This window comes from Geomobilimonas luticola (genome assembly GCF_018476905.1).
Classification (GTDB): domain Bacteria; phylum Desulfobacterota; class Desulfuromonadia; order Geobacterales; family Geobacteraceae; genus Geomobilimonas; species Geomobilimonas luticola.
In genome coordinates this window covers 55,068-112,738 of record NZ_JAHCVK010000003.1, presented here as the reverse complement: position 1 = coordinate 112,738, position 57,671 = coordinate 55,068, and the positions used below count along the sequence as shown (strand labels likewise).

Below are 57,671 nucleotides of genomic sequence, written 5' to 3'. Positions count from 1 at the left end.
TCGGCGGCACCGCCATCGGCACCGGCCTCAACGCCGAACCCCGCTACATCGAGCTGGTGGTGGCGGAACTGGCCCGGGAGACGGGATTTCCCTTGCGGGGGACGGCAAACCTGGTGGAGACGACCCAGAACATGGACCCTTTCGTGGCCTGCAGCGCGGCCCTCAAGGGGACGGCAATCAACCTGGTCCGGATCGCCAACGACCTGCGCCTGCTCGCCTCCGGCCCCCGCACCGGCCTTAACGAGATCGCCCTGCCGGCGCTGCAGCCCGGCTCCTCCATCATGCCGGGGAAGGTGAACCCGGTGCTGCCGGAGGTGACCGACATGGTGGGGTTCCAGGTCATCGGTGCCGATACGGTCATCACCCTGGCGGCCCAGGCAGGTCAGCTGGAGCTCAACGTCATGATGCCGGTGATCGCCCACAACCTCCTCTTTGCCATGGGGATCCTCCGGAATACGGTGGTCAGGCTGGCGGAAGGGTGTATCGACGGGATCACCGCCAATGTCGAGCGGTGCCGGCGCTACCTGGACGATTCCCTCGGCCTGGTGACGGTGCTGGCCCCCTACATAGGCTACGCGGCGGCGGCCGACGTGGCCAAGGAGTCGGCCCGGACCGGCGAGAGTATCAGGGATATCGTGCTGGCCCGTCGGCTCCTGGAGCCGGAGCGGCTGGCGGCCATCATGGAGCCCTATCCCCTGACGAGCCCGGGGGTGCCGGGGAAAAGCGGTGACCAGTGAATGGTGAATGGTGAATGGTGAATGGTGAATGGTGAATGGTGAATGGTGAATGGTGAATGGTAAGGGCGCAAGCGTGTGTCCGGCAATCAACTGGTTGTCTATAATAGAGAAAAGGAGAGAGGCAATGATCGAAGAGGTGAAGAAGGTGCTTGAGTTGGTCCGGCCCGCCCTGCAGGCGGACGGTGGGGACGTGGAGCTGGTGGAAGTGACCGATGACGGTATTGTCAGGGTGAAACTGGTAGGGGCCTGCGGTCACTGCCCCATGTCCACCATGACCCTGAAGATGGGAATCGAGAGGACTCTCAAGGAGAAGGTGCCGGGGGTCAAGGAAGTGGTGTCGGTGTAACCAGGCTCTGGATGGCCGCCGGCGGGCGGCAAAGGAGGTGGCGCTATGGCTCTCAAGGTGAAGTCGTTCGGAATGGAGATTCGGCCGCTGAAAACCATGCAGGAGCTGCAGCAACTGGACGCGGTGGTCAACGAGTTCATCGCCGGGAACGGCATCAGGAAGCTGATCTCCGTTTCCGACTCCCCCACCACCGACGACAAGGGGGAGACGATCGGACTGGTGCGGGTCATCGCTTACGAAGAGTAGCCGTGAGCGGTGAAACCACTGCGACGGGGAGCGGAGAAGACAGCATCTCCGTCGTGCCCTGTTTGATAGCACATTACGAAGGCGCGGGATACCACCGCGCCTTTATTTTTGCTATACTCTAACCATGATGACAAAGGGGCGGGAACTGCACCCGCAGCCCCGGAGCGGACGGGAAAGATGTCGTTGCTGAGGCGCAAAAGAGCGTACCACCTGGTGCGGACCCCGCGGTTTTTCCGCTGGTTCCGGCGCAACACTGACGCCGTTTTTTCCCATGGCAACCGGCTGGAGTTCTACCAGGACGGCGGCGAGTTTTTCCCCCCGTTCTTCCAGGCCCTGCGCCGGGCCGAGCAGACCATCTTCCTGGAGTTCTACATCATCCATGACGATGCGACCGGCGGGGTCTTTGCCGACATTCTGCTGGCCGCCGCGGCCCGCGGGGTGAAGGTCTTCCTCCTCTATGACTATATCGGCTGTTTCGATACGCCGGGGGCGTATTTCCGGCGACTGGAAAAGGGAGGGGTGCGTTGCAGGCCCTTCAATCCACCCCCGTTCCGGAGGGGGCTGGGGTGGTTCGACCGGCGTGACCACCGCAAGCTGGCCATCGTCGATGGCCGGGTCGCCTTCGTTGCGGGGCTCAACATCGGCGACGAATACGGCGGGAACGGGGAGACTGCCGGTCGCTGGCGGGACGTGGGACTCGGTCTCGAAGGGCCTGCAGTCTGCGAGCTGTTCAGCCTGTTCCGGGATAACTGGCAGTCGGAGCGGGGGAGCGGCGGCGATGAACTTGCCGCCTTCAGCTGCTGGGACGCCGAGGCGGGGGATGCCCAGGTGATGATCGTGAACGGGGGGCCCCACCACAACCGCTCCCTCATCCGCAACGCCTTCCGGATGGCCATTGCCGGGGCAGCCGGCAGCGTGAAGGTGATGAACCCGTATTTCATTCCGGGTCCGCGCATCGTCCGCTCACTGCTGCGGGCCGCAGGCAGGGGGGCGCGGGTGCAGCTCATCCTCCCTGCGGTAAGCGATGTGCCGCTCGTACGGCTGGTGAGCCGGAGCTACTACGCCCAGCTGCTCAAGGGTGGGGTCGAGATCTACGAACGGCAGGGAAAGGTGCTGCATGCCAAGGTGATGCTCATCGACGACTGCTGGTCGGTCATCGGCTCCGCCAATCTGGACCAGCGGAGTTTCCACCGCAACTACGAGGTGAACGTCATCGTTGACAGCCATGATTTCGGTACGAGGGTGGCGGCCATGTTCCAGCACGACCTGGCCTTTTCCCGGCGGGTGGGGCTGGAGGAACACCAGCGGCGGGGGTGGCTGGTGCAGTTCATGGAGAGGCTCTGCTCCCCGGTCAGCTGGTTTCTTTGAACCGGTTGAATGGGCTCAGACAGGATCGGCTGCTTTTTGCTCCATTGAGCCAAGAGCCACGACGAAGCAGTGATCAGTCGCTCTCTCATGACAGTACCCCCCTTACGGTTTCTATTCGTACCTGAGGGCGTCGATGGGGTTGAGGGAAGCTGCTTTCCGGGCGGGGTAGAAGCCGAAGAAGACGCCGACGCCGGCCGAGAAGAGGAAGGCGATGATGATTGCCGTTGACGAGATGAGGGTCGGCCAGTCCATCAGCTTTGATACCACCATCGCCCCGACCACGCCGAGCCCCATGCCGATGATCCCGCCGACGGTGGTGAGGAGCACCGCCTCGGTGAGGAACTGGAGGAGGATGTCCCGCTGCTTGGCGCCAATGGCCATCCGGATCCCGATTTCCCGGGTCCGTTCCGTCACCGACACGAGCATGATGTTCATGATGCCGATGCCGCCGACGAGGAGGGAGATGGAGGCGACTGAACCGAGGAGGATCGACATCACCCTGGACGACTGCTCGGCAACGGCCATGATTTCCGACAGGTTCCTGACGGTGAAGTCCCGTTCCCTGGCGGGACCGATCCGGTGACGCTGGTCAAGGAGCGCGGTCACTTCCTCCTGTGCCTGGTCCAGCACGGCGGCGTCCTTCGCCTGGACCATCATCGCGCCGACGGTGTTGGGGAACTGGCTGCCGAACAGCTTGCGCTGGGCGGTGCGGAGCGGCACGAAGACCACGTCGTCCTGGTCGGTCCCCTGGGGGGACTGCCCCTTCCTGTCAAGGAGCCCGACGACGGTGAAGGGGATTTTTTTTATGCGGATGATCTTGCCGATGGGGTCTGCATCGCCGAAGAGGTTGTCGGCCACGGTCTGGCCGATAATGCAGTTCTTGAGCGCTCCATCCACGTCGGACGGGGAGAGATTTCTCCCGGCAAAGACCGGCCAGTCCCTGACGGTGAGCATATCCGGTGTTGTTCCCAGGACGATGGTGGACCAGTTCTGGTTGCCGTAGACGACCTGGGCGGAGCCCCGTACCGTGGGGGCAACCTCGGCCACGGAGGGGCATTCGGCCTTTATCGCCCTGGCGTCGTCGTAGGTGAGGGTCGGTGCTCCACCGGAACCGCTGCGAAGCCCACCGCTCGTGGTGGAACCGGGGAGGACGAGGAGCAGGTTGCTCCCCATGCTGGAAATCTGGTCGGAGATCATCTTGCTCGCACCGGCGCCGATGGCGACCATGGCGATGACCGCCGCGATACCGATGATGATGCCGAGCATGGTGAGCAGCGCCCGCATCTTGTTGACGCGGAGCGCCCGCATGGCGATCAGAAGGCTTTGCCAGAGGGTCGTCATGGTGTCTCCCCCCGGGGAACTTCTGCCGTATGGGGGTTGGCATTCGGCGTATCGGATATGATGAGGCCGTCACGGAAAATGAGGTGCCGCCCGGTATAGGCCGCAATGTCCGGTTCGTGGGTGACCATGAGGATGGTGATGCCGCGCCGGTTCAACTGCTGGAAGATGGACATGATCTCGATGGAGGTTCTCGAATCCAGGTTGCCGGTCGGTTCGTCGGCCATGATGATGGACGGGTCGTTGACCAGTGCCCGGGCGATGGCCACTCGCTGCTGCTGGCCGCCGGAAAGCTGGTTCGAATAATGGTCCTCCCTCCCGGCGAGCCCCACCTGTGCCAGTGCTGCCAGGGCCTTTTCCCGCCGCTCCGCTGCCGGTATGCGGGCGTAGACCAGGGGGAGTTCCACGTTTTCCCGGGCGGTGGTCCGTGCCAGGAGATTGAACCCCTGGAAGACGAAGCCGAGCTTCCGGTTCCTGATCTCCGCCAGTTCGTTACCGGACAGCTTCCCGACATTGACCTCTTCCAGCAGGTATTCGCCGCCGGTCGGAACATCGAGACAGCCGAGCATGTTCATGCAGGTTGATTTGCCGCTTCCCGACGCCCCCATGATGGCGACAAACTCTCCCCGCCGGACGCTGAAGGATATCCCCTTCAGGGCCTCCACCCGCTGGTCCCCCATGGTATAGACCTTGGTGACGTCCGTGACCTTTACTACGTCATCCATTCAGAACCTCGGCCCCATCGGCCTGCTCCCCATCCCATCCGGTTTCTTCGGGGACGATGCTGCCTGCTCCACGATGACTTCATCGTTTTCCTTGAGGTTCCCTTCCAGCATTTCCACCTGGCCGTCATTGCTGATGCCGGTCTTGACCGGTACCGGCACCGGCTTGTTCTCCTGGCCCAGGATATAGACCTGCTGGCCGGCTTCCTTTTTCATCTTGCGGGGCGCCGCAGCTGTACCGGGCTTCCCTTTTGCGTCCTTGCCCGCTTTGGGCCTGAAGCGGAGGGCGGCGGCGGGGAGCTTTAGAACGTTCTCCTTGCGGGCCGTTTCGATGCTGACGTTGGCGGTCATCCCCGGCTTCAGTTTCAGCTCCTTGTTGTCCACGTCGATCACCACCACATAGGTAACCACGTTCTGGGTGACGATCGGGGCATTTCTCACCTGCCGCACGCTCCCCTTGAACTGGTTTTCCGGGTAGGCGTCAACGGTGAAGGTGACCTGCTGACCGACCTTTATCCGGCTGATGTCCGCCTCGTCCACGCTGGTGTCGATCTCCATCCGGGTCAGGTCCTGGGCGATGGTGAAGAGGGTCGGGGTCTGGAACGAGGCGGCGACGGTCTGACCCACATCCACGTTGCGGGAGACCACGATGCCGTCCACCGGCGAGCGGATGGTGGCATAGCGGAGATTGGTCTCGGCCTGGCCGAAGGCGCCGCGGGTCTGGGCGACGGTCCCTTCGGCCGCCTTGACGGTGGCGGTTGACTGGTCGTGGCGCGTTTCAGCCGTATCGAAGTCGCTCTGGGCGATGATGCCGTCCTTGAGGAGTTGGCGGTTTCTCTCCAGGCTCCGTCGGGCATCGTTCAAGTCAGCCTTTGCCTTCAGCAGGTTGGCCTGGGCGGCAAGAAAGTTCCCCCGGGTCTGCTCCACCTGCGCTGCGAAGAGGGACGGGTCGATCTGGGCAATGACCTGCCCCTTCTTTACGGGGGAGTTGAAGTCGACGAAGAGTTTCTGAATGGTGCCGGAGACCTGGGTCCCCACCTGTACCGTGACCACTGCCGCCAGGTTGCCGGTGGCGGACACGGCGGCCACGATGTCACCCCGCTCGACCGTTGCGGTCTTGTAGGTAACCTCCGGTTTCTTTTTCAGGGTGAAAAATGCGATGCCGGCCGCCACCACGAGGATGACAGCGGCAGGGATGAGGAATTTCTTCATTGACGACCTCGGTTCGAGCTTATGTGAAGTACGGCTGGCGTTATGCGGATGCTGAACAAACGTTCAGCTGAACAATTGTTCAGTTTCTGGGATATTTTGTCAAGCGTTACTATACACCGTCCTCACTCCGGCCGAAACAAAAAAGCCCCCTGCATGTGATGCGCAGGGGGCCGGTTTCTTACGCCCGCCGTCAACTGCCGGCGGGCTAACTAGGGCAACCTTCTTTGCAGCGGGTTACCGGGCGAAGCATATAGATTGTAGTCCACATAACTCAGTAGGTCTCCTTTCGCTGTGGTGTTCCTTCCCTCGCTGATAATTCCCGGAGGATGTCCTTATGATAATCCTCACCCCTCAGCTTGTCAACGGGGCCGCCGATTAAATATGGTTATAGAAATTTCTTTATTAAAGGCAGCAGGGCCCCTTCCTGCACGTCGAGCGCTCCGTCGGGGCAGAGTTCGCGGCAGCAGAAGCAGCGGATGCAGGCGTGGTAGTCGAAGACCAGTCTGCCATCCTTGACGGAGATGGCGCGGGGGGGGCAGGCGTCGGCGCAGATGCCGCAGTGCCGGCATTTTTCGGGGATTGCACAGGGGCGGGAGGTAAGATAGTGCCGGAGCCGGTTCTTGAGGAAGGAGGGGAGGCCGAACTGGACATCGGAAATGTGGGGGAGGCGGAACGCCGTGACCCGTGCCTCCGGAAGGGGAAGGCCGCGGGTGGCGATGGTGGCGCGGTCGGCGCCGTCCAGGCCGAGCTTGCGGGCCGCCCGTTCCACATAGAGGAGTTTGTTGGGGATGCCGGCGATTTCGGCGGCGATCACGTCTACCGCCACCGGATTGGTCCCTGCCAGCAGCAGCCCGACCTGGCGTGGCTCGCCGGACGAGGGACCGTCCCCCTCCATGGCGGTGACCGCATCCACAATGGTCAGCTCGGGTGGTCGCAGCAGGTAGATTTCCAGGAGCATGCGGGCGAACATCTCCCGGTCGGCCCCCGCCTTCAGGTGCCACCCCGCCTTTGCGGTCCCGACCACCGTCCCGAACAGGTTCTTCACGGCGCAGGTCATGGTCATCATCTCATGGGTCTTGAGCTTGGGGAGGTTGATGACCTTGTCGGCTGCCAGGTATGCCTCCGCCAGGGCGAACCGCTTGAACATGCCGGAACCCGGCACTTCCTGCGGGTTGGCGAACTCCACCAGCTGGGCGCCGGTTGCCCGGATAACCGCGAGGATGCCGGATTTTTCCGCCACCCAGTTCAAGCCTCCGATGCCGGGGGAATCCCCCACGAGCGCTATCCCTCCGGCTCTCTGCACCAGTTCTATGACCCCTCTCACCACTTCGGGGTGGGTGGTGACCGCTTTTTCCGGCGGCTTGCCGGTGAGGAGATTCGCCTTGAGGAGAACCCGTTCGCCGGGACGGACGAAGGCCTCCATCCCCCCCAGAGGTTCCAGGAGGTTGGTGAGGGCGTCTTTGACGAGGGGGCGGTCGTAGCTTGCCGCCCGTTCGATGGTGACGATGTGCATGGTGCGACTATAGGGTGTTTCCGGCCGGCTTGTCAAAGTGTTTCAAATTAGACAGTTGAAAGAGTCCCGCGTTCACTCCGCTTCCCTTCAACGGTGGCTCTAAGGCTCACTGCGCCGCAGCCGCAAACTCACCCTGCGGGTTCAGACAGTGCGGCTGCTGTTCGCTTCGTTTCGCCAAGAGCCACAATGCTTCAGGGAAAGTCGTTCTCTGCGGACCCCGTTCAACTGCCGTTTTCGAGTCAAGGGGGTTTCCCATGGCAAACCGGCCGGGTTTCTGGTAATCTGGTGGGGCTATGAACGATCAAATCGCCCAGTTTATCCGGTATCTCGGCACCGAACGCAACGTCTCTCCCCACACCCTGGAGGCCTACCGGCGGGATATCGGGCAGTTCCACGCCTTTGTCCGGGGGGAGCAGGGGGATAGCGCGTCGGTGGCTGCGATCGACCATATCCTGATCCGCCGCTACCTTGCGCTTCTCCACAAGGAGTGCCGCAAGAGTTCCATCGGGCGCAAGCTGGCGGCCCTGCGTGCCTTCTTCACCTATCTGGTGCGGGAAGGGGTGGTGCGGCGCAATCCTGCCGAACTGGTGGCGACGCCGAAGCGTGAGAAAAAGGTGCCGTTCCACCTCTCCATCGACGAGGTGACCGCTCTGGTCGAGGCGCCGCGGGAGGGTGACCTCCTTTCCCTGCGGGACCGGGCGATCCTGGAAACCCTCTACTCCTGCGGCATCCGCGTTTCGGAGTTGACCGGTCTCGATATCGGTGGCATCGACCTGGAGGAAGGGCTTGCCAGGGTCCTGGGGAAGGGGGGGAAGGAGCGGATCGTCCCCTTGGGGAGCAAGGCACGGACCGCCCTGGCGGAGTACCTGGCGGCCCGCAATCGTCCTGCAGTTACGGAACCACTCTTCATCAACGCCCGGGGGGGAAGGCTCACCCGGCGAAGCGTTGCCCGCATCGTTGACAAACACATCCTCCGCATCGCCACCATGAAGAAGGTCTCCCCCCATACCCTGCGCCATACCTTCGCCACCCACCTGCTGGAGGGGGGAGCGGACCTGCGTGCCATCCAGGAACTGCTCGGACACTCGTCCCTCTCCACCACCCAGAAATACACCCATGTGAGCATCGACCGGCTCATGGATGTCTACGACAAGGCCCATCCCAAGGCGCGGAAATAGGGGACGGATTTTTGGGATGACGGGTCAGTAGAAGAGACGAATGACGACCCGCCGGTTTCTGGCGAAACAGTCCTCGGTGAACTTCTCGCAAATCAGCCCGTATGGTCCGAAACTCCGGACCCTGCCGATCTTTTCCCGAGAGAGGCCAAAGCTGGTGAGGATATCGGCAACGGCCTGTGCCCGTTTGAGCCCAAGCTCCCGGTTGAAACCGACGCTGCCGGTCTGGTCCGTCCTCCCTTCGAGTGCCACATGAATATCCGGTTGGCTGTTTGCCAGCCTGGCGATGGTGGCGAGGGTTGCCATCTCGTCGTTTGATGTCAGGGTGGAGGAACCGGGACGGAAATGGACCTCGACGACGCTTACTTCTGCTGCCTCGACGGAAGCTTGTGTCTTGATTGCAGGGGATGGGAGAGGACGCTCCTTAGCGGCTGTCTCGGTCCCCTTTCCTAAAGATGGTTGCTGGCCGGCGCGTTCCGGAACCGGTGCCGCCGGCTTCGCGCTCTTTGGAGATGCGTCGGTCGAAGGGAGAACTCCTTTCTTCCCCTTACCCCCTGCTGCACCAGTGCTCTTTGTTGTACCCGCTTTCCCGGGGTGGGCGGGCTCCTGTTGCTTCGCTGCCGGTGCCGTGGCGGGTGCCTTGGGCGCTCCCGCACCGAAGACCTTTTTCCGTATCTCTTTCTTTTCCGTGGCCACCAGGAAGGTGATGTCCTTCAGTTCCTCTCCCGATCTAACCTCGACGGTGTACCTGTCGACGGAGATCAGCTTCGTCCCTTCCGGGAGCCCCGTAGTGTCGATCCGCACCTCGTACCTCCCGGGGAGGAGGTTTTCCAGTGCGAAGTTGCCGTCGGCATCGCTGAAGGTGTTGGTCCGGCTATCGGCAAGGTAGACAAGGATGTCGGGCAGAGGGGTGTCGGCCCCATCGGCGACGCTGTTGTCATTGGCGTCGATCAGCACCTTGCCTTTCAGACTCCCCGAATAACTGACGGGATAGTCCACATGGGTCGTCTCCCGAAGTTTGACTTCGACACGCCGGCTTGCATCGGCGAGGAGATTGATGCTTGCGTCCAATTCGCGCTCGTTGAGCTTGACGATATGGATGCCGGCTGCGGCGTTGCTGAATCGGTATCTTCCCTCCTTGTCGGTGACGGCCTTCGAATTGTCCTCAAGGAACACCGTGACGTGGGGGAGCCCCGGTTCGCCTGGATCACGTTTCCCGTTGTGGTTCAGGTCCTGGTACACGTAGCCTTCGATGTCTCCTACCTCCGCCAAAGCCACACCCGTCCCCTGACCCGAAACTGGGCCGCCGGCCCCCTCTCCCCAGCCGAAACGCCTGGTCAAACCCAGGGTGAACTGGAGAATGGACGCGTTGGTGGACGTGAAGTTTTCGATCTGAGAGGAATTGTACCGGATGTCGCCATTCAGGTAGAACTGGTGGGGGAGGGTTATCATGACCCCCCCGTTGATACTGTAGTTTTTCTGGGATGCCCCTGAGGTTGTGTTGTCCTTGACGGTGGAGAATTCACCGTCGGCGTAACCGGAGAGATTGGGGAGTGGGATAAAGGTGATCCCCCCCCTTGTTCTTACGGTCGTGGTGGTCGGTCCACTGTCGGCGTTTCGCACCTGCTCTTCCCCCTCGACATAGAAGTTCAGGTTATTCAGGGGGGTTACCCGCAATCCGGCAGTTACTGTCCCGGTTTTGGCGGAGTTCAGGGGGGAGGCCGCGTCATCGAGGATTTCCCCCTGCAGACGGAGATAGGGGGTCACCACTCTGTACGCCTTCATCGTCTCTAGATAGAGGTTATAGCCCCGACTGTCCGTCGGAGTCGGTATCGCCGCACGGGAGTTTTTGTCCATCAGGGAGAACCGGAGGTTGAGGGAGGGGAGTGTCGGGTGGAAAAAATAGCCCCCGATGAGAGCGGATATGGTGTCGATCGCCGGGAGGGCGGTGTTGTTCTCCAGGTTGTTCCGGTTCCAGTCGAACGATGTATAGACGCTGAGGTTCTGGTGGGGCCTGTAATCGAGGGAAGCGAATACCCCTTCCACGTCCCGTTCGGGTTGCAGGTTTTCCGCGACGAAGAGGAAGTCCGGGCCGACCCGGCGGTAGTTCAACTCGAAGGTCCCATGGGGGAGGGTCACCACGGGGCCGGCTTTCATGGCCCAGTCATTCACGCTTTTGCCGTTCAGGGTATAGAAATTCTGCCGGTACTCACCCATGAGTCGTACGGACTCTGCAAGGCGGTAGGAGCCATCCAGGAGGAAGATGCTGTTGTTCACCTTCGCCCCGAAGGGGTTGCCCGCTTGCCACGGCTGGTCCGTTGTCTGGATGAAACCGGCCCCCCCGTAGGTTGCGTCCGACCATTTGTGCTTCCATTTGGCGCCGACGAGGGATTCGTCGGTGACCTGGATCTCGTTGCTCTGGAACCCTCTGACGTTGGAGAGCTTGCCGCCGAACAGGAGAAGTGCGTTCCTGTCGGTGGCGCTGTTGATCACCCCTCCGCGAAAATTGACGTCGGGGTAGGTGGCATTGAGGAAACGGCCATCGTCGGTCGTGAAGACCGGTTCCATGTATGGCTTGACGGCAAAGAGCGAGAAAAACGGCCCGGGGAACCCTTCCAGCAGGTTGGTGAAGCGGATGCTCGTATCGCCGGCAAGGAAGGAGGTGGTCCACGGCCCCAGCCGGCAGCCTTCCAGCCCGATCTGGTAGCGGGAGAGTGACGTGGTGTCGCCGATTACGGATGAGTCGTTGCGGGAGAGGTCGGATGACAGGAAGAGCCTGCCGTAGCCGGGGACCGTCTGGTAGAGGTCGAGGCGCAGGAGCGACTCGTTGAGGGAGCCGCTCGCAGCGGTCCCCCCCTGGTCGGTGTAGCGGTTGACGAGGGAAATGCTTCCACCCCCCGGGGGGAGGCAGGAGCCGACCGAGGTGTTAAGCAGCGTCGTGGCAAGCGTAAGGGGAAGGATGACGCAAAGCCGGAACAGGGATATGCCGGGACCTCTGGGCGTCATCTTCTCCCCATACGTGCCTTATTTCACGACGAAGGGGAGTTCCCCCGCCAGGACCGACTTGTCGCCGATGTCGATGGTGGCCACGGCCGTATAGCTCCCCGCAGGAAGCTTGTCGTCCAGAGTGGCGGGTATGGTCCGCGAGTAATCCGCCAGCACGGGGACGTCGGGGAGTTCGACGGTCTGGACGGTCTTCCCTGCCGGATCGTTGACCTTGATGGACCCCTTGACCCGGAAATGGACCGTGCCGTTGTTCTTGATCTTCGTGAGGATTTTCCTCCCCTTGCCGCCGGCATCGTAGCTCATGTCGATGATGTCCCCGACCGGCACCGGTTTACCCACGACGACGTAGACAATGGAGCCGATGTTCCCCTTGATCGCCACTGCCTTGGTTTTCTGCCCCGGTTCAACCTGCGGGACGGTCTCGAAGATGAAGGCCCCCCAGTAGCCACCTTCCTTGATTCCCGGGGGAATGGCGACGGAATAGCGGACCACCTTCTTTTCCCCCGCCTGGAGAAGGAAATCGACGGGGTTGATCTTCATCCAGCCGACGCAGGACCGGGGCTGGGTCCCCCCTTTCTGGAAGATGGGGGTTCCTTCTTCGGAGAGATACCAGTCCTGCATGCTCACCTTGATCCGGACTTTTTCGTTCCCCTCGTTGCGGACTTCCAAGGCATCGGTGTGGGTCCCCCCCGATTCTCCCGACAGTTCGACCCGGATGGGGGAGACGCTGAACGATATCTCGGCCAGTGCGGGAAGGGGAAAAGCGACGAGCACAAGGAACGCAAGAAAGAGCGGGACGGCGGAGAGACGACGGTGCACAATCATGGGGTTTTATCCTCCAGGTTCATTCATGGTGCCGATATGGTGAAATCGACGGTTTGTGAATAGGTTCCGGTTTCGTAGCTCCAGAGGTTCTGGATGAAGAACGTCAGGTTCCCCTGCAGGGGGGTTTTCCGCGAGTCGTTTCCGTATCCTTGGGCGACCTTGACGGGAGCTGCGCTGGACAAGGTCCCGTTGAAAAAGGATTCACCCGGGTCTGCCGCCACGGTCACCGCGGTCCAGGTGACGTTGGCAATGGGAATGGTCGACGTACCGGACATCAGGTCCCCACGGGCGATAACGCTGCAGGAATAGGGGGCAGTGGCGGTCAGGTTCTTGGTGCTGAGAATGACCTGAACCGGCGCGCCGCTCTGCTGGGAAACGGGGAAGAGGTCGGGGTCCTGGTCGGGAAAGGTGACGGCAGTGGTGCTGAGCGTTATCTGCAGGTTTACAGGAGGTGCTGCCTCGGCATTCCTTTCGGACAGGAGCGGGAGCGCCGCCAGGATGAGCAGCAGAATTGTCAGGAGTGTCGGTTTGCGCATGGTCACGGGGCCGTAAGGGTATAGGTGATGCTGCCGGTATAGCTGCCGATGGCGTAGGTCCAGAGATTGGCAAGACGGAAATTAAGGTTGCCGATGTAAGTCCCCGAAGTGGTCCAGTTGCCGACCTGCTGCGGGGTGGCGCTACTCAATGTCCCGCCGGTAAAGCCGGTTCCCGTCGCTGTCCAGGTGATGCCGGAGGAGGGGATCTGGTCCCCTCCGGACACGAGTGGCCCACCTTGACAGACGAGGGTTGCAAGGAGGGCGGCGGAAGGGTCCTTCCGGATCTTCGCGGTCACCACCACCGGGTTTTCCGTTGCGGCGACGGAGGGGAGTGAAGTCGGGTCTCCATCGGGGAAGTTGATCGTTGCCGGAGTAAGGTTCAGGGTGGCCCGGGCGACAAGGGTGTAATTTATGTTCAGAGGTGCAGTGGTGGCGGCTTTGGCGTCGCCTGTCGTCATGGTCGGCCCGAGGGCAAGGGCGAACAGGAGCAGGATGTGTGCGGATGCGCGCCGGGTCATGGAACCTCGGGGTGAATAGAGTGGAGCGACACGAACATGCTTGCAGATACTATAGAAACGACGGGGTGTCAAGGCATAAAGCCTGTGGGTCGGGGTAGTCATGACTCAGGGGGCGGTGAGGGTGTAGTTGATGGTGGTGGAGTAGGTGCCGGGGAGGTAGAGTGCGCTGTTGGAGAGAAAATAGCGGTATGCAGACTGGTAGCTGCCGGAACCGGTCGGCAGGGTTGCCGCCAGTTGCGGGGTGGTCTTGTTCATGGTGCCGCCCGTAAAGGGCGTGCCGTCGGCGGTCCAGGTGAGGTTGGTTATGGGGATGACATCGGCGCCGCTTCGCAGGTCGTCGCTGGAGAGGACGTACAGGGAGGGTGCTCCCTTCGTCCGAACCTTCGCCAGCACGGAAACCGGGTTTTCGGAGGCGGGGACAGAGGGTTGGATGGCCGGGTCGTCGGCGAGGAAGGTGAGGGAGGTCGTGCTGAGCATCAGGTTGGCCGACGAGGCGATGACGAGGGAGATGTTCAGCCCGGCGGAGGCGCTGGCGGCAAGGCCCGGGGCAACTGTTGCGGACGCAAGTACGCCTGCAAGAACCGTTATGGTAAGAAGCCGGGCAACAACGTTCATGGGCGCGCCTTTCAAAGGTTGGCCGCGGCGCTCGAAAGCGCCGCGGCCGATGCTTGTCCACAAGCAACTTGGATTAAGGAGCTGTCAGGGTATACGTCACAAGTATGTTACTGTAAGTGCCGGTCGAGTAGTTGGAGTTATTTGCGAGGGTCCATGTCATGTCACCAGTGTATGTATTGGACCCTGTCCATGCCCCGTTGACGGTTACGGGAGCTGCTTTCGACAAGATGCCAGCTATAAGGTTCCCTGTGGCAGCCCAAGTCACATCTGAAGCAGGTATGTCATTGCCGGCATATGTTGAATTGACAAAATCGCCACCTGCCTGAACCGTCAAGGTCGGATTTTGAGTTGCGCCGGTTCGCACCTTTGCAGCAACTGTGGTGGCCCCTGTTGCGGTAACTGCAGTCCCATTGTCAACAGTACTTAGATCAAAATTCGGGGCCGTGTTGCCGCTTAAAGTAAGGGCTGCCTTGGCAGCTACGCTAGCCGACAAGGTTACCGTGCCAGTGTCACCTGCCGCCAAAGCGCTGCCGGCGAAGACGAGGGTTGCTGCACATGCTGCTGCCAGTAAGATCTGCATTCTTTTCATAGTATCCTCCGTTGTTGATTGCTGCCGTTATTGATGATGGTTTCCGGTTCCGATTCCAAAAGGCTTTGCCGCGGTGATGGATCACCTCCGTGTCGCTAGATGTCAATCAGGGGGCTGTAAGGGTGTAGGTTATGGTCGCCGAGTAGTTGCCGGTGGCGTAGTTCCAGCTGTTGGCCAGAAAATAGCTGAAGGTGCCGGCATAGACTCCCGGTCCGGTCCAGGAGCCCGCCGCCTGGGGGGTTGTCTTGTTCATGGTCCCCCCGGTGAAGCCGGCGCCGGTGGCGGTCCAGGTGACATTGTCTATGGTGATGGCGTTGCTCCCGCTGGTCAGGTCCCCCCCCGCCAGGACCTGGAGGGTTGCCGTGCTGGCGCTGCCGGTCCGGACGCGGGCGGTGACGTTGACTGCATTTTCCGTCGCCCCGATGGAGGGGACGGTCGTCGGATCGGAGTCGGGGAAGTTTATGGTGGCGGATGCCAAGACCAGCGAGGCCCGGGCGGCGACGGTGGTGTTGACCGTCAGGTTCGAGGTGGTGGCGGCCCCCTGGGAACTGGCGGCGTAGCCGAACAGGCACAGAGCTATAAATAATAGGCTAACCCATCTCTTTGGCATTAAAAAATCTCTCCTTGATAATCGGGAGTGGAGCGTGTGATATGAAAAGCAATGTATGTGCCAAATATGATTGGAATTATTACATAAAGGGGGGTGCCGGTGTGGAAGTTGACCAGTATTGTCAATAAATTGCTGACGACGGTGTTAATCCAGTGATACATGCTAACTCATAGAAATAAGTTGCGGTTTCCGGGCCGTAATTTGGCAGGGTGGGCGCGCAAATTTTGTCACGTTGCTGTTATTTGACGACGTCGCCTCTTACTTTTCAAGATGAAGGCCTCACCCATCATGAGTCCCTTACTGCCGTAGTTGCGGCACCCCTCTTCCTCTTTCTGGGGTGGGGGGCGCCACATTTTATTCCTTGACATCGCGCGACCATACCTGATACGGTGTGAAAACATCCGCGGTTATCCCGGATGAAATAACCAAGAAGTAGAGGAAAAGGTACATGGCAAACGGAACAGTGAAGTGGTTTAACGACGGCAAAGGGTTTGGCTTTCTTGAGCAGGAAAATGGTGAAGACGTATTTGTACATTTCTCCGCCATTACGGGTGACGGCTTCAAATCCCTGACCGAGGGCGATCGGGTAACGTTCGACGTGGTCAAGGGTCCGAAGGGCCTGCAGGCGGCTAACGTAACCAGAGTGTAACGATAACACTCGACAGCTGAAAAAAGCCCCGGAGAAATCCGGGGCTTTTTTTTTGTCGTGAACAGGAGAAAGGATTGGTTGAGGTATCTGCCCGGTCAGTTGTTCAGGCGGTTCAACCGGTTTTTGTAGACGTAGTTCATCCCCTGATAATAGCCGAGCCCATCCAGCAAGAGCCCTTCCTGTGGGGGTATCTGGGTTGTCGCGCCGTCCTGCCGGGAAAAGCTGTAAAAACCGGTTTCTTTTTGAGGGCCGAGGACGAGGAGTTTGTCCCCCTTTATGAAACCGAGTTTCTGGTAGGTGGAGATAAAGGCCCGCTCCTCTCCGTCAGCCATGTTCATGATGTTTTTGCCGGCAAACCTGGTGGTGTAGCTGAAGTTCAGAAGCCCAAGGACCGTCGGCGCTATATCGATCTGGCTGAGCATCCTGTCAATCTTTTGCGGCTTTATACGACCCGGTGCGTAGATGAATAAAGGAATCTCGTAGTTCTTTACCGGGAGCGCAATTTTACGTGCGCTTCCGGCGCAGTGGTCAGCGACTATGACGAAGACGGTGTCGTTGAACCAAGGATGCTTCCTGGCTTCCGTCAACAACCTGCCGATGGCATAATCCGCATACTTGACTCCGCCGTCGCGGCCGGTTTTGGAGGGGATGTCGATCTTGCCGTCCGGGTAGGTGAAGGGGCGATGGTTGGACGTGGTCATCACCATGCTGAAAAAGGGCCGGCGCTCCTTGTGGGACTTATCCGCTTCGCTGATTACCTTGCCGAAGAGGTCTTCGTCGCAGACCCCCCAGGCATTGGAAAAAGTTACTTCGTCCTTGGCGAAATTCAAGCGGTCGATGGTCGAAAAGCCGTTGTTGGCAAAGAAGTAATTCATGTTGTCGAAATAGCCGTGACCGGCATAGATAAACTTGTTGTCATATCCTTTGGCTTTCATTACCGATCCCCAGGAGAAAAAGTTTTCATTGCCGGGGCGTTTCACGATGGAGGTGCCGGGGAGGGGGGGGATGGAGAGGGTTATGGCTTCGAGGCCGCGGACGGTCCTTGTCCCGGTGGCGTACAGGTGGGTGAAGAAGAGCGATTCGTCGGCAAGTTTGTCGAGGTTGGGCGTGAGCCCTTTCGTGTTGCCGAATGCACCGAGGTATTCGGCACTCAGGCTCTCTTCGACAATAACGATGATGTTAAGGTGCCGTTCCTGACCGGGATGCTGGATGATGCGTGTTATGTCACGGGTATCGCTGCTTGCCAGATGATTGTTCTTTTCGGTGAGGAGTCCTCTGAGCCGCGCCAGGATCAGCTTGTCGTCTCTGCTGACGTAAAACCGGTTGTAGTCCAGTTCGTTGTTTCGGAAGGCAGCCACAAGGTTGTAGATGCCGTTCCCCGCCAATTCATCGGCGTAATTGTTCGGCGAGATGTTGGTGAGGGAAAGGTCGACGCAGAGATACGACATAACCGGCAGTATCGCGAAGAGAAGGCCGGCCCTGAGCCGTTTGCCCAGTGTTGAGGTTGAGGCAAAGGAGCGATTCAGCCGTTTTTTCACCAGGGTGAAGACCCCGATGTTCAGGAGGAAAAGAGCGGCAAGAATCCCGTTGACCGGATAGGATTCGCGGATGTTCCGTATCACCTCGGTGGTATAGATGAGATAATCTATGGCGATGAAATTGTACCTGGTGCCGAATTCGTCGAAGAAGGTGTATTCGGCAACCGTGTTGAACAGCATGAGATAGGTTAATACGAAACCGACCACCCAGACGACCGGCCGGAACCATCTGCCGTTGAACACCTTGTCCGGGAGGAGGACCGCAACGAGCGCAAAGGGGATGGCGAAGTAGGAGTAAGTAACGCAGTCGAAAAAGAATCCGACGCCGTATATTTTCAGGAGCAGGAAAGGGGAAAGGTCCAGATTGGGGAGGGCCTTGATCAGAAGGATCGTCCTGGTGATTGTCGAAAATATGACGATGATGGCGAAGAGTACGTACAGCGAATGGTATCGCTTGGCTACTGACATGGATGGTTCCCGTCTAGGTCCGGATTTATGTGCTGAAACTTTAAGCAGGATACCGTATTAACATGCAGAAAGTACAGATTATTCGCGTTAACGGCTGGTTATGAGCGGCGGGTAATTGTGTGTCTCCGTGGGCGAGGGCTGGCGATGAAGTGTCGCCGAAAAGATTTGAAAGCGGCTGCTAAACGCACTATAAAGGGAGTATGAAAGGCCGTTCGCGGTGAGTTTCTTCGGGGAGGGGCATTCAGGTGGCCGAGCGCTGTTTTCTCATTGTAAATCCGACGTCGGGAGGCTATTCGCGGCAGAAGATTGCCGAGGTGGTGAACTCCCTTGAACGGGGAGGGAAGGCTCCCGAGCTTCTCCTCACCCGCTGCGCCGCGGATGCCGGTCTCTTCGCCCGGCGCATCTGCACGGAGGAGGCGGCGCCGTTCATCGTTGTCGGTGGTGGCGACGGGACGATCAACGGCGTTCTGAACGGGCTCGCACCGGGGAAAGCTACCCTGGCGATCCTTCCCCTCGGCACGGCAAATGTGCTGGCCAAGGAGCTGGGAATCCGGTCGCTGGAGGAGGCGATCCGAAGGATCACGGGCGGCGAGGCGCGCACCATGGCGGTCGGCCTGCTGGAGGCGCAGGGGGAGAAAAGGTATTTTTCCCTCATGGCCGGCATCGGTGTTGACGGTGCCGTGGTGGAAGACGTGCGCCTCGGAGAAAAGAGGGTCGTGGGCAAAGGGGCGTACCTCCTTGCTGCCATGAGACGGTTGGCGGCGTGGGACCGGGAGCCCTTGCGGATACGGGCGGACGGAAGGGAGGTGGAATGCCACAGCGCTGTAATCTGCAACGGCGCCAGGTACGGGGGTGATTTCGTGCTGGCCCCCACGGCGGATATCTTTACGCCGGGGTTTCAGGTGGTCTGCATCAGGGGGGGCACGAGACGGACCTATGCAAGGCTTGCCCTGGATCTGTTCCGGGGGCGGGTGCCGTCGGGCCCGGGGATCACTACGTTTCCCGCACGTCTCCTGGAAATTTCCACAGCCAAGGCGGTCCAGGTGGATGGCGATTATGTCGGTCGCGGACCGTTGCGCATAGTCGTGGTGGAAAATTTCGTCAGGGTGCTCGCCTGACAGGTATGTCCGGTACGTGGCAGGTGATGCTGCCTCGTATCCGCGCCGGGAGCCTGTTCCTGGCGTTGACAATACCCGGAAGGGGGTTAGAATGTTCTTCTGCATGTCCGAATCCCAGCCGTCACTACAAAGGAGAAAACCATGATGAAACATCGCTCCGGGAAAACATTGGTGGGGTGGTGGCCGATTGTCCCGCTGCTTGCGATCCTTTTTGCGCTCCCCGCACCGGCGGCAGTTCAGGCGGCCGAACGTAACGATACGCTGGTCGTCGGCATGGAACTGGCCTATCCCCCCTTCGAGATGACCGACAAGGCCGGCAAGCCGACCGGCGTGAGCGTGGACCTGGCCCATGAGCTGGGGAAGGCGCTCGGCAGGAAGGTCGTCATCCGCAACACCGCCTTCGACGGCCTGATCCCCTCACTCAAGACCGGCAAGATCGATCTCATTATCTCATCCATGACCGCCACCGCCGAGCGGGCCAAATCCATCGATTTTTCCGATCCTTACCTGGAAACCGGCCTCTGCCTCCTGGTGAAAAAATCGTCTCCCGTTACCTCCATCAAGGACCTGGACCAGCCGGGGCGGGTCGTGGCGGTGAAGAAGGGGACGACCGGCCACGTCTATGCTGAGAAGCACATTGCCAGGGCAAAGGTGCTCGTGCTGGACAAGGAAGCGGCAGCGGTCCTGGAGGTGGTTCAGGGGAAGGCCGATGCCTTCATCTATGACCAGATGTCCACCTACCAGAACTGGCGGAAGAATCAGGACATGACGCGCGCGCTGCTTGTGCCGTTCCAGAAGGAGTCGTGGGCAGTGGGGATTCGCAAGGGGAATGGCCAGTTGAAGGAGCAGGTTAACGGATTCCTCAAGGATTTCCGCGCACGGGGCGGATTCGAGAAACTGGGGGACACCTACCTGAAGGAAGAGAAAGAGGCGTTCAAGAAGTTGGGGTACCCCTTCTTCCTATGACACGACGCCATATTTGAGCGCTGCCTGCGTTGGCGCGTCGTCAGCTTCCTCGACGTACCATCTGTACGCCTCGTCGCCTCCTCCTTGCCGCCTTGGCATCATCTCAAATCTGACGTCGTATAACAGACTTCCGTGCGAGCCTTTGTCCGTGCATAAACGATTTGTCCATCTCTTTTTCGCCACCCGCTCCGGTGCGGGGGAATCGGTCTCCCGTGTTGCCGGGCTGGCCGGCTTCCTGAGCGCCTTCCTCCTGGTGGCGCTCGTTTTTTCCTACGCCTTTCACCAGCTCCAGTACCAGTGGGGATGGGAGACCGTCTACGGCTACCGGCAGAAATTTCTCAACGGCTGGCTCGTGACCGTCGCCATCTCGGCGGCATCCCTCATTCTCAGTCTCCTGATCGGCCTCTTCTTTGCTCTGGCCCAGAAAAGCAGCTTCCTTCCCCTCCGCTACTTCAGCAAAATCTACATCGAGGCGATCCGCGGGACCCCCCTCCTCGTGCAGATACTCGTTTTCTTCTACGTGGTGGCAGACGCATTCGGGGTCGGCAATCGTTACGCCGTTGGGGTCCTTACTCTTTCCCTGTTTGCCGGCGCCTATATCTGCGAAATCATCCGGGCGGGGATCGAGAGCGTCGGGGAGTCCCAGCTGGAGTCAGCCCGGGCCATCGGCCTTACCCGGTTGCAGATGTACCGTTACGTCGTCTTTCCCCAGGCGTTTCGCCGCACACTTCCCCCCCTGGCGGGCCAGTTCGCCTCCCTCGTCAAGGATTCGTCCCTCCTCTCCATCATCGCCGTGAGCGAGTTTACCCTCAACGCCCAGGAGGTGAACGCCTTCACCTACAGCACGCTGGAGAGCTACCTTCCCCTGGCGGTGGGATACCTTATCCTGACCTTCCCCATTTCGCTCCTTTCCCGGTGGCTGGAGAAGAGGTTTCGGTATGCGTCTTGAACTGAAAGGGATAACCAAGCGGTTCGGCCCCCAGACAGCCCTGGATGACGTCACCCTGGAGTTGCCGGAGTTCCATGCCCTCGTCATCATCGGTCCTTCCGGCGGGGGTAAGACCACCCTGCTTCGGGTGATGGGGGGGCTGGCGGTCCCCGACGCGGGGGAACTGGCGATCGACGGCGAAACGGTAGATTTTTCCGATGCGAGCCTGCTTCGGCACCGGCGGAGCATCGGTACGGTTTTCCAGTCCTTCAACCTGTTTCCCCACCTTTCCGCCCTGGACAACATCACCCTCCCCCTGGAAAAGGTCCACGGCAATTCCCCGGCGGAGGCGCGGGAGACGGCCCACTCCCTCCTGGAGCGCTTCCAGCTCACTCCCCATGCCCTGAAGAAGCCAGCTCAGCTCTCGGGGGGGCAGCAGCAGCGGATCGCCCTTGCCCGTGCCCTTGCCATCAAACCCCGCTTCATCCTACTCGACGAGCCGACCTCGGCGCTGGACCCGGAAATGACCGCCGAGGTACTCGACATCATCCATGAACTGCGGGGGGAGGGGCGGGACCTGATCATGGCCACTCACCACATGGGGTTCGCCCGTTCCGTGGCCGACCAGTGCCTGTTCGTCTGTGATGGCAAGGCTACGGAAACGGGGCCGGCGGCGGAACTGTTCGGCAACCCACGGAGTGAATCCTTGAGGAAGTTCCTGGCGAAGATTCTCAAGTACTGACGCGATGGCACTATCCTGCGGCTCCAGCCGTCAGGATCATAACGGAAAAAGCCCGCTTGCGCGGGCTTTCGTGTAGTGATGGTTGTACATGGGTGTGCCGCAGAGGGCTACGAGTCATGCGAAAAACGACGCGACCCGGGAACGGGCCTTCTTGTTCCCCTTCGCCGCCGCTATGATGGCCTGCCGCTCGTCGGGGGGGACAAGCGCGATGAGGTGTTCCCTGGCAAGCTTTTCGCTGCCGGCGATGGAGGTTGTCATCATGCAGAGAATCTCCAGGGGGAGGCCGTTCCGGTATCCCTCCACCAGCTTGCCGATCTCCTCGTGGCGCTGCTCGTAACTCCATGTCTCATAAACTTCCGCACCCACATCGTTGAGCATGTCGTCTCCCCTGTCCGGACGCCCTCCCTATCCCCGTGGCATCCTCTACCGTTTTACGGCCTACTTGCTTGCCTCAGATTCCAGTTCGAAAGCCTTGGGCGCCCATTCGGTGTCCACGACTTTGAGGTAACCGACGAAGCCCCAGGACACCAGCGACTGCTTCTGCTTGTCCTGGGTCGCCGTCACAATGAACCAGTCGCGAAATTCGAGCCCGTCCCACTGGGGCTGGGAAAAGACCTCCTGGTCCGTGACCGTTTCGGTTCCCGTGGCGGTGAGATATATCTTTTCCTGGTGGGCCGGCAGGAGCGGCTTGTTGTAGTAGGCATACCCGAGGACCACCAGGAGTATGACAGCCAGTATTTTCATGATTCCTGCTCCGTTTCGAGAGTTGTACGGCAAACAGTCCGCATTTGTACGGCAACTGTGGGTGATTGTCAATGTTTTTCACCGCGCGGAGGGATGATGACAGGCCGACAAGGGGAGGGTGAGCGCGATGCAGGGGGAGGGACAATCCCTAATGGGCTTCGCCGTGGGCCTTGTGCAGGTAATACCCGTAATTACCCTCGTAGACCCGCATTTCGCCATGATCTATCTCGAACACCCGGTTCACGAGGGAGCGGAGGAAGTGACGGTCGTGGCTCACCAGCACCACGGTGCCGGCGAAGTTTTGCAGGGCATCCAGGAGGATTTCACGGGAGCGGATGTCCAGGTGGTTGGTCGGCTCGTCCAGCACGAGAAAGTTGACCGGTCGCCCCAGGAGCGTGGCCAGCAGCACTCTGCTCTTTTCTCCGCCGGAGAGGTTCTCGATCCGCTTGTCAACCGCATCCCCGCTGAAGAGGAACGCGCCCAGGAGATTGCGGATAACGCCGATGGAGGCAAGGGGCATGACATCCTGCACCGTCTCGAACACCGTCTTGCGCGGATCCAGTATTTCCATGGCGTGCTGGCTGAAGTATCCCAGCTGTACGTTGGCTCCGAGGACCGATCTCCCGGCGGTCGGCTCGGTCTGGCCGGCGAGCACCTTGAGGAAGGTGGATTTCCCCGCGCCGTTCACCCCGACCACCGCGACCTTCTCCTGGCGGCGGATGATGCCGGAAACACCGCTGAATACCGGTTTTTCCACTCCGTCGGGGGTGATCCAGACCTTGCCCAGATTATCCATCACCACCACGTCGTCGCCGCTCCTCGGCGGTTCGCCGAACTCGAACCGGACAGCGCGCTCCTCGGGGGGGATCTCGATCCGGTCGATCTTGTCCAGCTTCTTCACCCGGGACTGGACCTGGGCGGCGTGGGAAGCCCGGGCGGCGAAACGGGCAATGAACTCCTCCTCCTTGGCGAGCATCTCCTGCTGGCGCTTGTGGCTGGCGAGAAGCTGTTCCCGACGGATGTCCCGCTCCCTCTCGTAGAAATCGTAGTTGCCCCCGTAAGTGGTGACCGTCCTGTTGGCCACCTCGACGATCCGGGTGACGATGCGGTTCATGAAGTCCCGGTCGTGGCTCGTCATGAGAAGTGCCCCGTCGAATTCCCCCGCCAGCCATTCTTCCAGCCAGATGATCGACTCCACGTCCAGGTGGTTGGTCGGCTCGTCCAGGAGGAGCACGTCCGGCTTCAGGGTGAGGATGCGGGCCAGGGCGATGCGCATCTTCCAGCCGCCGCTGAAGGACTCCACGGGATGGTTGAACCGGTCGGGGCCGATGCCGAGGCCGGTCAGCACCGTCTGGGCGCGGGTGTCCAGATCGTATCCCCCCCGATGCTCGAACTCTTCCTGGGCGGCGCCGTAACGCTCCAGCAGGGCAGCCATGTCGTCGTCCGACTGGGGTTCGCACATGGCCGCTTCCATCTCTTTCAGCTCTCCGGCCAGGCGGACGGTTTCCGCCGAGCCGGCCATCACCTCCTCAAGGGCCGAGCGTCCCGCCATATCCCCCACGTCCTGGGAGAAGTAGCCGATGGTGGTTTTTTTCGCGCAGGTGATTTCGCCGGCGTCCACCTCCTCCTCGCCGGTGATGATCCGGAAGATGGTGGTCTTGCCGGCGCCGTTGGGTCCCACCAGTCCCGTTCGGCTGCCGGGGAGGATCTGGAAGCTGGCGTCGCGGAAGAGGATCTGGGAACCGTGCTGCTTGGCGATGTTCGAAAGGTGGATCATTGACTCTGCTCCAGGCGTTGAAACATGGCGTTCTTTATAAGTGAGGACTGAACCTGATAGCACGCCAACCCCCCGATTGACAACATAAATTTTGCCAACAAACGAACCAGGGGGGCACGGACACGTGAAGTTCTCCTGCTGGTTCGGACAAAAGCATTATGTTGCCATGGGGACTGTTTGAGGTTACAAGAGATGGTGGGACTGCAACGTAACGGAGGTGTCATGAGTATAACCGCATTGAAGGATTTCGCCATAATCGTGGGGGGGCTGGTGACGATTTTCGCCTTTGTCAACGGTCTGCTGGAATACCGGCGCCAGGGGGCGCAGAAGCGGGTGGAGCATTTTACCATGCTCCGCCGGCGGCTGAAGGAAAACCCGGTGTTCAAGGAGATATGCGCCCTGATGTTCGACGATGACCCGCGGCTGGCCACGTTCAGCCCCCAGGACAAGCGGGACTTCGTTGGGCTCCTGGAGGAGGCGGCGCTGCAGGTGAACTCGGGTCTGATCCGGCCGGAACTGGCCCACTACATGTTCGGCTACTACACCGTCAAGTGTCTGGAGAGCAAGGATTTCTGGGCGAACCTTACCCTTGACGAGGTCTACTGGAACCTGTTTTACGACTTTGCCCGGGAGATGAAGGCGAAGCAGGAATCCCACGTCTTCCGCCGCGAAAAGCTCCGCTTCTGAACGAATGACGGTTTAACGATGGAGATGAGCACCAGGCTTACGAGGAGCAGGGTCTGGATGATGGAGGATATGGTCCCGATCAGGTAGGTGCGGGCGTACTCACCGTCGTCGAAAATGGCGATGCGGTTGGCAGCGGTCATGTCGGAAAGTTCCGCCAGCCACGGACCGAGACAGAGGGCGCCGAACAGGATGGCTCCCAGGGTGAGAAGCCCCTTGATGACGATCCAGCGGTGCCGGGCAAACCCCCAGCTGGTGAGGCCGCAGAGAAAAAGGCCGCTGATGGACGAGACCATGGCGGCGGGCTTGATAAGCCAATTGTCGATGGAGCGGATGGCATGGTTGAAGGCGAACAGCTCGTCGCCGTTGCTGGTCGTGCGGTCGTTGCCAAGCAGGACCAGCACGGCCAGGCCGCTGCCGATCCAGGTGCAGACGGCGGTGAGGTGGATGCACTTCAGTATCTGGCGAGTGAGGGGGGTGGCTTGCAGCATGGTGGTTCCTCCCGGAGCGGTTGCGCCCCGGTGTGCCGGGGACTGTTTCCAGGCTGCAAATCCGGTTCCCGTATACGTTGTGCCCGATAGTATCTCGTCAACCCCTAACTGTGGCTGTTGTACTGGTTGGTCGGGTGGGGAAAAGCGGTAAAATTGGGCCGCGCGTGGCACATCTTGTGTCTGGTGTGGCACATGATGTGCCATGTTTCGGGAGGGAGTGCTGGCGGTACCTCGTCCGTTACGGTCGATCCCCCGCTGCGGACCTTGACCGGTAGCCCTTCTGACAGATCAAGCCGTAGTTTTCCGGCTGAGATACTTCGAGGGACCTTTCGGCGGGTGTCCGCTGCCGCGCGGGTTTTTCCCTCCACTCCCGACGCACCGCCAGCACCCATCTTTTCTGGCAGGAACGCAAAAGCCTGCCGAAGCAGGCTTTTGCCATGCTGAATGGGGACATCGTCAGAATGTCTGGACCGTCAGGTCGTCGAAGTAGGTCTCCGCGTCCCCCCTGGTCCAGAGGCCGATGGTGCCGGCCTTGCCGTAGGTGCTGTTCCGCCGGTCCAGATACTTCCTCCCGTCGTAGTAGCACTCCATCCTGTCATCGGTCATGACGACCCGCAACGTATGCCATCCCCCCACCTGGGTCAATTGGGCGGTTCCCAGTTCCGTGGGCCAGTTGCTGACTACCTTGTACAGTCTGATGCTGTTGTCAAGCGGGTTGACGAGGAGAGCGTAGTAGTTTTCCCCGTCCACTCCCCGCCAGGTAAGTCCTCCCCCCTGCCAGTTCTTTCCTTCGATGGGGCGAAGCTTCACGCTGAGGTCCAGGTTGCGGTAGCTGGTGCCGGCAACCTGGACGAGATTCAGGGTCCGGTCCGTGCTTTTTGCCCGCTGGGCGAGAACGTTGGGGAGGGTGGGTGCGGTTGGGTCGGCCGCCACCTTCCACCCCCCTGAGCTCCGGACAAAACCGGGAGGGGCCGTGCCGAGGCGGTCCTTGTCGAAATTCCAGACGGTTTTGCCGCCTGCGGCAAATGAGGTTGCGGCGAGCACCAGCACGCATGCTGAAATGGTGATTATTTTTCCCATCGTCCGACCTCCGGTGGAGTAGTTGTCGTCTGTTACCAACTATAGCAGGAGATGGGAATATGGCGAATGGTCTACACGGTTTTCCCCATGTTGCCACGGCCGGCAACATGAAAAATCTGGTCAAAGGGACGCTAAACTTGCTAATATGACACATCGCTGGCTATAACGCTGTGGCTTGCTGCAGTAACTACTTCCAAGGCAGTGCTTCGTGAACATTCTTCTTCTCCGTCCCCATCCGGGGAGCGACAAGTTCGGACTCGGGCCGTTTTTTCGTGTAGAACCACTCGGCCTGGAATACATCGGGGCGGCTCTGCTGGAAAAAGGGCACCGGGTGACGGTGGCCGATCTCCGCTTCCGTCCCGGTCCCGCCGCGTGGGTCAGGCGCAGCCGGCCGCAGCTGGTCGGCATCTCCTGCCCCCATGCCCTGGAATACGAGCGGATCCTGGAGACTGCCCGCGAGGTGCGCCGGGTGTGCCCCGATGCCTTCATTCATGTCGGCGGACACGCGGCGGCGGCATTTCCGGGGCCGCTGGAATGTGGCGACATAGATGCCATCTGTCTCGACGACGGGGAGGAGGTTGTCGTCCAACTGGCGGAGGCGCTCGAAAAAGGGCGGCCCCTTGTGGAGGTGCCGGCGCTCCGTCTCCGCACGGGTGACGGCTGGGTGACCACTTCCCCCCTGACCGAACGGACCTCGCTCGACCTCGTTCCGCTGCCGGCACGGGAACTGGTTGCCCGGCACCGCTCCGGGTATCACTGTCTCCTGTTCAAGCCGGTCTGGCTCATCGAAACGGCCCGGGGATGTCCCCACCGCTGCTCCTTCTGCTCGGTCTGGCAGCTCTACGACCGCTCCTGCCGTGAACGGAGCATCGGCGCGGTGGTGGAGGACTTCGCCACGGCGGGGGACGCCATCTTCGTCGCCGACGACCTCTTCTGGCACAACCCAACCCGCAGCCTGGAGCTTGCCGCGGTTCTCAAACAGCGCGGCGTCTTCAAGCGGTGGATTCTCGTCCAGACCCGGACCGACCTCCTCTGCCGGAGCAGCGAACTGCTGGCGGCCTGGCGCCCCCTGGCAAAGGATTTCGACATCTTCCTCGGCCTGGAGGCGGCCAGCGACCATGGCCTTGCGGACCTGACCAAGGACGCAGGGGTGACGGAGACCATCGAGGGAGTGAGGATCGCCCGTGAACATGGCTACGGCATCAACGGCAACTTCCTCATCGATCCCGACTGGACGGAGACCGAATTCCGGGAACTGTGGGAGTTCATCGCCCGGCATGGCCTGCAGCGGGCCGGATTTACCATCCGCACCCCCCTGCCGGGAACGGAATACTACCGTCAGGTGGAGCAGCGCATCGCCCCCCAGCCCTGGTCCAACTTCGATATGCACCATCTCCTCTGGGAGCCACGCCTCGGTGTGCGGCGCTTTTTCGAGCTCTATACCGAGACCTGGCGCCGTTCCATCCTCAATACCTCCGGCGAGAAGAGCATGCTTGACTGGATGCGCCAGGTGCGCCCGTCCCAGATACCCTACATTGCCCGGATCCTCTGGCGTACCCAGGCGATGATGAAGCCTGCGGCCTATCTGGAGGAGTACGAAGCGACCCGCGGGCGCGTCGCTCCCTGCGGGGCATCGATTGCCGCACCCGGCGCTGCGGAAGCGCCGTCTCATCGATAAGGTACGACACTTCACCTCAGCCCCTCCATAAATTCCCGAAGAACAAAGAAAGCCCTGGATTTATTCCAGGGCTTTCTTTGCGTCATCGTCCAGTACCGTCAGGTCATCTGACCATGACCTTGTACTGCAACGTAAAATTGGCACCATTGCCGTTCATGGTGCCGGTCATGGGGATCCGCCAGTTGGTGACATAGCCGTCGTAACCGGCCGGAGCTCCGCCGGCGCCGGAAACGGGGACGTAGGTCCAGGTGGCGCCGTTATCGCTGGAGTAGACCGGCGTTCCGAGGGTGAGCCCTGAAATGGGCGGTCCGTCGCCCATCTGGAACGGCACATTTGCCCCGAAGGAATTCACCCCCCAGAAAACGTAGGGGCTGAGCGCATCACTCAGTATTACGGAGGTGGCGATGCCGGAACCCGAGTTGGTGGTGAGCAGGGTGTAGGTGATGGCCTGTCCCGGAGCGGCGGTGGCGGTGCTGGCCTGTTTCACGAAGATCAGGCTCGGCAGCTGGAAGATGGTCAACGTGGCAGAAGCGGCTGTCCCCGTCAGCGGATTAACCGGTCCGGTTGCCACGGGAGCGCCGGTTGTGTTGGCGACGGTGCCGGTCGCGGTTACGCTCTGGGTAATGGTGCAGCTCCCCCCCGGCACGATGGTCCCCCCGCTGAATCCCACACTGGTCCCCCCATTGCTCCCCCCGGTGAGGGTTGCGCTCCCTCCGCCGGAACAGGCCACTGCTCCCGCTGCGTTGTTGGCCAGTGTTCCCGTGTAGAGATCGTTGATGCTGACGCCGGTGAGGCTGACCGGGTTTGCCGCGGGATTGGTCACCGTGATGACCAGGGAGGAGCTTCCCCCTGCCCCTATGGTGGCCGGGGCGAAGCCCTTGGTGACGGTCGGCGGAAGATAGGCGGAGGTGCTCGATGAGACGGGAGCTGCCGGGGCGGGGTTCGCGTTGGTGGAGGTGATGGCGTTGACTCCCAAGGTGTTGGTATAGGTGCCCACTGCCGTAGCTGTCACATCGACGGCCAGGGAACACGACCCCGAAGCGGGGATCGTCCCCCCGGCGAGGCTGAGGGTAGCGGTGCCTGCCGCTGCCGTGGCCGTGCCGCTGCAGGTGGAGGCCAGATTAGGGATTGCTGCAATGAAGAGACTGGCGGGGAAGGTGTCGGTAAGGGTCACGCCGGTGATATCCGCCGCATTCGGATTGGTGAGGGTTATGGTGAGCCGGTTGCTGCCGTCAACCTGGAAGCCGCTATTGGTAAATGACTTGGTGACGGTGGGCGCCGACAGGTACGCTACCAGGGTTGCCGTGTTGCTGTTTGGTCCGGGGGATGTGTTTGACAACGAGGTGACACCGGAGGTGGTGTTGTTGTAGCTGCCGGTTGCGGAGACCGACACGGTGACGTCGATAGTACAGGTTACGGCAGCGGCCGTGATGGTGCCTCCCGTCAGTTTGATGCCGGTCGAGCTGTTGGCGACCAGTGCTGCACCGGCCACATCGGTCAGGCTACCGCCGCAACTGTTGGCAATCGTGTTCACCCATTTCATCTGAGAGGGGAGGGTCGGGAATGTGTCCGTGAATGAAACGCCGGAGATGTCTGCACCGGCGTTGTTTTCGATGGTGATGCGCATCACGCTGGTTGCCGTGCCGCTGGCGATGGTAACCGGCGAGGTGAGGAACGACTTCGTGATGGTCGGTTTGGTGACGATATAGAGGGCGTCGGAGCCGGTGATGCCGATACCCTGGTCGGAAGCACCCCTTCCCGTGGTGTTGTAGTAGGTTGCCGGCGTGGTGTTGGTCGCACGGACGTCTGCAGCAATAGTGCAAACGCCCCCAGGGAGAAGAGAGCCGCCGGCAAGTGAGATACCGGTGCCGTTGGCGGCGGCCGTGACGGTTCCCCCGCAGGTAGAGGTGGTGTTTGGTGTGGCAGCGTTTGTTATGGCCGCCCCATTGAGGGTGCTGCCGTTCGGCAAGGTCGCGGTGGTCGGATAGGTGTCATTCAACGTCACCCCCGTCAGTGCCGTAGTCAGGCTCGGGTTGGTGATCCGGATTTCCATCCGTACTATGTCTCCCGGTCCGGCGGTGTTGGGGGTAAAGGTCTTGCTGACGGCGGGGGCAATCCAGGTTGCCGTGTTGCTGACGCTGCCGGTGCCGGCAAAGGGGGCGGTCAGGGTTACGCCGGAGGTCTGGTTGGCATAGACGCCGAGGGAGTTGACGGCAAGGTTTATGGTGAAGGTGCAGCTTCCGCCGGCCGCCGGGATCTGGCCGGCAGTAAGCCTGACCCCCCCATCTCCCCCTGTTCCGGACAACGCTCCTGCCGTTGCCCCGTTCCACGACTGGAGAGAGCTGCCGGCGCCGCATGGCGCGGCCGGCGAGAGGGCAGGGGGATTGGCGGTGGTCATGCCGGAAGGGAAAAGATCGGTGAAGGAGAGGCCGGAGATGCCCTCCGTGTGATTGTTCACGATGGTGATGCTCATGGTCGCCGCGCCTGTTGCCGCATTGAACGAAAAGCTCTTGGTGATGGTCGGTGTGGCGTTGACGGTCAGGGTTGCCGAGGCGGCGGTGCTGTTGCTGCCGGCATTAGTCGTTGTCACGGCTCCCGCACCGATGGTGTTGGTGTAACTGTTTACCACGCTGGACGTGACGTCGATGCTGACGGTGCAGCTGCCGTTGGGGGGGATGGCTCCTCCGGCGAAGGAGACCGAGCCGCCGGTAAAGCTGACCGTGCCGCCAGAGCAGGTTGTCGAGGTATTGGCGGTTGCGGCGGTGGTCACGCTGGCCGGGTAGGTGTCGGTGAAGGCGGCGCCGGTTATGGCCGTGGCATTGGCATTGGCAAGGGTTATGGTCAGGGTGGATGTCTGTCCCTTGCCGATGGTGGCGGGTGAAAATGCCTTGGCAACGGTTGGAGGGGAAAGTACCGAGATGGTGGCGGTATTGCTCCCCGGCCCGGCAGGGCTGGTTTCGTTGGCGGTGACCCCTCCCGAGGTGTTGTTGTATATGCCGGCTGTCGCTGCGGTTACATTGACGGTGAAGGAACAGGTTCCGCCGGCAGTGGGGATACCGCCGCCGGTAAGGCGGATACCGGCATCGCCGCCAGTCGGCATGAGGGCCGAGGCGGTGGCCCCGTTCCACGCACTGAGAACACCGCCGCAGGGTGCTGCCGGAGTGACTGCCGGCGGGCTGGCCGTCACCATCCCCGCGGGGAACAGGTCGTCGAAGGTCAGGCCGGTGAGTGCCCCGTTGCCGTTGTTGGTGATGGTGAAGGTCATTGCCGCCGTTCCGTTCCGGGGGATGGTCGGAACGGAGAAGGATTTGGATATGGTCGGTTTTGTACTGAAGGTGATGGTCGCCGATGCGCTGCTTCCCGTCCCCCCGTTAGTGGACGAGACGGTCCCCGTGGTGTTCGTGTAGGTGGTGTTGGCGCTCGCCGACGTCACGTTGGCAGTGACGGTGCAGGTCTGCCCCGCTGCCAGCGTCCCTCCCGTGATGCCGATGGTCGTTCCCGACACGGTCAGGACGGCGCCGGAACAGGTGGTCGCCGCGCCAGAGGGGACGGCGAAGCCGAGACCGGCCGGCGCGGCGGGGAGGGTGTCGGAGACGGCGATACCGTTCAGGGAATTTGCGGTGTTAGGGTTGGTTATCGTCAGGGTCATGACCGATGTCCCGTTGACAGCGACGGCGGTGGGGGAAAATGCCTTGGTGATGGCCGGGGCGCGGAGCACCACCGTCGTGGCGGTGGCGGGCACGTTGTCCGTTACCTGCAACGTGCTGTCAATGATGGTCGAGCCGATCCGGGCAGTGGCGGCATTGGTGTAGGTGCCCGGCGTGGCGGGAATGTTCGCCTGGAAGATCAGGCTCCGGGATGTGCCGGCCGGGATGGTGAAGAGGGACGACCAGGTCAGGGTTGTACCCGAAATGCCGGGGTTAGCGATTCCGGCGCCGTTGAACGATGACGAGCCGGCTACATACGTTGCACCTGCGGGGAGGACGTCGATGAAACTGTCCAGGCTCACGTCTTCCAGCCCCGAGTTGGTGGCGGTCAGGGTGTACGTCACCCTCCCTCCTTGAGCGGGGAGGGTGACGTTGCTTACTGATTTTGCCAGCACCACAGATGCCTGGGCCGATACCACCGGCTGCAGACCCCCGGCGGTCGAGTACGCGCCGCTGCTCAGGCTGGTGTGCTTGATATTGGCACCACTTGCAAGATAGGAAACAGGAGAGAGCGACGTCGTTGCTCCGGTCGTACCGACCGCGCGGAAATAGAAGGTTCCGACGTAATGGGTGTCGGAGGATGACGGAACGGTGTCGATATAGAGCATGTTGTCATAGGAACCGGAGTTTCCTCCGGAAAGAGTAATATTGCTGCCGATCAATTCATAGGCATCTGCACGCCAACTGGCAAACGCGGCCGGAGTCAAGGATAACGGACCGCCGGCGGAACCGGTGCAGGCGGATGGCGGGTTAACACATCCAATTTTCCCTGTGTCGCCATCGATGGTCATGGCGATGACCCCTCCGATCGTGGCAGGATTGGGTCCGGACACAATAACGTTGACCGAGTTGGAACTGGCCTGAATGACGTTGTTATTAATTGTCGTCGACGGGATAGTGGTTGTATCGACCAGGGAGCCTCCCGCCGCAGGATTGCCGTTGTAGAGCCTGATGTCGTAGACCTGCGCTGGCGAGGGGGTGGTGGCGGTATAGGAGGAACAGAGGTAAAAGAAGGCCGGCTTGGTCTGCCCTGCCGTCAAAGGTCCGACATGGTAGGCGCCGTCATCCCCTCCGCCGAGGGAAAGGTACCCCCCGGTGAAGTTGCCGATGGTCACCCACGCATCGGTAACTGTCACAGATTCGGCAACATTGAGGGAGACATAGCTGCATTTAGGGACATCGGGAGACGCAGTGCCTGTATCCGTATAGAACGTTGTCCCGGAGGTCCTCGTGACCGTTATGGCGGCATGGACCGGCGTTGCCGCGACAAGGAACGCCATGACAAGGGCGAAGAGTATCGTTCGTATGGTTGTAGTGTGCGTCATACCCATGGTTTTTTGCTCACGTTGATTCCCGTTTGTCATCTGTTCAGCCACGAGATAGCGTCCTTGACCGAGTTCTGGTCGAACTTGAAGCGGAAGCGGACGAACGGCCCCTGGGCCGTGTAGTCGGCGGCGGAGAAATCCTTGTCGGTGAACCCCGCAAAATTGTAGCCGAGACTGACCCAGGCATTCTGCACGATATTGTAGCCGACGGAGGCCCCGGTGCCGTAGGCGAACTGGCCATTGCTCCAGGTATGCAGGAGGCTCCCCCGCAGCCCGATGTCCCAGTCCTTGGTCAGGTCGTATCTCCCTTCCACTCCCACGAGGTCCGTGTAGCCACTGTAATCCCTGCCGTCAATGGTCTCCCGGACATACTTGCCACCGTACTGGAGGGAGATCTGGGTTCTGCCGTCCGGCTTGAAATTGGCGTTCAGGTTGTTGACGATGCGCCGGTTGTCCATGGTGAAGGTTCCTCCCCGTTGCCGGTCGTAGAGGATGTCCAGGCGGTCGAGGACGATCCAGCGGGTCAGCTGCGGCCGGTAGGCGAGACCGAAGCGGAGGTCGCCGCTGGTCTTGGTGAGCGTCGTGGCGTTGGAGTTGTAGAGCTGCAGTCGGGAAGAGAGGGCAAGTCCTTCCTTCGCCTCCCCCACATAGGACGTGGTCATTCCCCACCGGTCTTCGGTTTTGGCGGAGCGGACCTCGACCCTGCCATCCCAGTTCCAGTTCTTTTCACGGTAGTTCGTTCCGACGGAAACGGCGGTAAAATCCTCACCACCAGCAGAAACCGCGGGGGTGTCCGGTTTGAACGTGTAGGTGTTCTTTATGGTCTGGCTCCGCTCCACTCCGCCGTCCACGCTCCACTTGTCGGTGAGTTTCACCGTCTGCCTGAGACCGAAGAGGGCGAAGAGGCGGTCACTGCTTTCCCCCAGGTCCTGTTCGACGGTGCTGTTCAGCGTACTCCCTTCCCATGGCGTGGCTTTGACCCCGACTCTCGTGGTGTTGGTTTTCGACGTGGCCCCGCTTGTGAACTCCTGCTGGGCAAAGAGGGTGGCGGCTTCAATCAGCTTGAAGTCGGCACCGAACGTAGTCCGGGTCGGGAAATCGGTATTGCTGTTGCTGCCGATGGACTGGTCATGTTCGGCGCGCAGGGTCAGCCGCTTGTTGAGGGTCAGCCAGCTCCCCCCTATGGTCAGCTGGTTCGAGGAGTTGGTGGTGCCGTCCGCCAACTGGTCGGAGGCGTGGCGCAGGCCGAGACTGGCGGAATACTGGCCATCGCTGTAGGCCGTTTTCCCTTCGACGACGTCACGCTTCAGGCTCGAAGCCAGATTTTCCTGGCGGTACGCCTGCCCACCGAGGGTAATCCGGTCGGCGAGCTTGTATGCCGCTTCGGCGCCCATCTTGCGGGTCCCCGATTCGCTTGCCTGCTGCTGGCCGAGGCCGAAACCGGTTTCCAGTTCCCTGAAATAGATTCGTGCGTCGAACAGCGGCGAACGGTGGGCAAGTTCCGCGAGATAGGCGCTGCCGTCGCGGGACAGTCCGCCATAGCTCGTTTCGGTCCGGGCCATTTCTCCCTTCAGCGTCGTGCTTGCACCGATTTTAATGGCGGTGTCCAGGCCGTAGCTGTTTCCCCTGCCGCTCACTTCCCCTTCATGGATATAGGTGAAACCCGCCTTGAGCTTCTGGTCCAGGAGCTTGACCCCTGCGCGGCCGCCGTAGGTGTACGATTCCGAGCCGGTGCTCCTCGTTTCGTACTCGACCACGATGAACACGGGGTTGAAGTTCTCGTCCCGATTGGCAATCGGCTCCTTGAAGAAGATGGTGCCGGTGTCGTAATCGATACTGTAATCGGTGAAGCGGCCCATGTCACGGGATTTCAGGATAATTTCTCCATGGAACCGGTCGCGGACCTCGATCCGTATCTTGTCCGAATTTTCCACGATGCCGGTACGGGTAAGGTGGTACATGCCGGAGGTGCCATCACCCCGGAGCTCATCCTTCACATAGGACTGGTCGGTCTTGCTGCCGAAGGCGTTCAGCTCGATATTCCTTCCCTGGAATTCGGTCTTCACTCCGGTCATGCGCCGACTGTACCGGGAGAGCTCGGTAACGGTGAGGTCGGTGTCGAAATCGCCGAACAGGGCGTAGAACTGGTCCCGCTCCAGCTTCAGGTAGAGTTTGCGGGAACTTGCCGCATCGTACCGTTGCTGGCTGGCATCCCCGTAGAGGGGGTAGTAGGCGTTGGGGTCGATGGTCTGGAACAGGCCGTTGCTCCCCGTGGTGGAGGTGTTCTTCCTGGTGTCGTATGCGGCCGTGAGGAGCCATTCCCCCTTGATTTTCCCCTTGGCGTAGAAGGCGAGCCGGCCGTCGTCGTAGAAGTTCTCCTCGTCACCTGTCGAGGTGAAGTTTTCCATGTGGCCGGCAACCGTGTTGTACCCGGCCGTCCCTTCCGCCAGGCCGACCAGGATCCAGTCGCGCAGCAGCGGTTTTACGTAGGTCTCCGTTTCCAGTTTCACGTTGTTGTAGCCGAGGGTTACGCGGTAGAGGCCGCTGGCGTTGACCGGCTGGAACAGGATAGTCCCCTTTTCGTCGACATGGACCTGCTCGAACTGCCCGACCTTGGGCTCGGGCAGCTCACCCTCCCGGCTGACCGGTTTGAGGGTGCCGCTCCGGATCTCCAGGTCGGCGGCTGCCGGGATGGGTGTGCCGTCGGCGTCCACCAGTTCGACCTGGAGCCTGACCGGTGTCTTGCCGTCGGCGACGTTCCCTTCGGCCGACTTGAGACGGAGGGAGGCGACCTGGCCGCTCCGGATGACGGTGATGGTCTGGTTGAAGCGGGCGTTGCCGAAGGGGTCCATCCCCTGGAACTGGAGGGTGTGCTCTCCCCGCTTGCCGAAATCGACCCCCACGTAACTGTAGAACGTCTTGCCGGACTTCTTGTCCTTCATGGTGTAGCCGATGCGGTCAGCCGGGACCTCTTTCCCGTCGACGAGGAGACGCGGGGTGAGCTGGGACATGAGGCTGGCGCGGACGCCGTTTATGGGGTTGATAAGGACGGTCCCCTTGTCGGGGGAAAGGATTCCCTCCCTGTCTGTGGCCGCTGTGTCGCTCTGCATCTCCTTCGGTTCCCTGGCGACCGGCGGTCTGTTCTCCACCGGCTGGGGGGCGGGGGCGGGAATACCCGCAACGGGGGTCGATCTGGCTCCGCTCTCCCCTTTGGCAACCTCCGTGCGGCTCATGTCGATGATCCGCTGTGCCTGTACCCGGATTTCCACCCGCCGGTTGAGTGCCCGCCCTTCTTCGGTGCCGTTGTCGGCAACGGGAATGGATTCCCCCTTTCCTTCAATGGTGAGACTGGAGGGGGGGAGGTGGAGGGCTTCCATGAGATAGCGGCCGACACTTTTTGCCCGGGCAAAGGAGAGGGCGGTGTTATCCCGGTAGATATGGCGGTTGCGCGGGGCAATCCGGACATTGTCCGTATGGCCTGTCACGGCTATGTCGGTAACGCGCAGCACGAGCATCAGCCGGGCCAGTTCGTCGAGCTGCGTTTTGTCGTCGTCGGTCAGTTTGGCGCTCAAAACGGGGAAGTGGGGCTGAAGGACGAAATTGGAGAGTGGTATCCGTCTTTCATCGGTCACCTGGCGAAGAATGGTTTCCGCCGGAGGGGTCGCCAGACCGGCAGCCGTCGGTGAATCGAAGGTGAGGGTCGCCCTGGTGGGGAGGTCCCCCAGTTTTGCCGGAGAGGGGAGTGCAGCCGTGAAGCCGATCTCCCGCTTCCAGTCGCCACTCTGATTCCCCAGAGAATAGGTGAGGGTGGTACCGTTTACTGCGGGATCACCAATCGCTGTGCCATCCATCCTGCTGCTTCCTCCTTGGTAGACGGCTCCTTCCGGGAGCTGGACGTTCAGCCTGAGGTTGCCGACTGCCACAGGGCCCCCCCGCAGCAGTGCGCGGTACCCGACCGTCGCTCCCTGGAGGGTGCTCGTCAGCTCAAGAGTGACGTCCCCCTTCTGCTGCACCATCTCAAGAGGTGCCTCCGCCACGGGAGAAGCCTTGACTGCCACGGGGAAATCGACGCGCCACATGGTTCCCCCCTGGAGGTCGACGAACTGGGAAAATGCCCTGCCGGCAAAGCGGCTGTTCTGTTCGCAGGGAACAACCTGGTAGCCGTCGGGGAGGGAGTCGATGTCGAGCTGGACCACGTGGGTTCCCGGCTTGACCCCCTCGAAGTGGAACATTCCCCGGCTATCGGTATCCACGAAGGTCCCGTCCTCAAGGTAGATCCGCACCCCGGCAAGCCCCTTGTCGCCGGTCGTCGCGCGGGCATCGCCGCAGCTTCCGGCAAAAACCCGACCCATGAGCAGGTTCCTGCTGGACATGAAGTCGCTGGTTACCTGGACGGTAGCCGTAGCCGTATTGGATGTGGAACCGGCGCTGCTGATTGCGGCGGCATGGTTGACGGCATTCCCGGGGACCGCACCGGCGGAAACCGCTGCCACATACCGGACCCTCACCGTTGTTGCCGCGGGGAGGTTGCCGACCGGGAAGGTGAGCGTGCGCCCGTCGGCGGAAATCGCCGGCTCGGAGGTCGCCATATCGTTTATCTTTGCGGAACCCTGCTGGTAACGGAAACCGAGGGGAAGCCGGTCAGTAACGGAAACGCCGGGGGCTCCCGCCACGGCGCTGGTGTTCTGGACGCTCACCTCATAGGGGATGAAATCGCCAATGGCAACGGTGGATTTGCCGGCGGCCTTCTGTACCCAGAGGTCCGTCGCGAAGGGATCGACCGGCACGTCGATGCGGAGGGCCGGGCCGGGGTTGACGACGAAGGTCTCTCCCCGCGATGCCGTTCCGAGGGCATAGGGAGCTCCCGGCAACTGCTGGAGTGTTGTGTCGGCAACCGTCGAAGGTGCGATATAGCCGGCGGGGGGAGCTACCTGTAACGTGTAGGTGCCGGGGCCGACAAAGGGGAAACGGTAACTGCCGGGAGCGAAAGCGTAGCTCCTTCCCGAACTGTCGGTGGTCGTGGCCCCGGTTGTCACCGTTGCCGGGAAGCTGCTCGTCCCGTCATCGCCATACACCGTGGCGGGCTCACCGGTTGCCACATTGATGATGGTGACCGTCGCCCCGTTGACCGGTTCGCCGGTCTGGCTGTTGAATACGATACCAAGGGGGTCCACGAGGATTCCCGCGCTGGATGCATCGGAACCGTCGTCCTTATCGGTGTAGTTCCCTTTTATCTGGCTTCCCTGCTGTACGCCGAGTGTCCCGGAATAGGGGGCGGAAGCCGCGGGTGCCGATGGAATGTATCCGACGAACATGCCGGTATCGGGTCCCGTTTCGGTCAGGCGGAGTGTTTCCGTGTCGCCGGTCGTAGGATCGCTCAGGGTGACGAGAACTGTCTCCCTTGCGGTCCGGTCGAGGTTCTGGTCAAGGTCGGTCAGGCGTATGAAGACAGGTTCTCCGCCGTGAAATACCGTTGCTGCCACCAGCGGCACCGGTTTGTTCAGGTCGACGGGGGTGCCGGATCCGACGGGAACCGGTGCCGGCAGATTGACGAACGGCGCCCCGGGGTCGCTGCCGGTGCGGTATGCCGTTGTCGCTACATCAACCAGAGGTGCACCGGACAATGCCGGCGCATAACTGAGAAATTCCATGGTGGAGGTGGTGCGGATCACCACCGTTACTGTCGCGGATGCATAAAGAGGGGGTAATTCAAAGCTCGATACCCTTACCGTGCTGACGATTTTGTCCCCCTGAACCGGGGTGAGTGCCCGGGCGGGTGATGCAAGCGAAAGGATCAGAAGGGCCATCAGGATCAAGGAAGAGAGCGTGTTTTCCCATGGGATACGTGCGTTGCGGGGTACTTTCGGACGCAGGAAGGAGTGTGCCGGCTGTATGGCCGCACCGGTCCCTTTACCTGCGGAGTGCCTTTCCGCGGGTCGGCTGCCGACTTCCTCGGCCCGGCGATTACGCCGTATGTCCGACCAGATCTGTTTCAAGCCAACGGTGCCTCGATAGCCGCCATTGCCGGGGCAATGGTTTTGGAAAGGAGGGTGGACGGGACGAATCCCGTCCACCCGGGGTCAGCCAGGTCAGTTGATTTTGACCTGGAAGAACAACTGCACGGCATTTGCCGCGCCCGGCGCCACGGTTCCCACGATGTAGGTCGCGGTGCCGGTGGTGGTGAGGTTATAGTCGAAGCCGTCGCCATCGCCGTTGGTGTCAGTCAGCGCAGTGGGGGCAGCGGCATAGGTGGTTGCTCCTCCCGTTGCCCGCTTGGCGGTGCCGGCCTGGTAGGTGGTGAACATGGTCATCGGGTCGGTGATGACCACGCTGGTGGCGTTACTGCTGCCGCCGTTGTTGACGGTAATCCGGTAGGTCAGCGTGGCGCCGGGTGCGGCTTGGGGAACGCCGCCGGGGAAGGTGGCGCCGCCGTCGATGGAGACCTCCTTGGTGACGGTGAGGCGCGGAGCCTGAACGGTAGTCGTGGTCAAGTCGGCAGGGGTGGAGGGTTGCACGCTGCCGGCATCCCGGGCACTGACATTCACGTCGATGAAGCCGTCGGCGGCTCCGCCCAGGGTGCCGGGGGTGACGGTGAGGGAGAAGGAGCCCCGCTCGCCGATCTGGGTCCCGGCAGGAATTGCACCGCTGGCCGTGCCGTTGCCGTTGACGGTGATGGTGGATGTGGTCGCGCCGCCGTTGTCTGCAATGTTGGCAACGGTATAGACCTGCCCGAGGATCACGATGGTGTCGCCGATGGCGATGCCGTTGATGGCGCCGCTTCCCGGCGTGTCGTCGCTCGGGACGGTGATCACGGAGGTCCCGCCAGCAGCTATGCCGCCGGCCGGGATGGCGATGGCGACGGTTGATGCTCCCAAGGAGATGGATGCCGGCGTTGATGCGGTTGAGCCGGAGATACCGGTCTGGGAAGCGACGGCTGATGTCAGCGTGTAGGTGTCCAGACCGTTGGCGTTGGAGGTGAGGTAATAGGTATAGACCGCGTTGGTTCCGACGACGGTATTCTGGTCGATCGGTGAGCTCAGGGTCGGGGTGGCCGGTACCAGCGTGACCTTGACGTCCGAGGTTGCCGTGACGTCGGTCTGGGGAACCCCGGCGGCGTTGCTGTACTTGACGGTGGCCGTGTTGCGGATGATGGCGGTGGCGGCGGTGGTTGCCTCGGCTGACGGGGGTGAGCCGAGGGTGACCGCCACCGTCAGGGCCAGCATGCCGAGGAACAGGCGGCCGGATACGGTGAGGCGGGGTGAAATCCTTGGTTTCATGATGATCTCCTTTGCTGTTGCTCCTGATGGAGTACGTACCGCGATTCGCTGCAAAACATTGTCATGCGAAGGGGAAGGTCTGATCTCCGGCCCGGCACGGGGGTGCCGTCGGTTACCGGGTGGCGGTTTTGCGTGGTTTGGAAAGCTGGTGAGGGAAATTTGGTCGCTGTTTGATCTGTTCATACGGTTCCTCCTGGGCTGTGGTTAATTCTGTGGGCGAGGCTGAGGGGTTATTTTACTTTTACCTGGAAGCCGAGTTTGCCTGTCCCTCCGGCAGGGATGGTCGTGATGGTCCAGCGGACGTGGGTATATTCCTCCGGCGAGGCGACCCGCTGATCCAGCTTGCCCGACGGAAGTTTTACTTCATACGTGAGGAGGCTTGGTTTCTTGAAGGTTTTTCCACCGTCGATGGAGAAACTGATGTCCGCCCCCTGGCCCGTGGCACTGCCGGGAAGATAAACTGTCCCGGTTGGAATCGGATTGTCTACCACGGCGCTGGTTGCGCTTTCGTTGCCGGCATTGGCATAGGTCAGGGTGTAGAAGAGGATTTCACCCGGTGCTGCATTGGTGGCGGCAACCCTCTTGGTGGCCTTCTGGCCGTTCTGAAGCGTTGTGACCTCTTTTTCCGTCTGGATGGCGATGGTCACCTGGGGTTTTGCCAGTGCCACCGAGGCTGTCAGGATGACGGTTAACGTGAGAGCTGCTTTAATGACCTGCTGTTTCATACGAACCTCCTTTTGATGGTGCCGGGTGAGAAATGACAATGAGCGCTTCTGCTCAATGGTGCAGGCAGGACTGACTTCAGCGCAGCGGTTGTGTTTACACCGGTCTTGATTAACGTGTTGGACGTTATTTGACGGCATAGTGGCGAATTTCTGCGACGGTGTTGTCGTGCAGGAGAAGGAAAAATGACGATTCCTGGCGATCCAGGAGGATGGAGCGTTGCGGTGTTTTCAGCAAGCACCGATGCCGGGAGGCAATGGCACGTACTATGACGTTGGCTGTGATGCAGAGTGCCCGGAATAAAGCGGCTCATTGTCATTCCCTCCATCACAAAAAGCAAAAGTGCCGAAATCGGACGCAGGTATCCCGTCGATTTAGGTAGGAAAAATCTGCTCTCTTCGGTGGTACGGCCCGCTTTCAATGCGCGGGTGCGTAATTCTGCGTTATCGTGTTACTTATTACATAGCAGTATTTGTGCCAGAGATATATTTCTGGGGTTAATTTTGCCTTGGAAATATGGTGAAAATCCGCAATAAGACGACCAATATTATCCTTAATGTCCTGAAGTGTAATAAAGTTGTTCTTATATAGCATCGGTGCAGTGGGGAAATCAAGAGGGAATTACATAAAATTTCAGAAAGTTAGCGATTGCGTTCCGGGGTCGAATGCAGAGTCGTAGGTGGCAGGTAATCGAGAATACGCAAGATGTAATTTCGCGAAATGGCGTCTAAAAATATATTTTTGTGAAATTTTACGGAAGCGGATAGTCTCAGTCTGATGGCAGCGGTATTGAAAAGCCAGAAATAGGGCTGTATTGCAGATTCACGAGGTGGGCACAAAGCCCGCTGCATTAAAAAAGCCCCGCGGTTTTCCGCGGGGCTTTCTTGTGCTACAGATGAAACGCAGACTGTTATTCGCAGAGGTCGAGCTTGACGTCCCAGTTCTTGACCTTCATGGTGCCGTTCTGCGCCAGGTTGAGGTGCATCTTGAAGGCGCGGTCCCACAGCTGGGGCTCGTGGCCGATCCCCTTGGCCAGGGTGTCCTTCAGTGCCATCTGGTAGTAATCGGTGAGGATCGGCTTGTAGTCCGGATGGGCGCACTTCTCTATGATCTTCAGGGCGCGGTCGCGCGGGCAGAGGCCGCGAAGGTCGGCCAGACCCTGTTCGGTAACGACGCAATCCAGGTCATGCTCGGTGTGGTCGATATGTGAGCAGTGCGGAACCACGCAGGAAATGCCGTTCGGGTCGGTCTTGGACGGACGGCTCGACGGAGTGTGCATGATCTTCAGGTAGCCGTTCCGGAGGAAGTCGCCGGAACCGCCGAGGCCGTTGATCATCCGGGTGCCGCCGACCAGGGTGGAGTTGGCGTGGGCGTACATGTCGATCTCGACCGGGGTGTTCATGGCGATGCACCCGAGACGACGGATCGGCTCCGGGGCGTTGGATATGGAGAGCGGACGGAGCGTGATCTTGTCGAAATACCGCTCCCAGTTCTCGAAGAACCGCGGGAAGCCCGGGGTCTCGGAGAGGGAGAGCGAGCAGGAAGAGGCGCAGAGCAGGTTGCCGCCGTCGAAGAAGTCAAGCATGGTGTCCTGGAGAACCTCGGTGTAGACCGACAGGTTGCGGAACGGTCCCTTGGCCAGGCCGCCGATAACGGCGTTGGCGATGGAGCCGACGCCGGACTGTAGCGGCAGCAGGTTCTCGGGGAGACGACCCATCTTGATCTCGTGGGAAAAGAAGTCCATGATGTGGCCGGCAATAGCTTCGGAGGTGTCGTCCTGCTCGGCAAAGGCACGTCCCTTGTCGCGGAGCTTGCTTTCCACGATAGCTACGATCCTGTCGGGATCGCAGGGGACGTAGGGGGTGCCGATCCGGCTGTCGGCCGCGGTGATCAGGAACGGAGCACGGTGGGGCGGCTTCTGCTGCATGTGGATGTCATGCATCCCCTCGAAGGAGGGCTGACCGGTGTTGACCTCGATGATGATCTTGTCGCACAGGTGCAGCGCTTCGGCGACGATACCGCAGGAGGTGGTCAGGGCCAGGCCGCAGTCCTCGGTGATGGCGGAGACTTCGATGATGCCGATGTCGTAGCGGCCGTTCCCGGTGTAGAAGCCATAGCCGGCATCCTGGGCGAAGTGCCCGAGATGCTTGTCACCCATCCGGATGCGGCCGGCGTTGATGCCGGCAGCGATGTTCTTGCCGGTCTGGTACGGCCAGCGGCGGTCGATCATGTCGAGAGCTGCCCAGCGGTCCTCGGTTTCGGCCCCTACGGAGGCGCCGATGAACAGGTTGAACTTCCACTGGCCCTGAAGGTTGTTGGCCTCGACATGGTTGGCCAGGGCGATGGGCACCATCTTCGGGTAGCCTGCCGGGGTGAAGCCTGACCACATGAGATCCTGGCCGGGGCTAAAGTACTTGATGCAGTCTTCAGCCTTGCATACCTTGCTGAGCAGGGACTTGCGACGAACGCGACTTTCCAGTGTGCCGAATTCAGACATCTTCTACCTCCTGTTGTGTGATGGGTGCAAGCTTAGATCCGGAATGATCTCTGCTTTCGATACCTCGTCAATGCCGTTGCCCAGGTGGTTCGGGCCTCTTGGTTCATTGTATGCTGTATACACAGATGAAAAGTAGAACCGGATTTTACTTTAGTGTATTCCTATAGTCAAGCTTAAAATGTATTAAAGTTTCTCCGGGGAGCGAGGAGCTAAAGGGTTCCCGTGACGGGTGACGCCCCCTGCGGTATCTGCCTGGAAACCGGTTACCTGCCGTTCTCCAGGTTAAGTTCCTGCAGCGGCCCGAAGGTTGTCAGCGGCTGGTCGAGCTTCTTCGGGTCGCCGACCACCATCAGAACCATGGCGTCGGGGTGGAGGTACTGGCGGGCTACCCGCAGCACGTCCTCCCTGGTAACTTTTGCGATGCGGTCCCGGTAGTTTTCCAGGTATCCCGGTGGATAGGCGTAGTATTCGAGCCGTGCCTGCTGGTTGACGATCACGTCCGGCTTGGTAAAACCGAAGAGAAAGGAGTTGACGATGGAATCCTTTGCAAGCGCCAGCTCCTGGTCGGTAACCGGCGCCCTGGTCATGCCGGTGATGATGTTGCGCATGAGGTTGATAGCCTTTGCGGTGGACTCCGCCTTGGTTTCGGTTTCGGCGAGAAAGATGCCGGTAAAACGGCGTCCTATATCGAAGTAGCTGTCCACGTTGTACGCCAGTCCCTGATTGGAACGGATCTCGGTCGTGAGCCGGGAGGTGAAGCCACCGCCGAGGATATAGTCCATCACCCGGATGGCGTAGAGGTCCGGGTTGTCCTTGTCGATGCCCAGGTGTCCCATCCGGATCACTGACTGGCTGATATCCTTGGGGGCGAGTAGTACCGCAGGTTTCACGTCAGGGCGAGGCTGAGGGACGGGTGGCAGATCGACAGTCTGCTGTTCCCATCCGGCAAAGGCGGCATTGAGCCTGGCCAGCATCTCTTCCCGCTTGAAATCACCAGCCACCGCCAGGATCGTGTTGTTGGGGTGGTAGAACCGACGGTGAAAGGCGACCAAGTCGTCGCGGGTGATTTTTTCTACCGTGGCGATGGTCGGATAGCGCCCGAGCGGGTGCCCTTCATAGAGCTTCTTGCGCAGTTCCCGGTCTGCCACTCCTTTAGGGTCGTCGTTCTGTCGACGCAGGCCTTCGATGGCCCGTTTCCTGGCCAGGGTGACCCGGTCCTCGCGGAAGGCCGGCTTTCTGAGGACCTGGGCAAACAGTTCCAGGGTCCGGTCCAGGTTCCTGGCGAGGGTGGCGAGGGAGACGTTACCAGCGTCGGCTCCGATGCTCGATTCTATGGATGAGGCCATGAATTCCAGTTCGCCGTCGAGCTTCTCCGGGGGGAGAGATGCCGTGCCGCCGCTCCGCATGACGGCACCGGTCAGACCGGCCAGGCCGACCTTGTCGGCCGGTTCGTAGATGCTGCCGGTTCGGACGTAGGCGGTCATGTTCACGAGGGGGAGTTCGTGGTCCTCCAGCAGGTAGACCACCATGCCGTTCGACAGCTGGACCCGCTCGCTCTTCGGTATGGTGAAGGTGAGGGGGGCGTAGGTCAGGGTGCGCGGGTCGGTCATCTTCGGTGCCGTCGCACAACCGGCTGCCAGAGTGCAAAGAAGTATGATGGGGAGCCAGATTGCCGGAAGTTTTCTCATTTCTCTGCCCCCTTCTTGGTGATGAAGCCGACCGTCCTGTTCTCACGGGTGAGGTACTTTTTGGCCACTCTCATGACGTCCTCTGGAGTGACCCTGGCCACCTTCTGCCGGTGTTCGATCAGGTAGCGCCAGGTGCCGGCAATCGCTTCGTACTCGGTGAGGTTGCGGGCCAGTCCGCCGTTGGAGCCCATCTGGCGGACTTCTTCGTATTCCAGCCGGTTGAGTATCTGCCGGAGATCATGCTCCGTCACCGGTTCCCGTTGCAGTTTCCCCAGTTCCTCGTAGATTGCGGTTTCAACTTCCGCGGTGGTGTGGGGGGCCCGGGGGGTGGCGGAGATGACGAACAGGTTCGGATAGCGGCTGCCGGGGGCGGAGAACGAGCCGACATCGGTGGCCATCTGCCGTTCCACGATCAGTTTCTTGTAGAGGCGCGAGGTACGGCCATCCGCCAGGAGCATGTCGATGACGTCGAACACGTAGTCGTCCGGGTCCGGCAGGGTCGGCTTGTGGAAGCCGATAATGAGGTTGGGTTCCGCGTCGGCCAGGATCTCGATCCGCCGTTCACCGTCCTGGGCAGGCTCTGTCACCGCCACCGGAGCAACCGGCGTGCCCTGCGGGATGGCGCCGAAGTAACGTTCCACCAGCGCGATGGTCCTGTCGGTGTCGATGTCGCCGACGATGGCGATGATGGCATTGTTGGGCGCGTAGTATTTGTGGAGGAATGCCTCCGCCTTGGTCCGGGAGAGGTTCTCGATGTCCGACATCCAGCCGATGATCGGCTGGCCGTAGGGGTGGGCGTGGTAGGACGCCGCGATGAAATTCTCCCACAGCTGCCCCTCCGGTTCCGTGTCGTAGGATCGGCGTCGTTCCTCCATCACCACGTCCCGCTCCGAGTAGAACTCCCGGAGTACCGCGTTCTGCATCCTGTCGCTCTCGATGGCTGCCCAGAGCTCCAGCTTGTTGGCCGGCACATTGATGAGGTAGGTGGTGCCGTCCTTGCTCGTGAAGGCGTTGTAGCCGCTGCCGCCGTTCTTCGCGTAGATCTCGGCAAACTCCTCCTTGACGACGAATTTCGCTGCCTCCGCCTCCAACTGGCCCAGCTCCTTCTTCAGGGAGGCGATGCGGGCCGGGTCCCCCTTTTCCCGTTTGGCCTTCTCGTCCATGAGCTGTACGGCGGTCGCCTCTATTTTGTCAAGGAGTGGCTTCTCGGCGGCATAATCCTTCGTGCCGAGGGTTGTCGTCCCCTTGAAGAGCATGTGCTCCAAAAGGTGGGCAAGCCCCCGCTCGTCGCTTCGCTCATCCACGCTCCCCACCCGGAAACGTATCCAGGCGGCGATGGTGGGGGAACTGTGCCGCTCCACCAGGAGAAGCTTCATCCCGTTCTTCATGGTGTGCTCCCGGACCTTCTCCTCCAGTCCGGCGGCGTTGGCGGTGGCGGCGAGCATGATGCACAGCAGGTTACATGCCAGTAACCGGTACAGCTTAGTCATCGTGGTACCTCACAGTTTTATGTACATTGCGTCTAATACGGGGTTTAGAACAGCGAAAATTTCACGTACCGCTTGGGGTTTTCCTTGATGTCCTTCACCAGGGCGTTGGTGTCGTCCACCATTCGGTTCAGCCGGTCGTAAAGCTCCTTGTCGTTCAAAAGCTTGCCGGCGGTCCCTTCTCCCCGGTTCACCCGGGTGGTGATCTCCTCCAGGGCCAGGACGGACCGATCGGCGCGGTTCATGAGCTCCATCCCCTTGTCGTAGAACTCCCGGTCCCCCAGGAGCTTGCCGACGGTGCTCTCCTTGGAGGTGAGCTTGCGATTCAGTTCCCGCACGTCGTCGGCCGCCTGGGCGCTCTTGTCCGCAACCGCCACCAGCTTGTCGTAGAGCTGGCGGTCGTGGACAAGCTTGTACAGGGAGCCTTCCGCCGACTGGATATCCTTCAGGGTCTGGTCGGCGCGGTTGAGAATCCCCACCAGCCGGTCGTAGGGCTCGCTCTTGCGGGTAAGCTGTCCCAGGGTCCCCTCGCCGCGGTTGACGTGGTTGGCAAAGGTGTTGAGTTCCGTGGAAAGATGCACCAGGTTGTCATAGAGGCGGGGGTCCTTGGCGAACCGCCCCAGGGTCCCTTCCCCCCGGTCCATGGTATCCATCATCCGGTTGACCCGGTCGAACGCCGACCCCGCCTTCTGCATGACGTCGTCCAGTTTCGCCACCGACGTGCCGTAGAGTCGGGTTTCCGGGTTTTCGGACACGAACTGGCTCGGGATGACGTCCACGTACTTTTCCCCCAGCAGTCCGCGGGTCTTGACGGTGATCACGGAGTCCCTCCCGATCTTTTTCAGCGCCCCCCGCTCCACCTCCATGACCACTTCCACCTCATTGGTCCGGTCGGGATGCTCGAAGCGGATATCCGTTACCAGTCCCACATCGACTCCCGCCAGCCAGACCGGTGCGCCGACCTTGAGCCCTGCCACGTCGGTCATGATGACCGACAGCTTCCCCTTGGGGACGAAGAACTTGGTCTTGTCCCCCATGACCAGTATGCCGCCGCTGAAGAAGAGCAGGGCTGCAACGATGAAGATGCCGACCTTGATCTGGGACCAGGTGATGTTGTCGCTTCGTTTCATGGTTCCGTTCCGTTAGCACGTGATGATCACGTTCTTGAGAGATGTTAGTGTTCCGGCAGATGGTTGTACCTGAACAGCGACTGCTCCGTCGGGGCGAAGAACTCGGTAATCGCCGGGACAGAGCAGGTGAGCATCTCCTCCCGTGTCCCCTCGAATGCCAGCCGTGCCTCGTGGAGGAAGGAGAAGCGCTGGGAGACGGCGAAAGCGGTCTCCATGTCGTGGGTGACCATGAGGGTGGTCTTCCCCTCCTGTTGCAGGCGGTTCATGAGGTGACGGATGTTGTAGACCCCGATGGGGTCGAGCCCGGTAGTCGGCTCGTCGAAGAAGATGTAGTCCGGGTCGGAAGCCAGGGCCCGGGCGATGGCGACCCGCTTTTTCATTCCCCCGGACAGTTCGGCCGGGTAGAGGTCGATGGCCTGTTCCAGACCGACGAAGCTGAGTTTTTCCCGGGCGATCCGCTCGATTTCCGGCTCCGTGAGTTTTCCCTCCTCGAAGAGCCGGTAGCCTACATTCTCACCGACGGTCATGGAGTCGAACAGCGCCCCCCCCTGGAAGACGATGGCGATGTGCTTGCGCACCCGCACCAGTTCGTTTTCCCTGAGCCCCGCAAGGGGAGTGCCGTCGATGCTTATGGTGCCGCTGTCAGGGGTGAGCAGTCCCAGGAGAAGCTTGAGGATGGTGGTCTTGCCGGCCCCGGAGACACCCAGGATGGTCCGGTTCACCCCCCGCTCCAGGAAAAGGTTGAAATCCTCAAGGATCTTCCGTCCCCCGAAGTCGAAACAGACCTTTTCCATTCGTATGCCGCTCTCTGGTGCCAACGAACCAGCTCCTTCATCTTCGAAAATCAACGCAAAATCAATTGAACGCGGAAAAAGCAGAGAACATCGGATAAAGGCGGATAACTCGGGATTCAAGATTCACCCTAACGATTGGCTAAGGTGTTGTCTAATCCGCAGTTATCATGGTTTTTTTCGACTTTTCCGCGTCCCCATGGTTTTTCAGGCTTATCACCTGAACACGATGAAAATCTTGGTCAGGAAGAAGTCCGAAACCAGGATGAGCACCGACGCGAGCACCACTGCCCGCTTGGCCGAATTCCCCACCCCCGCCGCGCCGCCGCTGGTATTGAGCCCGACGTAGCAGCTGATCATGGCAATGATCCCGCCGAAAAAGGCGGGTTTGAACACCCCCTCGATCAGGTCCTGGAACACCATGAACTGGGGGATGGATTTCCAGTACATGACCGGGTTGATGCCGTAGCTGAAAGACATGATGTAACCGCCGATCAGCGATATGCCGTCAGTTACCATCGCCAGAAGCGGCATGGCGATGACCAGCGCCTTGAGCCGGGTAGTGACGAGGCGCTTGACGATGTCGGTCCCCTCTACCCGCATGGCGTCCACCTGTTCGGTGACTACCATGGTGCCGAGTTCGGCCGAGATGGCGGAACCGACCCGGCCGGACACCATCAGGGCGGAGAGGACCGGACCCAGTTCCTTGACCATGGTCACTGCAACCATCCCCCCCACGTAGCTCGTGGCGGCAAAGGGCTTGAGCTGGATGAGGGCCTGGAGCGCCATGACCATGCCGGTGAAAAGGCCGGTCAGGGAGATGATAAAGAGGGATTCGACGCCGATCTTGTCCATCTGGGTGGCGAATTCCCGGTAATAGAAGGGGCGTCGGAAGATGTTGCGGAGTGCGCGCCAGGTAAGGGCGAAGAGCGCCTGGATTTCGAAAAAAAACAGTTTCAGCGTATTTTCGGCAAGCTTCAGGGGCATAGGTTCCGGCTTTGGGCAATAGGCAATAGGCAATAGGCAACATGGGTTTCCTGTTGCCCATAGTCCATTGCCCATTGCCTGGTTCTTTTTATTGTAGTGCCTGGGCGATGGCTTCCCGCACGTCGTCCACGAAGACGAACTCCAGTTCGTTCCTCACGTCGTCGGGGACATCTTCCATGTCCTGGCGGTTGCGGGTGGGCAGGACCACCTTCTTCACGCCGGCCCGGCGGGCGGCCAGCACCTTCTCCTTGACGCCGCCGATGGCGAGCACCCGGCCGGTCAGGCTGATCTCGCCGGTCATGGCCACGTCCCGGCGGGCGGGGCGGCCGGTTATGAGGGAGACGATGGCGGTGACCATGGTGATGCCGGCAGACGGGCCGTCCTTGGGGATGCTTCCGGCCGGAACGTGGATGTGGATGTTGGCGCTGTCGAAGGATGTGTCGGCGACATCCCACTCGCTGCCGTTTGCCTGCACGAAGGAAAGGGCGGCACGGGCCGATTCCTTCATGACGTCCCCCAGGGAGCCGGTCAGGATCAGGTCCCCCTTCCCCTTCATCCGAGTCGCCTCGACGAAAATGATGTCGCCGCCGGTCTCGGTCCAGGCCAGCCCCGTCACAACCCCCGTACGGTCCTTTTCCGCCGCCACCTCGTTGAAGAAGCGGCGCGGGCCGAGAAACTCCTCCACAACCGCCGGAGTTATGGTCTGCCGCGCTTCCTTCCCTTGGGTAACCTCCTTGGCCACCTTGCGGCAGATGGAGCCGATGCTCCGCTGCAGGTTGCGGACCCCCGCCTCCCGGGTATAGTCGCCGATAATTCGGGCGACCGCCGCCGGTTCGAAGACAGGAGGTGTGGTCCCGAGGCCGTTTTCCTCGATCTCCTTCGGGATGAGGAAGCGGTCGGCGATCATCGCCTTCTCTTCGGTGGTGTAACCGGCGAGGGGGAGCACCTCCATCCGGTCCCTGAGGGGGGGCGGAATCGGATCGAGCTGGTTCGCCGTGGTGATGAACATGACGTTGGTGAGGTCGAAGGGGACATCCAGGTAGTGGTCGGTGAAGGAGAAATTCTGCTCCGGGTCGAGGACCTCCAGAAGGGCGCTGGCCGGATCGCCCCGGAAATCGAGACCGACCTTGTCCACCTCGTCCAGCATGAAGACCGGGTTGTTGCTCCCGGCCCGGTAGATTTCCTGGATGATCCGGCCGGGAAGGGCGCCGATGTAGGTGCGGCGGTGACCGCGGATCTCCGCCTCATCCCGCATCCCGCCGAGGGAGATGCGGATGAACTTGCGCCCCAGTGCCCGGGCGATGGATTTGCCGAGACTGGTCTTCCCCACCCCCGGAGGGCCGACGAAGCAGAGGATCGGTCCCTTCATTTTTTCACGGAGGGAGCGGACCGCCAGGTATTCGAGGATGCGCTCCTTTACCTTTTTCAGGTTGTAGTGGTCCTCGTTGAGGACCTCTTCGGCCTGGTTGATGTCCCGGTTGTCGGTGGTACCCGTTTGCCAGGGCATGCCGGTCAGGTAGTCCAGGTAGGTGCGGGAGACGGTGTACTCGGGGGATGCGGGGTTGATCCGTTCCAGCCGCCTGAGTTCCTTGTCGGCAATCTTCTTCACCTCGTCCGGCATCCGGGCCGCATCCAGCTTGCGGCGCAGGTCGGTGAGCTCGGCGGAACGGGCGTCTTCCTCTCCCAGTTCCTCCTGGATCTGCTTCATCTGCTCCCGGAGGATGAATTCCTTCTGGGTCTTGCCGACCCGCTTGGTCACCTCCGCCTGCACCTCTCCCTTGACCTGCAAACGCTGGACCTCGGCGGTCAGGTGCATGTAGACCTTCTTCAGCCGCTCCAGGGGATCGACGGTCTCCAGCAGCGTCTGTTGCTCTTCCAGGGGGAGGTTGATGTAGAGGGCCACCAGGTCCGACAGTCGGGCCGGGTTGTCGATGTAGTCGATCATCTTCATGACGTCGTCGGGGAGGGGGCGGCCGTAGGAGAGGGCGATCTTCAGAAGGGCGTTGAGGCTGGAGACGAGGGCCTCGGAGACCATGGTCTTTTCGGAGAACTCCCGGATCTGTTCCACCCGCCCCAGGGTCACCGGCTTGTCCTCGATGGTTCCGGTCAGGCGGATGCGCGACAACCCCTCCAGCGTTACCTTTGCCCCTCCGTCGGGGAGTCGCTGGATCTGGGTGACCCTGCAGGCGGTGCCGACGGCGTGCAGTGACGACAGCATGTCGCCTGTAAGTTCCGTGCGGAGCATGGCCAGGGCTACCATGTTGTCATGCCAGGTGGCTTCCTCGAAGATGGCGATCTCCTCCTGCTTGAGGAAGAGGGGAAAGATCATGTAGGGGAATGCCACCATCTCCCGCAGGGGGTAGAGGGGTATGACCTCCGGCACGACGATTGTGGAGTGATCCGTCATGGTTCGGTTCCTTGGTAGGTGGTGCTCAACCGGTACAGGTAGCTGGCGCGTTCTTCAAGAGTAACCAGTCAGGGCTCTTCTGTCAAGGCGGAGAGCTCTTCCCATTCCCCGTAGAGGGCGGCAATCCGGGCGGTCAGGGCGGCATGGTCGTCACCACCGCGTCGGGCCTGTTCCGGGTCGGCAAAGAAGGCGGGGTCCGCCATCCGGGTTTCCAGTTCGGCCAACTGCGTTTCTTCCTGCTCTATGACGGCTTCCAGTTCGGCCAGCCGTTTGACACGACGCTGGGTTTCGCGCTGACGTTGTTTCTCCGTTTCCCGAAGCTGCTGGCGTTCTTCCTTGGAAGCCGGGACCCGGGAACCGGGACCGGTGCTGGAGAGCGATGCATGAATGAGTGGCGTAGACGGAGCCTCGCCAGTACCTGACATTTCGGCTTTCTTCGCCAGGTAGTATTCGTAGTCGCCGTGATAGGAGGTGAGGCCGCCGTCAGCCACTTCCACCACCCGCGTTGCGAGGCCGTCGATGAAATGGCGGTCGTGGGAGACGAACACCACCGTGCCGGCGAAGCTGCGGAGGGCGTCCAGCAGCACCTCCTTGCTGAACAGGTCCAGGTGGTTGGTGGGCTCGTCCATGAGGAGGAGGTTGGCGGGCCTGAGGAGCATCCTGGCCAGGGCGAGCCGGTTCCGTTCGCCGCCGGAAAGGACCGCCACCTTCTTGTGGATGTCGTCGCCTGAAAAGAGGAAGGCACCCAGAAGGTCGCGCAGCTGCGGCACCACATCGTAGGGGGCGCCGGCCAGGAGCTCCTCGTAGGCGGAGCGGGTCGGGTCCAGTTCGGCCGCCTGGTCCTGGGCGAAGTAATCGAGGACGACGTTGTGACCGACGATTCGTTCTCCCCCCTGGAAATCCCCCCCTGCCAGCACCCGCATCAGGGTAGACTTGCCGGCGCCGTTGTGGCCGACCAGGGCAATCCGTTCCCCCTTCTCCACGGTAAGGTCGATGCCGTCCAGCACCACCCGTTCCCCGTAGGCCTTGCGCAACCCTTTCAGTTCCATGACGATCCGGCCGCTCTTGGGGGGCTCCGGGAAGCGGAAGCGGATCCGTTTCCGTTCGGGGGGGAGGGTGATCCGCTCGATCTTCTCCAGTTGCTTGATCCGGGACTGGACGAGGGCCGCCTTGTCCGCCTTGTAGCGAAAGCGGCTGATGAAATCCTCCAGCTTGCCGATCTCTTCGTCCTGGCGCCGCTTCGCCTCCCGCAGGGCGGTCACCCGTTCGTCCCGCTGGACGAGATAGGAGGAGTAGTTGCAGTGGTAGTCGGTGAGGGTGTGGTTCCAGACCTCGGTGATCCGGCTGCAGACCTGGTCAAGGAAGAAGCGGTCGTGGGAGACGAGGATTACCGAATAGGGGTAGGCCTGCAGGTACCCCTCCAGCCAGTTGCGGGCCTCGATGTCCAGGTGGTTGGTCGGTTCGTCCAGGAGGAGCACGTTCGGCTTCATCAGGAGCAGGCGGGCGAGGGCGATCCGCATCTGCCAGCCGCCGGAAAACTCGCCGCAGTCCCGTTCCCAGTCGGTGGGGAGAAAGCCGAGACCGGTCAGGACGTTCCCCACCTCCGCCTCCATGGTGTACCCCCCCTTGAGGCGGAACTCCTCCTGGAGGTGGCCGAGCCGTTCCAGCATCCCCGGGTGGGACGGGTCGTCATGGGGGACCACTCCGAGCCGGGCGGTAAGGTCCTCCATTTCCCGTGCCATTTTCTGCAACTCAGCGAGGGCCGACATGGTTTCGGCGAAGAGGGTCCGCCCCCGGGTGACGATGCCGTCCTGGGGGAGGTAGCCGACGGTTCCTCCCCGTGCAAGCTGGATGGAGCCGTCGGTCGGTTCCACCTGGCCGGCGATGATCCGCATGAGGGTGGATTTGCCGGCGCCGTTTTCGCCGACGAGGCCGACCCGCTCCCCCTTCTTCAGGTGCCAGCCGATATCGGTAAAGAGCGGTTTGCCCGCGAAATCCTTGGAGAGGTGGTGGAGGTGAAGCATGGGGTTCCTTCTTCAAGCGAAAGCCGAATGGAACGCGGAAAGGGCAGAAAATGTCGATAACGGCTGATTAACAAATAACGTCAATAGGCTTTATCGTATCCGCCGGTCAGGTGTACCATTACGTGTCGGGTCTTGTCCGCTGTTATCGTATTGGTCTGCGTCCTCTTCGGATTAAAGTCCAACGACCTGCAAATCCGCCGTGATCCGTCTATTTCCGGTTGCACCGTGTTCCATTCAGTTTTAGTCGGCGGAGCCCATTGTAGGGGGTGGGAGACATGTTTGTCAAACGGTTGCTGGGGTTGAGGGGTGCCAGAAGTGAGTTTTTTCTTAGTGCGGTGAATAAACTCTGCTATACTCTCAAAGTTTAAAGTGCCGCAGGTTTCCCCGTCCGGGTTGAGGCCGTAGCATGGCGCGCTGACGAGAATTCCGCCGCGCGGGAAGCTTCCCGCTGCCGGCCGACAACCATTGCGGTCGCCGGGCAAAAGCCCTGGCGCCGCCACGAAAGGATGTACATGTCGAAAAAAATGCTGATCAACGCGATGCACCCGGAGGAAGCACGGGTGGCCATCGTCCAGGACGGCCACCTGGTCGAGCTGGATATCGAGATCGAGGGGAGCGAGCAGACCCGGGGCAACGTTTACAAGGGGGTGGTGGTCCGGGTGGAGCCCGGCCTCCAGGCCGCCTTCGTGGATATCGGTCTGAAGAAGCTCGGCTTTCTCCAGATGGGGGAGCTCCATCCCGATTTCTGGCAATGGCGCGACGACGTCCCGGCGGAGAACCGCAACCGCCGGCCCCGCATCCAGGAGGTGCTGCGGCGCGGCCAGGAGCTCATCGTCCAGGTGGAGAAGGGGGAGCGGGACATGAAGGGGGCGGCCCTGACCACCTATCTCTCCTTTCCCGGGCGCTACATGGTGCTCATGCCGGGTAGCGACTCTGCCGGCGTCTCCCGCAAGGTGGAGAGCGAGTCCGACCGGAAAAAACTGAAGGAGATGGCTGCGGAGCTCACCATCCCCGACGGGGTCGGTTACATCATGCGGACCGAAGCGCTGGGCAAAACGAAGACGGACCTCAAGAAAGACATCCAGTCGCTTCTCAAGCTCCACAAGGATATCCTCGCCAAGGCGAAAAAGGCCAAGGCGCCGGCCCTGATCTACCAGGAGTCGAACCTGGTGATCCGGACCATCCGCGACTATTTCACCGCCGAAATCGACGAGGTGCTGGTGGACAACGCCGAGGTCTATACCCAGGCGCGGGAGTTCTTCAAGGCGACCATGCCGAAGTTTGAGAATCTCGTCAAGCTCCACCAGGAGAAACGCCCCATCTTCTCACGCTACCAGCTGGAAGAGCAGATCGACCAGATCTACGAGAAGAAGGTGCCGCTCAAATCGGGGGGCTCCCTCGTCATCGAGCCGACTGAGGCGCTCGTCTCCATCGACGTCAACTCAGGGAAGTCCACGGGGGAAAAGGGGGTGGAAGACACCGCCTTCAAGACCAACCTGGAGGCTGCGGAAGAGGTGGCCCGCCAGCTTAGGCTTCGTGACCTGGGGGGGTTGATCGTCATCGATTTCATCGACATGCGTGACAAGAAGCACATGTCGGAGGTGGAGAAGACCCTCAAGAACGCCCTGAAGGCGGACAAGGCCCGGGTTACCGTGGGGAGGATATCCCAGTTCGGCATGCTCGAAATGTCCCGCCAGCGGATCAAGCAGACCCTTGAGCAGGCGAGCTACCTGGAATGCCCCCATTGCGGCGGCCGCGGCAAAGTCAAGTCGGTGGAGAACATGGCCCTTTCCTTCCTGCGCAAGGTTCACGCCGCAGCAGCCAAGGGGACCGGCGCCGAAGTCCGGGGCGGCCTTCCCCTTGAGGTGGCCTACTATCTCCTCAACCGGAAGAAGCGGGAGCTTGCCCAGGTCGAGACCGATTACGACATCGAGGTGACCATCAAGGGGAAACCCACGTTCCTCATGAATCAGCTGGAGCTTGAAGTCATCAAGCGGGAAAAGCCGGCGGTGGCGGAGGGACAGTCAGAACCGGTCGCCGCCAGGACCCCCGTCAAGGCTGCTGCTGGTGTGGAAATCGCGGCGGGCGAAGGTGCTGTGACGGAGGATGGCAAGGGGAAGAAAAAGCGCCGCCGCCGGAAGAAGGGGCGGGGCGAAGGGGCGGAAGCGCCGGCAGGAGAACTGCCGCCGAAGGAAATTACCTCCGAGGAGCCGCCGGTTACCAGTGAGGCGCCGACTGTCGCTGAGGCTCCAGACGAAGCCGCGTCTGCCGAAGAGGGGCACGGCGATGAGGCCAAAAAGAAACGGCGTCGCCGGCGCCGGCGCGGTAAGGGACATGGCGCTGAAGCTGGTGCAGAAGAAACGGCAGCTGTCGGGGAATCGGCTGAAACCCTTCCTGCGGCTGTCGCTGAGGAGCCGGTTACTGGTGACGTCGAGGAAGAGCACGGCGACGAGCAGAAGAAGAAACGGCGCCGGCGTCGGCGGCGTGGCGGCAAGAAGACGGAAGAGCTGGCCGTGTCCGGTAGCGACCTTCCTTCGTCAGCTGTCGGTAGCGAACCGGAGGCTCCCGTTCCGTCGGCATCGCCGGCGGAGACCGTCGAGAAGAAACCGGCCAGGCCTCGCGCTCCCCGGAAGAAGAAGGAACCTGCCGTTTCCCCGGCGGAAGTAGTCGAGACTCCGGCAGCGGAAAAGCCTGTCGCCATTCCTAAACCGCGCAGCCGCGCAAAAAAGGCGGTCGCCGCTGAAGACGCTCCCGTGGCAGTTGTCGAGCAGGCGGGTGAACCGGCTGCCAAGCCGAAAGCAAAACGGGCACCCCGCAAGAAGAAAGAAGAACCTGCCGGGGAGTAGCAGGTGGGGAGAAGCATGAACGGCATCGGGAGGAGATCACCCCTCCCTGCATAAACGTCTGGCAGTCGCAAGCTGATCGGCGACAGCGGGAGATGCGATGGAGATGGTCTGCTACATAGCCCTGTTCGGCGCTCTGGGGTGCGCGACCCGCTATTTCCTGTCGGGGTGGGTCTACCGCCTCTGCGGCCCGTCCTTTCCCGCCGGGACCCTGGCGGTCAATATCGTCGGGGCGTTCTGCATCGGCCTCATCATGGAGTTCAGCCTCCGCAGCACCCTCATTTCACCACCACTTCGCATCGGCCTCACCGTCGGGTTTCTCGGCGGCCTCACCACCTTTTCCACCTTCAGCTACGAGACGTTCCGGCTCCTGGAGGACGGCGAATTCGTCATCGCCGCCGCCAACGTGCTGGCGAGCGTCCTGCTCTGTCTTGTGTTCACCTGGCTCGGGATAACGACCGCCCGGGCGCTGTGACATCCGGAGGGATTCCATGACCAAAATCAGCGGAGAGATGGTACTGATGCGGATCTTCATCGGCGAAAGCGACAAGTGCGGCCGGCTTCCC

44 protein-coding genes (2 of these 44 cut by a window edge) are annotated in these 57,671 nt (G+C 61.0%); 15 read left to right on the top strand and 29 right to left on the bottom strand.

The annotated features are described in order from the left end of the window. From KI810_RS09495 to KI810_RS09480, 4 genes are all read left to right on the top strand, one after another. Window positions 1-737 carry the 3' portion of an aspartate ammonia-lyase gene (locus KI810_RS09495; protein WP_214175298.1) on the top strand. It extends 673 nt beyond the left edge of the window, so only the last 737 of its 1,410 coding nucleotides appear in the window; the start codon falls outside the window, past its left edge; it ends in the stop codon at window positions 735-737. A gap of 124 nt (window positions 738-861) precedes the next feature. After that, window positions 862-1,083 carry a NifU family protein gene (locus tag KI810_RS09490; RefSeq protein ID WP_214175297.1) on the top strand — a complete coding sequence of 74 codons (222 nt, stop codon included), beginning with the start codon at window positions 862-864 and terminating at the stop codon, window positions 1,081-1,083. Window positions 1,084-1,128: 45 nt separating this feature from the next. After that, on the top strand, window positions 1,129-1,329 hold the full coding sequence (locus KI810_RS09485) for a hypothetical protein (RefSeq protein WP_214175296.1): 201 nt from the start codon (window positions 1,129-1,131) through the stop codon (window positions 1,327-1,329). Between the two features lie 177 nt (window positions 1,330-1,506). Beyond that, window positions 1,507-2,697, top strand: a complete 1,191-nt coding sequence (locus tag KI810_RS09480) for a phospholipase D-like domain-containing protein (protein WP_214175295.1) — start codon at window positions 1,507-1,509, stop codon at window positions 2,695-2,697. A gap of 111 nt (window positions 2,698-2,808) precedes the next feature. On the opposite strand, the gene KI810_RS09475 is transcribed toward KI810_RS09480, so the two are convergent. The 4 genes from KI810_RS09475 to KI810_RS09460 all read right to left on the bottom strand — a co-directional run bounded on the left by KI810_RS09475 (window position 2,809) and on the right by KI810_RS09460 (window position 7,482). Continuing rightward, window positions 2,809-4,038: an ABC transporter permease gene (locus KI810_RS09475; RefSeq protein WP_214175294.1), complete on the bottom strand. Its 1,230-nt coding sequence runs from the start codon at window positions 4,036-4,038 to the stop codon at window positions 2,809-2,811. Beyond that, complete coding sequence (locus KI810_RS09470; protein ID WP_214175293.1) at window positions 4,035-4,760, bottom strand: ABC transporter ATP-binding protein; 726 nt, start codon at window positions 4,758-4,760, stop codon at window positions 4,035-4,037. The genes KI810_RS09475 and KI810_RS09470 overlap by 4 nt, the downstream gene beginning before the upstream one ends. Beyond that, window positions 4,761-5,969, bottom strand: a complete 1,209-nt coding sequence (locus KI810_RS09465; RefSeq protein ID WP_214175292.1) for an efflux RND transporter periplasmic adaptor subunit — start codon at window positions 5,967-5,969, stop codon at window positions 4,761-4,763. It lies immediately after the preceding gene. A gap of 385 nt (window positions 5,970-6,354) precedes the next feature. Beyond that, entirely contained in the window at window positions 6,355-7,482 is a 1,128-nt protein-coding gene (locus KI810_RS09460; RefSeq protein ID WP_214175291.1) for a DUF362 domain-containing protein, read from the bottom strand. A gap of 293 nt (window positions 7,483-7,775) precedes the next feature. Here KI810_RS09460 and xerC point away from each other — a divergent pair, with 293 nt between their 5' ends. Beyond that, the gene (xerC, locus tag KI810_RS09455) at window positions 7,776-8,660 is read left to right on the top strand and encodes a tyrosine recombinase XerC (protein WP_214175290.1); all 885 of its coding nucleotides are present in this window, start codon (window positions 7,776-7,778) and stop codon (window positions 8,658-8,660) included. A 24-nt stretch (window positions 8,661-8,684) separates the two neighbouring features. On the opposite strand, the gene KI810_RS09450 is transcribed toward xerC, so the two are convergent. The 7 genes from KI810_RS09450 to KI810_RS09420 form a co-directional block, all read right to left on the bottom strand. Then, on the bottom strand, window positions 8,685-11,663 hold the full coding sequence (locus KI810_RS09450) for an SdrD B-like domain-containing protein (protein ID WP_214175289.1): 2,979 nt from the start codon (window positions 11,661-11,663) through the stop codon (window positions 8,685-8,687). An 18-nt stretch (window positions 11,664-11,681) separates the two neighbouring features. Further along, entirely contained in the window at window positions 11,682-12,488 is an 807-nt protein-coding gene (locus KI810_RS09445) for a fimbrial biogenesis chaperone (protein ID WP_214175288.1), read from the bottom strand. A gap of 23 nt (window positions 12,489-12,511) precedes the next feature. Beyond that, window positions 12,512-13,024: a hypothetical protein gene (locus KI810_RS09440; protein ID WP_214175287.1), complete on the bottom strand. Its 513-nt coding sequence runs from the start codon at window positions 13,022-13,024 to the stop codon at window positions 12,512-12,514. Between the two features lie 2 nt (window positions 13,025-13,026). Next, a complete protein-coding gene (locus KI810_RS09435; protein ID WP_214175286.1) occupies window positions 13,027-13,542 on the bottom strand; it encodes a hypothetical protein in 516 nt (171 codons plus the stop codon). 105 nt (window positions 13,543-13,647) lie between these two features. Next, on the bottom strand, window positions 13,648-14,157 hold the full coding sequence (locus KI810_RS09430) for a hypothetical protein (RefSeq protein WP_214175285.1): 510 nt from the start codon (window positions 14,155-14,157) through the stop codon (window positions 13,648-13,650). A 73-nt stretch (window positions 14,158-14,230) separates the two neighbouring features. Continuing rightward, on the bottom strand, window positions 14,231-14,746 hold the full coding sequence (locus KI810_RS09425; RefSeq protein WP_214175284.1) for a hypothetical protein: 516 nt from the start codon (window positions 14,744-14,746) through the stop codon (window positions 14,231-14,233). A gap of 106 nt (window positions 14,747-14,852) precedes the next feature. Then, on the bottom strand, window positions 14,853-15,356 hold the full coding sequence (locus KI810_RS09420) for a hypothetical protein (protein WP_214175283.1): 504 nt from the start codon (window positions 15,354-15,356) through the stop codon (window positions 14,853-14,855). A 448-nt stretch (window positions 15,357-15,804) separates the two neighbouring features. On the opposite strand from KI810_RS09420, the gene KI810_RS09415 reads away from it, so the two are divergent. Then, window positions 15,805-16,005, top strand: a complete 201-nt coding sequence (locus tag KI810_RS09415; protein WP_214175282.1) for a cold-shock protein — start codon at window positions 15,805-15,807, stop codon at window positions 16,003-16,005. 95 nt (window positions 16,006-16,100) lie between these two features. Here KI810_RS09415 and KI810_RS09410 read toward each other — a convergent pair whose 3' ends face one another. Next, the gene (locus KI810_RS09410; RefSeq protein ID WP_214175281.1) at window positions 16,101-18,011 is read right to left on the bottom strand and encodes an LTA synthase family protein; all 1,911 of its coding nucleotides are present in this window, start codon (window positions 18,009-18,011) and stop codon (window positions 16,101-16,103) included. Window positions 18,012-18,256: 245 nt separating this feature from the next. Between KI810_RS09410 and KI810_RS09405 the strand changes: the two genes are divergently transcribed. The 4 genes from KI810_RS09405 (at window position 18,257) to KI810_RS09390 (ending at window position 21,765) form a co-directional block, all read left to right on the top strand. After that, a complete protein-coding gene (locus KI810_RS09405; protein WP_214175280.1) occupies window positions 18,257-19,129 on the top strand; it encodes a diacylglycerol/lipid kinase family protein in 873 nt (290 codons plus the stop codon). A gap of 141 nt (window positions 19,130-19,270) precedes the next feature. Then, on the top strand, window positions 19,271-20,095 hold the full coding sequence (locus KI810_RS09400) for a transporter substrate-binding domain-containing protein (RefSeq protein ID WP_214175279.1): 825 nt from the start codon (window positions 19,271-19,273) through the stop codon (window positions 20,093-20,095). A gap of 148 nt (window positions 20,096-20,243) precedes the next feature. Beyond that, a complete protein-coding gene (locus KI810_RS09395) occupies window positions 20,244-21,044 on the top strand; it encodes an amino acid ABC transporter permease (protein ID WP_214175278.1) in 801 nt (266 codons plus the stop codon). Continuing rightward, complete coding sequence (locus KI810_RS09390) at window positions 21,034-21,765, top strand: amino acid ABC transporter ATP-binding protein (protein ID WP_214175277.1); 732 nt, start codon at window positions 21,034-21,036, stop codon at window positions 21,763-21,765. Before KI810_RS09395 ends, KI810_RS09390 begins: the two co-directional genes overlap by 11 nt. A 114-nt stretch (window positions 21,766-21,879) precedes the next feature. On the opposite strand, the gene KI810_RS09385 is transcribed toward KI810_RS09390, so the two are convergent. The 3 genes from KI810_RS09385 to KI810_RS09375 form a co-directional block, all read right to left on the bottom strand. After that, complete coding sequence (locus KI810_RS09385; RefSeq protein WP_214175276.1) at window positions 21,880-22,143, bottom strand: hypothetical protein; 264 nt, start codon at window positions 22,141-22,143, stop codon at window positions 21,880-21,882. A 60-nt stretch (window positions 22,144-22,203) separates the two neighbouring features. Next, entirely contained in the window at window positions 22,204-22,509 is a 306-nt protein-coding gene (locus KI810_RS09380; protein ID WP_214175275.1) for a hypothetical protein, read from the bottom strand. A gap of 148 nt (window positions 22,510-22,657) precedes the next feature. Next, window positions 22,658-24,286, bottom strand: coding sequence for an ABC-F family ATP-binding cassette domain-containing protein (locus KI810_RS09375; RefSeq protein ID WP_214175274.1), 1,629 nt, complete (start codon window positions 24,284-24,286; stop codon window positions 22,658-22,660). Window positions 24,287-24,508: 222 nt separating this feature from the next. On the opposite strand from KI810_RS09375, the gene KI810_RS09370 reads away from it, so the two are divergent. Further along, window positions 24,509-24,973 (top strand): hypothetical protein, encoded by a 465-nt coding sequence (locus tag KI810_RS09370; protein WP_214175273.1) that lies wholly within the window; start codon window positions 24,509-24,511, stop codon window positions 24,971-24,973. Here the strand turns inward: KI810_RS09370 and KI810_RS09365 are convergent. Further along, complete coding sequence (locus KI810_RS09365) at window positions 24,901-25,461, bottom strand: DUF2269 family protein (protein ID WP_214175272.1); 561 nt, start codon at window positions 25,459-25,461, stop codon at window positions 24,901-24,903. The two genes, KI810_RS09370 and KI810_RS09365, sit on opposite strands and share 73 nt — an antisense overlap. Window positions 25,462-25,917: 456 nt before the next feature. Then, window positions 25,918-26,541: a hypothetical protein gene (locus KI810_RS09360; RefSeq protein ID WP_214175271.1), complete on the bottom strand. Its 624-nt coding sequence runs from the start codon at window positions 26,539-26,541 to the stop codon at window positions 25,918-25,920. A gap of 208 nt (window positions 26,542-26,749) precedes the next feature. Here KI810_RS09360 and KI810_RS17585 point away from each other — a divergent pair, with 208 nt between their 5' ends. Next, window positions 26,750-28,219: a B12-binding domain-containing radical SAM protein gene (locus tag KI810_RS17585; RefSeq protein ID WP_214175270.1), complete on the top strand. Its 1,470-nt coding sequence runs from the start codon at window positions 26,750-26,752 to the stop codon at window positions 28,217-28,219. Window positions 28,220-28,322: 103 nt separating this feature from the next. Here the strand turns inward: KI810_RS17585 and KI810_RS09350 are convergent, their stop codons facing one another. From KI810_RS09350 to KI810_RS09295, 12 genes are all read right to left on the bottom strand, one after another. Further along, window positions 28,323-33,257 carry a beta strand repeat-containing protein gene (locus KI810_RS09350; RefSeq protein WP_214175269.1) on the bottom strand — a complete coding sequence of 1,645 codons (4,935 nt, stop codon included), beginning with the start codon at window positions 33,255-33,257 and terminating at the stop codon, window positions 28,323-28,325. Between the two features lie 29 nt (window positions 33,258-33,286). Continuing rightward, on the bottom strand, window positions 33,287-39,058 hold the full coding sequence (locus KI810_RS17455; protein ID WP_214175268.1) for an OmpA family protein: 5,772 nt from the start codon (window positions 39,056-39,058) through the stop codon (window positions 33,287-33,289). Between the two features lie 282 nt (window positions 39,059-39,340). Then, window positions 39,341-40,528, bottom strand: coding sequence for a DUF11 domain-containing protein (locus KI810_RS09340; protein ID WP_214175267.1), 1,188 nt, complete (start codon window positions 40,526-40,528; stop codon window positions 39,341-39,343). Between the two features lie 230 nt (window positions 40,529-40,758). After that, window positions 40,759-41,253, bottom strand: coding sequence for a DUF11 domain-containing protein (locus KI810_RS09335; RefSeq protein ID WP_214175266.1), 495 nt, complete (start codon window positions 41,251-41,253; stop codon window positions 40,759-40,761). 908 nt (window positions 41,254-42,161) lie between these two features. Next, window positions 42,162-43,748: a succinyl-CoA:acetate CoA-transferase ScpC gene (scpC, locus tag KI810_RS09330; RefSeq protein ID WP_214175265.1), complete on the bottom strand. Its 1,587-nt coding sequence runs from the start codon at window positions 43,746-43,748 to the stop codon at window positions 42,162-42,164. 263 nt (window positions 43,749-44,011) lie between these two features. Beyond that, window positions 44,012-45,436 carry a M16 family metallopeptidase gene (locus tag KI810_RS09325; RefSeq protein ID WP_214175264.1) on the bottom strand — a complete coding sequence of 475 codons (1,425 nt, stop codon included), beginning with the start codon at window positions 45,434-45,436 and terminating at the stop codon, window positions 44,012-44,014. Then, the gene (locus tag KI810_RS09320) at window positions 45,433-46,926 is read right to left on the bottom strand and encodes a M16 family metallopeptidase (RefSeq protein ID WP_214175263.1); all 1,494 of its coding nucleotides are present in this window, start codon (window positions 46,924-46,926) and stop codon (window positions 45,433-45,435) included. Before KI810_RS09320 ends, KI810_RS09325 begins: the two co-directional genes overlap by 4 nt. A gap of 44 nt (window positions 46,927-46,970) precedes the next feature. Beyond that, complete coding sequence (locus KI810_RS09315; protein WP_214175262.1) at window positions 46,971-48,053, bottom strand: MlaD family protein; 1,083 nt, start codon at window positions 48,051-48,053, stop codon at window positions 46,971-46,973. Between the two features lie 44 nt (window positions 48,054-48,097). Beyond that, window positions 48,098-48,871: an ABC transporter ATP-binding protein gene (locus KI810_RS09310; protein WP_281412576.1), complete on the bottom strand. Its 774-nt coding sequence runs from the start codon at window positions 48,869-48,871 to the stop codon at window positions 48,098-48,100. 189 nt (window positions 48,872-49,060) lie between these two features. Then, a complete protein-coding gene (locus KI810_RS09305) occupies window positions 49,061-49,831 on the bottom strand; it encodes an MlaE family ABC transporter permease (RefSeq protein WP_214175261.1) in 771 nt (256 codons plus the stop codon). Between the two features lie 88 nt (window positions 49,832-49,919). After that, window positions 49,920-52,238, bottom strand: coding sequence for an endopeptidase La (gene lon, locus KI810_RS09300; protein ID WP_214175260.1), 2,319 nt, complete (start codon window positions 52,236-52,238; stop codon window positions 49,920-49,922). Between the two features lie 68 nt (window positions 52,239-52,306). Beyond that, window positions 52,307-54,262 (bottom strand): ABC transporter ATP-binding protein, encoded by a 1,956-nt coding sequence (locus tag KI810_RS09295; protein ID WP_214175259.1) that lies wholly within the window; start codon window positions 54,260-54,262, stop codon window positions 52,307-52,309. 512 nt (window positions 54,263-54,774) lie between these two features. On the opposite strand from KI810_RS09295, the gene KI810_RS09290 reads away from it, so the two are divergent. From KI810_RS09290 to KI810_RS09280, 3 genes are all read left to right on the top strand, one after another. Further along, complete coding sequence (locus tag KI810_RS09290) at window positions 54,775-57,108, top strand: ribonuclease E/G (protein WP_214175258.1); 2,334 nt, start codon at window positions 54,775-54,777, stop codon at window positions 57,106-57,108. A gap of 97 nt (window positions 57,109-57,205) precedes the next feature. Then, window positions 57,206-57,580, top strand: a complete 375-nt coding sequence (crcB, locus tag KI810_RS09285; RefSeq protein WP_214175257.1) for a fluoride efflux transporter CrcB — start codon at window positions 57,206-57,208, stop codon at window positions 57,578-57,580. A gap of 16 nt (window positions 57,581-57,596) precedes the next feature. Next, window positions 57,597-57,671, top strand: partial view of a DUF190 domain-containing protein gene (locus KI810_RS09280; RefSeq protein ID WP_214175256.1) — the 5' end (the start) only. Its footprint extends 270 nt past the window's final position; 75 of the gene's 345 nt are visible here — the first part of the coding sequence; it begins with the start codon at window positions 57,597-57,599; its stop codon lies beyond the right edge, outside the window.

Bases quoted from the DNA above. Each gene is read 5' to 3' on its own strand.
- KI810_RS09490 (WP_214175297.1), top strand. From the start codon at position 862: ATGATCGAAGAGGTGAAGAAGGTGCTTGAGTTGGTCCGGCCCGCCCTG.
- KI810_RS09485 (WP_214175296.1), top strand. From the start codon at position 1,129: ATGGCTCTCAAGGTGAAGTCGTTCGGAATGGAGATTCGGCCGCTGAAA.
- KI810_RS09480 (WP_214175295.1), top strand. From the start codon at position 1,507: ATGTCGTTGCTGAGGCGCAAAAGAGCGTACCACCTGGTGCGGACCCCG.
- KI810_RS09475 (WP_214175294.1), bottom strand. From the start codon at position 4,038: ATGACGACCCTCTGGCAAAGCCTTCTGATCGCCATGCGGGCGCTCCGC.
- KI810_RS09470 (WP_214175293.1), bottom strand. From the start codon at position 4,760: ATGGATGACGTAGTAAAGGTCACGGACGTCACCAAGGTCTATACCATG.
- KI810_RS09465 (WP_214175292.1), bottom strand. From the start codon at position 5,969: ATGAAGAAATTCCTCATCCCTGCCGCTGTCATCCTCGTGGTGGCGGCC.
- KI810_RS09460 (WP_214175291.1), bottom strand. From the start codon at position 7,482: ATGCACATCGTCACCATCGAACGGGCGGCAAGCTACGACCGCCCCCTC.
- xerC (WP_214175290.1), top strand. From the start codon at position 7,776: ATGAACGATCAAATCGCCCAGTTTATCCGGTATCTCGGCACCGAACGC.
- KI810_RS09450 (WP_214175289.1), bottom strand. From the start codon at position 11,663: ATGACGCCCAGAGGTCCCGGCATATCCCTGTTCCGGCTTTGCGTCATC.
- KI810_RS09445 (WP_214175288.1), bottom strand. From the start codon at position 12,488: ATGATTGTGCACCGTCGTCTCTCCGCCGTCCCGCTCTTTCTTGCGTTC.
- KI810_RS09440 (WP_214175287.1), bottom strand. From the start codon at position 13,024: ATGCGCAAACCGACACTCCTGACAATTCTGCTGCTCATCCTGGCGGCG.
- KI810_RS09435 (WP_214175286.1), bottom strand. From the start codon at position 13,542: ATGACCCGGCGCGCATCCGCACACATCCTGCTCCTGTTCGCCCTTGCC.
- KI810_RS09430 (WP_214175285.1), bottom strand. From the start codon at position 14,157: ATGAACGTTGTTGCCCGGCTTCTTACCATAACGGTTCTTGCAGGCGTA.
- KI810_RS09425 (WP_214175284.1), bottom strand. From the start codon at position 14,746: ATGAAAAGAATGCAGATCTTACTGGCAGCAGCATGTGCAGCAACCCTC.
- KI810_RS09420 (WP_214175283.1), bottom strand. From the start codon at position 15,356: ATGCCAAAGAGATGGGTTAGCCTATTATTTATAGCTCTGTGCCTGTTC.
- KI810_RS09415 (WP_214175282.1), top strand. From the start codon at position 15,805: ATGGCAAACGGAACAGTGAAGTGGTTTAACGACGGCAAAGGGTTTGGC.
- KI810_RS09410 (WP_214175281.1), bottom strand. From the start codon at position 18,011: ATGTCAGTAGCCAAGCGATACCATTCGCTGTACGTACTCTTCGCCATC.
- KI810_RS09400 (WP_214175279.1), top strand. From the start codon at position 19,271: ATGATGAAACATCGCTCCGGGAAAACATTGGTGGGGTGGTGGCCGATT.
- KI810_RS09390 (WP_214175277.1), top strand. From the start codon at position 21,034: ATGCGTCTTGAACTGAAAGGGATAACCAAGCGGTTCGGCCCCCAGACA.
- KI810_RS09385 (WP_214175276.1), bottom strand. From the start codon at position 22,143: ATGCTCAACGATGTGGGTGCGGAAGTTTATGAGACATGGAGTTACGAG.
- KI810_RS09380 (WP_214175275.1), bottom strand. From the start codon at position 22,509: ATGAAAATACTGGCTGTCATACTCCTGGTGGTCCTCGGGTATGCCTAC.
- KI810_RS09375 (WP_214175274.1), bottom strand. From the start codon at position 24,286: ATGATCCACCTTTCGAACATCGCCAAGCAGCACGGTTCCCAGATCCTC.
- KI810_RS09370 (WP_214175273.1), top strand. From the start codon at position 24,509: ATGAGTATAACCGCATTGAAGGATTTCGCCATAATCGTGGGGGGGCTG.
- KI810_RS09365 (WP_214175272.1), bottom strand. From the start codon at position 25,461: ATGCTGCAAGCCACCCCCCTCACTCGCCAGATACTGAAGTGCATCCAC.
- KI810_RS09360 (WP_214175271.1), bottom strand. From the start codon at position 26,541: ATGGGAAAAATAATCACCATTTCAGCATGCGTGCTGGTGCTCGCCGCA.
- KI810_RS09350 (WP_214175269.1), bottom strand. From the start codon at position 33,257: ATGGGTATGACGCACACTACAACCATACGAACGATACTCTTCGCCCTT.
- KI810_RS17455 (WP_214175268.1), bottom strand. From the start codon at position 39,058: ATGGCCCTTCTGATCCTTTCGCTTGCATCACCCGCCCGGGCACTCACC.
- KI810_RS09340 (WP_214175267.1), bottom strand. From the start codon at position 40,528: ATGAAACCAAGGATTTCACCCCGCCTCACCGTATCCGGCCGCCTGTTC.
- KI810_RS09335 (WP_214175266.1), bottom strand. From the start codon at position 41,253: ATGAAACAGCAGGTCATTAAAGCAGCTCTCACGTTAACCGTCATCCTG.
- scpC (WP_214175265.1), bottom strand. From the start codon at position 43,748: ATGTCTGAATTCGGCACACTGGAAAGTCGCGTTCGTCGCAAGTCCCTG.
- KI810_RS09325 (WP_214175264.1), bottom strand. From the start codon at position 45,436: ATGAGAAAACTTCCGGCAATCTGGCTCCCCATCATACTTCTTTGCACT.
- KI810_RS09320 (WP_214175263.1), bottom strand. From the start codon at position 46,926: ATGACTAAGCTGTACCGGTTACTGGCATGTAACCTGCTGTGCATCATG.
- KI810_RS09315 (WP_214175262.1), bottom strand. From the start codon at position 48,053: ATGAAACGAAGCGACAACATCACCTGGTCCCAGATCAAGGTCGGCATC.
- KI810_RS09305 (WP_214175261.1), bottom strand. From the start codon at position 49,831: ATGCCCCTGAAGCTTGCCGAAAATACGCTGAAACTGTTTTTTTTCGAA.
- lon (WP_214175260.1), bottom strand. From the start codon at position 52,238: ATGACGGATCACTCCACAATCGTCGTGCCGGAGGTCATACCCCTCTAC.
- KI810_RS09295 (WP_214175259.1), bottom strand. From the start codon at position 54,262: ATGCTTCACCTCCACCACCTCTCCAAGGATTTCGCGGGCAAACCGCTC.
- KI810_RS09290 (WP_214175258.1), top strand. From the start codon at position 54,775: ATGTCGAAAAAAATGCTGATCAACGCGATGCACCCGGAGGAAGCACGG.
- crcB (WP_214175257.1), top strand. From the start codon at position 57,206: ATGGAGATGGTCTGCTACATAGCCCTGTTCGGCGCTCTGGGGTGCGCG.